The following is a 54,101-nucleotide window of genomic DNA, read 5'->3' as shown; positions in this document are numbered from 1 at the left end:
GACGCCTTCCGTACCGCCTCCGCGAGCCATCCGCCCGACGACGACGTGGACGGCCACATCGTCCTGGTCGGCCTGGGCATGGTCGGCACCCGCGTACTCGACCGGCTGCACGCCACCGGGCACCAGGTCGTCGCCATCGAACGCGACCCGCGGGCACGCGGCGTCGCCCTCGCCCGCCGGCTAGGGATACCGCTGCTGCTGGAGGACGCCACGGAGCCGGCCGTGCTCGAACGGGCCCGTGTCCGGCAGAGCGGCTCGCTGCTCGTCCTCACCCGCGACGACGGCCAGAACCTCGACATCGTCATGGCCGTCCGGGAGACCAACCCCGCGGTGCGGGTGGTGACACGGCTGTACGACGACGCGTTCGCGGCGACCGTGCAGCGCACCCTGCGTGCCTCCTACCCGGACGCCCTCACCCGCAGCAGAAGCGTCTCGGCGTTGGCCGCGCCCTCCTTCGCCGCGGCGATGATGGGCCGCCATGTGCTGGGCGTGATGCCGGTGGAGCGGGGCTCGCTGCTGTTCACCTGCGTGGACGTGGCGGGGCACGCCGAGCTGGAAGGGCGCTCGGTGCACGAGGCGTTCCGGGAGAACGAGTGGCGGGTGCTGGCCGTGGGGGCCGCGCGCGGTCCGCTGCCCGGATCGGCGGCCGTGGACGGCCCCGACGCTCCTCGCCCCGACCGGACGGACTTCGACTGGCGTCCGGCACAGGGACGGGTGCTGGTCGCGGGCGACCGGGTGGTCCTGGCGACGACGCGGCGGGGACTGGACGTCCTGATGACAGGCGTGCGGTCGCGTCCGTGAGGTCGGTCGGCCCTCGCCCACCGGGACCCGGGCCGGGCGCAGCACGCGTCGCAGCTGCCGGCCCACCTCATCACCGAGCCCGGCAGGGGTATCGCTTCGAGACCTGAGCTTCTACAGTGCGCAGTGCCCCTCCGGAAGGTTCGTCGACTCATTCGAATGTTTCGATGTTCTTCCGGAGGGGCTGACGCATGTAAGGGGTCCGATCAATCCCTGATCTCGTCAACGGTCCGGCCGTCCACGCAGGTTGGCCGCAGATTGACTGCGTACAAGGGGTTGCCACCGTTTGGGAGCTGTCTCTAGGGTGCGGCAACAACGCATCTTTCTGGATCAACTCCGAAACTTTCGGTCCAGCGGACGGCCGTCCACACGCCGTCCCTACCCCAAGGAGCGCATCATGGGCGACCGGGCACTGTCCCGCCGCGGCTTCCTGGCGGCCTCCGCCGCGGCCGGTCTGGGCATGACCGCACTGAGCGGCTGCGGCGGCGACTCGGACGGGTCGTCGGCGGACGGCACGACCACGATCGAGTGGTGGAACATCTCCACCACCGAGCCGACGAAGACCGTCTGGGCCGGACTGGCCAAGAAGTTCGAGGCCCAGAACCCCAAGGTCAAGCTGAAGATCGTGCAGCTGGAGAACGACGCCTACAAGTCGAAGATGACCGCGCTGACCGCTTCTGGGAAGCTGCCTGACATCTTTCACACCTGGGGCGGCGGCGTGCTCAGGCAGCAGATCGACGCGGGGCTCGTCGAGGACCTCACCGACCGCACCAAACCGTGGGCCGACGGCGTGCTGCCGGTGGCGAAGCAGCCGTACATCTTCGACAAGAAGGTGTACGGCATCCCGTTCGACATCGGAATGATCGGCTTCTGGTATAACAAGGCGCTCTTCCAGCAGGCGGGCATCAGCACGCCCCCCACCACCTGGAGCGGCTTCCTCGACGCGGTGAGGAAGCTCAAGGCGAAGAACATCACGCCCATCGCCCTCGCCGGCAAGGAGAAGTGGCCCGAGATGTACTACTGGGCCTACCTCGCCATGCGCACGGCGGGTATCGCCGCCCTCCAGAAGGCCAGCGACGACAAGGACTTCAGCGACCCCGGGCTGGTCCAGGCCGGGCAGCACCTCCAGGACCTCGTCAAACTCCAGCCGTTCCAGAAGGGGTTCCTGGGCGCCTCGTACTCCACCCCGACCGGACAGGCCGCCACCATGGGCAACGGCAAGGCGGCCATGGAGCTGATGGGTCAGTGGGCCCCGGTCGTCGAGGCCGACTCCGGCAAGGGGCTCGGCTCGAACCTGGGCTTCTTCCCCTTCCCGGCCGTCGAGGGCGGAAAGGGCGCGATCACCGAGGTGTTCGGTGGTGGCGGCGGGCACGCCCTGCGCAAGGGCGCGCCGCAGGCGGCCGTCGACTTCCTGAAGTTCTTCGCCTCCGAGTCCACAGACCTCGAACTGGTCAAGAAGACCAACACCCTGCCGATCGTGCCCGGCGCGGAGAAGGGCCTGTCGGACCCCAACACCAAGGCGGTACAGGCGCAGTTGAAGGGCGCGACCGGCTTTCAGCTCTACCTCGACCAGGCGTACGCGCCCGCCGTCGGCCAGGAGGTCAACGACAGCGTCTCCGCGCTCATCGCCGGCTCCAAGTCGCCCGAGCAGGTCACCCAGTCGATCACCAAGGCCGCGAAGGAAGCGTAGTAGCCGGCGATGACCTCCACTTTCCTCCCGGACGAGCGGACCGGCACCGGCCTCGCCCCGACCTCCCCCGTCGCGAGGCAGGGACGCGGCCGGGCGCGCCGGCGGCTGGTCAACTGGCTCACCGCGGTCGGCTTCCAGGTGCCCGCGCTGGTGCTCTTCATCGGCCTGGTGCTGCTGCCGATGCTGTTCGCGCTGTACGCCGCCTTCTTCCGCTGGGGCGGCTTCGGCATGCCCTCCGACTACATCGGCACGGACAACTTCACCCAGCTCTTCAAGGACGACGTCTTCCTCGGCGACCTGTGGCGCTGTCTGCTCCTGGTCGGCCTCTCACTCGTCCTGCAACTGCCGTTCGCGCTGGCCATGGCGGTGGCGCTGAACCAGCGGCTGCGCGGCCGGGCCGTCTACCGGATGCTGTTCTTCGCCCCGTACGTGCTGTCCGAGGCCATCACCGGCGTCCTGTTCAGCATGGTCTTCGCCCCGGACGACGGGCTCGCCGACCATGTGCTCGGCGCCGTCGGCCTCGGCGGGATCGGCGGGGAGTGGTTCGCCGACCCGTCCTACGTCATGGCGACCCTCTTCCTCGTCATGACCTGGAAGTACTTCGGCTTCCACATGATGCTCTACCTCGCCGGACTCCAGTCCATCCCGGCCGAGTTGACGGAGGCGGCGCTGATCGACGGCGCCGGCCCCTGGCAGCGCTTCCGCAACGTCACCCTGCCGCTGCTCGCCCCCACCCTGCGCATCAGCGTCTTCCTCTCCGTCATCGGGGCCATCCAACTGTTCGACCTGGTCTGGGTGATCACCCAGGGCGGACCCGACCACCACTCCGAGACGATGGCCGTGACCATGTTCCAGTACGGCTTCAAGCGCTACCAGGTCGGCTACGCCAGCGCGATCAGCGTGGTCATGTTCGGCATCTGTCTCGTCTTCGCCCTCGCCTACCAGCGGTTCGTGCTCCGCCGCGACCTCGAGGGAGCCACCACGAACATGAGGGGAGACGGCGCGTGAAGACCCTGCGCAAACTGCCGCTGCACGTCGTGCTCGTGCTGGTCGGCTCGGTGGTGGTGGTACCCCTGCTGTACGCCGCCCTGTCCGGCTTCAAGTCGACGGACGAGCTCTCCCGCAACCCCTTCGGGCTGCCCGAGCACTGGCTGACCGGGAACTACACCGACATTCTCGGCTCGGGCGACTTCTGGCGGCTGCTCGGCAACAGCACGCTGGTGGCGGTGGCGACGACCGTGCTCGTGGTCGCCGTGTCCGCCCTCGCGGCCTTCTCCTTCGCCCGGTTCGCCTTCCGCGGGCGGGAGGTGCTGTTCATGTTCTTCACGATGGGGCTGATGTTCCCCTTCGCGGTGGCCGTCCTGCCGCTGTTCCTGATCCTGCGGTACCTGGACCTCCTGGACAACCCACTCGGCGTGATCCTCCCGCAGGCCGCCTTCGGGCTGCCGATGACCATCATCATCCTGCGGGGCTTCTTCCGGCAGATCCCGGGAGAGCTGGAGGAGGCGGCCACGCTGGACGGGTGCAGCGCCTTCGGGTTCTTCTGGCGGGTGCTGCTGCCCATGGCACGGCCGGCGCTCGGCACGGTCTCCGTGCTCGCCGTCGTCGCCAGCTGGAACAACTTCATGCTGCCGCTGCTGGTGTTCACCGACTCCAAGTGGTGGACGCTGCCCCTCGGCGTCGTGCAGTTCCAGGGCCAGTACTCCGCCGAGTACGCCCGCGTCTTCGCCTACCTCGTGCTGGCGATGGTCCCCGCACTCGCCCTCTACTCGGTCGCCGAGCGCCAGCTCGTCGGCGGCCTCACCGCCGGCGCCACGAAGGGATGACGCGCGCCGGCGGACGTACGGCCCCACACCACACACCGTGAGGAGTCGCACCATGCGCAAGACCACCCGACTCAGACTCGCCGGCGCGCTCGCCGCCGGCCTGGTCGTGGCCGGCCTCGCCGCCGGGCCGTCGGCCCAGGCGAGCCCCAAGCAGCCGACGCTCGCGGAGCTGGCCCAGCGCCACGGCCGCTACTTCGGCAGCGCGACCGACAACCCCGAACTCACCGACAGCGCCTACATGGCCCTGCTCGGCAAGGAGTTCGACATGATCACGCCCGGCAACGGAATGAAGTGGTACGCCACCGAGCCGCAACAGGGCGTCTTCGACTGGACCGACGGCGACCAGATCGTGAACCTCGCCCGCGGAAACCACCAGCGGATACGGGCCCACACCCTGGTCTGGCACAGCCAGCTGCCGAGCTGGCTCACCGACCGCGACTGGACGGCGGCCGAACTGCGGGCGGTGCTGAAGAACCACATCCAGACGGAGGTGCGGCACTACCGGGGCAAGGTCTACTCCTGGGACGTCGTCAACGAGGCGTTCAACGAGGACGGCACCTACCGGGAGACCCTCTGGTACAAGACCCTCGGCCCCGGATACATCGCCGACGCGCTGCGCTGGGCGCACCAGGCCGACCCGCACGCCAGGCTGTACGTGAACGACTACAACATCGAGGCGGTCGGCCCGAAGTCGGACGCGTACTACCGGCTGGCCAAGGACCTCAAGGCACAGAAGGTCCCGTTGGACGGCATCGGCCTGCAGGCCCACCTGGCGCTGCAGTACGGCTATCCGGCCACCCTGGAGGACAACCTCCGCCGGTTCTCCCGGCTCGGTCTGGACACCGCGCTCACCGAGGTCGACATCCGGATGATCCTCCCGGCGACCGACGACAAGCTGGCGCAACAGGCCCACTGGTACGGCCGGTTGACCTCGGCCTGTCTGGCGGTCCGCCGCTGCGTGGGCATCACGGTCTGGGACTACACCGACAAGTACTCCTGGATCCCGGCCTTCTTTCCGGGGGAGGGCGCCGCGCTCCCGTGGGACGATCAACTCGCGCCCAAGCCCGCGTACTTCGCCATCAGGAAGGCTCTGCACTAGCTCGGGGCAGTGCCGGTGGTGCGGTGCTGGACCGCACCACCAGCTCCGTGCCCAGCTCCACGCGCGGTGAGTCCGGCTGCTCGTCGCGGGTCAGCCGCAGGGCCGTACGGACCGCCAGCTTGCCCATGTCGGCGAGGGGTTGGCGGACCGTGGTGAGCGGGGGAGCGGACCAGCGGACCTCGGGGAGGTCGTCGAAGCCGACCACGCTCATGTCCTCCGGCACGCGCAGGCCGCGTCGGCGCAGCGCCTCGATCGCGCCGAGCGCCATCTGGTCGCTGGCCGCGAAGACGGCGGTCGGCGGTTCGGGGAGGTCGAGGAGGGTGTTGCAGCCCCGGAAGCCGGACTCGGGGTGGAAGTCGCCGGGGACGACCAGGGTTTCGTCCAGGGCGACGCCGGCGCCCTCCAGGGCCGCCCGGTAGCCGTCCAGGCGGGCGCGGGAGCACAGCAGCCGGGGCGGGCCCGCGATCAGGCCGATCCGGCGGTGGCCGAGGGACAGCAGATGGTCGGTGGCCGCCATGCCGCCGGACCAGTTGGCCGCGCCGATGGTGGGCACGTCGAGGGCGGGGGAGCCCGCCGGGTCGACGACGACCAGCGGGACGCCGAGGGCCCGCAACTCCTCGTGCAGCACCGGCTCCAGGGCGGAGGTGACCAGGATGACGCCGTCCGAGGCGCCGGCCCGGAGGTTGCGCATCCATTCGCGGGCGTCTCCCGAGCGCCCGTGGATCGCCGACACCACCGTGCCGACCCCGGCCGCGTGCGCCACCTCCTCCACGCCCCGGATGATCTCCACCGCCCAGGGGCTGTCGAGGTCGTTGAAGACGAGGTCCAGCAGGGCCGCACCGCTGCCGGAAGCGGTCGGGCGCTTGCGGTAGCCGTGCCGCAGCAGCAGGTCCTCCACCCGGGCCCGGGTCCTCGGCGACACGTCGGACCGTCCGTTGACGACCCGCGACACCGTCGGCACCGAGACCCCGGCCTGCCGTGCGATCTCCGTGATGGTGACCCGGCCCCGCCCCTCGGGCGCCTCCCCGGACCCGGCCTCGGCTGCTGCCAATCCCCCCACCTCCGTGGACGCTTGCGGCGAAACTTCCAGAAGTCTTCCGGAAAGCGGGCGTCCGTGGGAAGGGAGATCACCCCCGGATCCGGACCTCGGCACTGCCGTCACTTCAATACGCGAGGGTAACTACGGTCCGTGATCGGGGCCGGACATGCGTAGGGGCCGGCTCGCGGTTCAGGTCCGCGACCGGCCCCGGATGTCACCGGACGGCTCGGTGCCGCCCGGGCTCGCCTCAGGCGGCGGTCATCACCTGGCTGCGGTGCGGGGCGATGATCTGGCCGTCGGGCAGGAGCTCACCGGTGTCCTCGAAGAGCAGAACGCCGTTGCACAGCAGACTCCATCCCTGCTCCGGGTGGTGCGCCACGAGGCGGGCGGATTCCCGGTCGGCGGAGTCGGCTGAAGGGCACGGTGGCTGGTGCTGGCACATTGGTGGGATCTTTCGCTGGGTCGTCGTGTGTGTGATGGCTGTCGTGTCTGTCACGCGGCTTGACGTGTCGTCCATGGCCGCCCCCCGTTGTGATAATTCGGTCCAGTCCAGTGTTGCCCCACGGACGTCAATCCGCAGGCATTTCGACGCACCACTTCTTCACAGGTTGATGACGCATCCGCAGCGCGGACGGTTCAGTCCAACTGCCCTGTCACTTCGGGTGGTTCACGGGGGTCGGATAGGGCTAGTCCGTCCAGGCCAGAGGGCGTTTCTCGGCTCGTACGAGCAGTCAATTGCTCGTACGAGCGGAATGCGGAGCCAAACAGCGTCGTACCCCGTCACCGGGAATTCGGCGACGGGGTACGGGCGGGTTCGCGGAAGGGGATTTCAGGCGATCTGGCCGAGCAGCGGAACCGCAGTCACCCGATGGCTCAGCACGGGAAGGAGTTCGGCGACGCGGAGCGGGCGGTGGGCCGCGATGCCGGGCGGCGCCGGCGCGAGCGGGACGAGCAGGTCGGTCGGGGCGGGGTGGCCGGTGGAGGCGTCGGCGGTGCAGTCGCCGTGCAGCCAGAGCGTGAGCATGTACAGGCTCGGCACCGACAGCAGGCGCGGCTGGTACGACTGTTTCATCGTCTCGGCCTGGCGCAGCGCGCGCTCGGTGGAGGCGATGTAGGGCCCTTCGAAGAAGTGCGAGAAGGCCCAGCCGTCCGCGGTCAGCATGGTCTCGGCCGCGGCCACCGCGCGGTCGCCGCAGCGGATGAGGAAGCGCCACCCGGCGAGCCGGGTGACGTAGGCGCCGTCCTGGGCCGGTTGGTCGAGGACATGGACGGGCAGCGGGAGTTCGGGCGTGGCGGGCCCCTGTGCTCGCAGCAGGGAGGGCGTTCGGGCCTCGCGGACCGCGGTGGGCGAATCGAGTGCGGTGAGGACGGTGCGAAGGGCGGGTGCGGGAGCCGGGGGGACATGCAGCGGCATGGTGGGTCGCCTCTCATTCGACAGGCACGGTGGCGCGAGGGCGGGGGCGGACGGCGCTGTCTGCTCACGAGGCGAGAGTGTCGGGGGCCGGGGTCTGGGAACGAGGGTGTGATGAGGCCTGCCGTACGTCACCCCGACGGCAGGCTCCACGACCTGGGCGTCCAACCCTCTGCCTGTTCGCGGAGTTTATACGACATATGTTCACACGGTGTTTCGGCTAGCCGTTTCCGGTGCACCCGGCAAGGGCGTATCCGGTCGGCGATGCGCGGGGAATCATCCCGTTTCCGCTTCGGCGTTACGGGGGGTGACCTCGGGTAATACCCCGGGAGCGGTCGGCCAATTCTCGTCGGCGTTTTTCACGAGCTCTTGTCGGCGCGAAACTGCGCCGTGCTGCATGCCCGGTGAATGTGCCGCCGGTCACAACACACCAGAGTAGCGCCCGACGGAGGGCTGTGGGGACGTTATCGATCGCCGAGGCGGGGCATCATCCCACGTGACCCGACACCGGCGGCCGAATCGTCGAGCCGCCCGATCCAGGAGGGAAGCTTCGATGGGGGAGAAGGTCGTGGCAGGTCGGATCGACCTCTCCGATCGTCAGCTCTACCGGGACAAGCTCCGCAGGTGCCTGACGGGACTGGAGCGGCTCCTGGCCGAGAAGCGGTTCGATCGCCCGAGGAATCTCATGGGGCTGGAGATCGAATTGAATCTGGCCGGCGCCGACGGGATGCCGAAAATGCTCAATGCGCAGGTCCTCGAACGCATCGCGAGCCGAGATTTCCAAACAGAACTCGCCATGTTCAACCTGGAAGTCAACATAGCCCCACATCCCCTGGGTGGCAGGGTATTCGACCGGCTCGCCGAGGAACTCCGCACCTCTCTGGCATATGCCGACAGGAAAGCCGGCGAACTCGACGCCGGAATCGTGATGATCGGCATTCTGCCCACGCTCGACCGGGACGACCTGGTCTCCACCAACCTTTCCGCGGTCGACCGCTACGCCCTGCTCAACGATCAGATCGTGGCCGCCCGCGGCGAGGACTTCGCGCTGGACATCGACGGCGTGGAGCACCTCACCTGCACCTCCAAGTCCATAGCCCCGGAGGCCGCCTGCACCTCGGTGCAGCTGCACCTCCAGGTCACCCCGGGCCGCTTCGCCGACGTGTGGAACGCCGCGCAGGCCGTGACCGCCGCGCAGATCGCCGTCGGCGCCAACTCGCCGTTCCTGTTCGGCCGCGAGCTGTGGCGCGAGTCGCGGCCCCCGCTGTTCCAGCAGTCCACCGACACCCGTCCGCCCGAGCTGCAGGCGCAGGGCGTGCGCCCCCGCACCTGGTTCGGGGAGCGCTGGATCTCCTCCGCGCACGAGCTCTTCGAGGAGAACCTGCGCTTCTTCCCGGCCCTGCTGCCCATCTGCGACGACGAGGAGCCGCTCGACGTCCTCGACGCGGGCGGCATCCCCGAACTGCACGAACTGGTCCTGCACAACGGCACCGTCTACCGCTGGAACCGCCCGGTCTACGGCATCGCCGACGGCGTCCCGCATCTGCGCGTCGAGAACCGTGTCCTGCCCGCGGGACCCACCATCACGGACGTCATCGCCAACGCCGCCTTCTACTACGGCCTCGTCCGCACCCTCGCCGAGGAGTCCAGGCCGGTGTGGACCCGGCTGCCCTTCGAGGCGGCCGCCGCCAACTTCGACGCCGCCTGCAAGCACGGCATCGAGGCGCGATTGCAGTGGCCGCGCCGCGGACGGTACGGCGGGACGGCCGAGGTCGACGCGGTGACCCTGGTGCGCGACGAACTGCTGCCGCTCGCCGCGGCCGGACTGGACGCCTGGGGGGTCGAGCCCGCGGACCGGGACCTCTACCTCGGCGTGATCGAGGAGCGCTGCCGGCGCCGGGCCAACGGCGCGACCTGGCAGGCGGCGACCTTCCACCGGGCGCTGGAGACCGGCATGACGCGCGATGCCGCGCTGGCCGCGACCACCCGCAGGTATCGCGAGCTGTCGCTCGCGGGCGAGCCGGTGCACACCTGGCCCGTGGGGCTGCCCGAACCCGTGCCCGCCGGGTGAGGGCGCTCCGTCGGGCTGTCTTCGCCTGGGGCACGGGGGTCGCTCCCCGTCGGTACCGCGGGGGTCGCGGTCGGGCCGGTGTCGGGATGGGACGTGGCTGTCGTTTCGAGCGTGTACCGCTCGGGGACGGTCAGTCGTCGGGCTTGCCCTCGGCCCCGGCCGCGACGATCGCCTTCAGCATCACCGACTGGATGTCGGCGGGATTGCTGACCGACTGGCCGGAGCCGCCGGTCGCCTCGGCGATCTCCTGGGCCTCCTGCCGGTCGGCGTCCGGACCCACCGCGATCATGATCAGCGGCACCGGACGCCGGGGGTCGGTGAGCTTCTGCAACTGACTGATCAGCGCACCGCGGGAGATGCTGCCGGGGTCCTGGTTGACGCCGTCGGTGAGGATGACCAGGGCGTTGAACTTCCCCTGCACATATGACGAGGTGGCCGCCTTGTAGGCGGCGAGCGTGGTGTCGTACAGGCCGGTCGCGCCGTTGGGTACCGGCTGCAGGGAGGTGAACGCGGCGGACAGCTCGTCCCGTACGGTGCCGCCGCCCTTCTGGTCGCCCAGGCGTTCGGTCGGCACCAGGACGCGGTAGTCCTTGTCGCCGTCGAGCTTCGTGGAGAACTCCCACAGCCCGATCTCGTCCTCCGGGGTGAAGGTCGCCAGGGCCTGCAGCAGCGACGCCTTGGTCACATCCATCCGGGACTGGCCCGTCTTCGCCACCGGTTCCGACATGGAGGAGGAAGCGTCCACGACCGTGGTGATCCGGGCGCTCTGCACCGTGATCGTCCAGGTGCCGAGGGCCTCCTGGAGCGCGGTGTCGGAATCCGGCTCGGGGGCTTCGGCGTCGTACGGCTGCGGGCTGCTGCCGCCCGCGCGCGCGACCACCGCCCGCGGTGCCCCGTCGTCGGAGGTGCGGAAGCCGTGCTTCTGCAGCAGGCGCAGCTGCTCGGGCTGGCGCAGGTAGTTCATGAACCGCAGCGCGGCCCTGCTCTGGTCGGTGGTCAGCTGGCCGACCAACGTGTACGGGTAGGTCAGCCGGGGCGAGCCGTCCTTGGGGTAGAACATGTCGAGCCCGGCGTCCGCGTCGGCCGAGGAGTTGTAGGTGTAGGCCGCCTGCTCGGTGAGGATCAGCGCCTCGTTGCGCTTGGGGTTGCCCAGCTCGGTGCCCGAGGAGTCGCGGGGCAGCGTCTCCACGACCTGGGCGTCGGTGTCCGAGGTGCGCTGCGAGAGCGTCTTCATCATCGCCGCGGCCTGGGTGTCCCCGCCCTTGAGCTTGGCGGCGGCCGTGGTCAGCCGGGTCAGCGCCAGCAGCCCGGTGGCGCTGCGCGCCGGGTCGGCCGCGCCGAGCCTGAGCGAGTCGCCCTGCAGGGCCGCGCCGGCCAGCTCCAGCCAGCCGTACCTCTTCTGCGGCCAGCCCAGGGACTTCGCGGCCGTCGGCACCATGGCCACGCCGACCGGCGTGGAGGCGACGGCACCCGCCGGGGTCACGTCGGTCGCCGCGCTGTTCGCCGTGATCCGGTCGACCCAGAGGTCCGAGTCCGCCACCCAGACCTGCGCGTCCGTCTTCCTGCCGCCCTGGAGCACGTCCGCGACCTTGTACGAGTCCCGGGCGGTCACCGACACGGCGACGCACCGCCCGTCGGAGGTGATCTTGTCCTCGCGGGCCTGCTTCGCCGCGACACCCAGCGCGGGCGCGATGTCCGGGGAGGCGACGAGGTTCAGCCGCACGGCGTGGTCCTGGCAGGACGAGCCGAAGGAGAGCAGCCCGCTCTTGACGGCACCCGCCGTGCCGCCGGCCACGGTCAGCACGAGGACCGTCGCGACGGCCACCGTGCGGCGGCGCGCGCGTGGACGGGGGTCGCTCGCGCCCGCCCCATACTGATCGGGCAAGCTGTGACGTCCCATGACGGTGGTGCCCCTCCCTGTTGAACCTCGTGCCGCGATACGGCCGTATGGCATGCAAAAGGGGAGGTACGCCCCGTACGGCGTCCGTCCCCCCAACGGCCTGTCACGCACGATCTTCGCAACTTCTTTCGAGACCCTAGCGGCGTGACGGTGACGATGAGGCGGGATTACTGAATTGGAGTCAGGTGTGCAGGCAGAGACGGGTGGGGTGGCCGATTCTTTTCCGCCCGAGCGGCTTTCGCGACGAATCCTCCGGGACGAGACCCTGCTCGTTCTGGGGCTTTCGCTCGGTGCGAGCGGTGTGTCCGCCCTGATCAGCTTTGTCGGATCGGTCACGAAACCGGGCGGCCTGAAGGACCAGGCGGCGACCATGAACGCCTCAGCCGCGCCGGGCCGTCCCTGGCTGGATCTCGCCTGGCAGCTGTTCGGGATCGCCTCCGCCCTGGTCCCGGTCGCGCTCGTCGCCCATCTGCTGCTGCGCGAGGGCGGAAGCCTGCGCACCATCGGGTTCGACCGGACCCGCCCCTGGCCCGACCTCGCCCGCGGCGCCGCGGTCGCGGCGGTGATCGGCAGCACCGGAATCGCCTTCTACCTGGCCGCACGCGGTCTGGGAGCAAACCTCACGGTGGTGCCCGAGGCCCTGCCCTCCGTCTGGTGGAAGTATCCGGTGCTGATCCTCTCCGCGATCCAGAACGCGGTCCTGGAGGAGGTCATCGTGGTGGGCTATCTGCTGCGCCGGCTGGGGCAGCTGGGCTGGACGCCGGGGGCCGCGCTGGTGGCCAGTTCCGTACTGCGCGGCAGCTACCACCTCTACCAGGGCATCGGCGGTTTCCTCGGCAACATGGTGATGGGCGTGGTCTTCGTCTACCTGTACCGGCGATGGGGGCGGGTGGGCCCCCTGGTGGTGGCGCATTCCCTGCTCGACATCGGGGCGTTCGTCGGCTATGCCCTGCTGGCCGGCAAGGTGGGCTGGCTGCCGACCGCCTAGGCGAGCAGTTCGCCGTCGATGACGGTGACCGCGCGTCCGGAGAGCAGGGTGCGCTCGCCGCGCAGTTCGGTGCGGACGCGGCCGGAGCGGGGGGAGGCCTGGAGGCCGGTGAGGACGGGGCGACCCAGGCGCTCCGACCAGAAGGGGGCCAGCGCGGTGTGGGCGCTGCCGGTGACCGGGTCCTCGTCGATGCCGACGTTCGGGAAGAAGCAGCGCGAGACGAAGTCGTAGCCCCGGGCGGGGTCCTCGGCGCGGGCCGTGGCGATGATGCCGCGCTCGGAGTAGGCGCCCAGCGCCCTCAGGTCGGGGGACAGGCCGTGGATCGTCTTCTCGTCCGCGAGCTCCACGAGCAGGTCACCGATGTTCGGTCCGGTGTCGAAAACGGAGAGCGGCTGGGCGCCCAGCGCCTCCGCGACCCCGTCCGGCGCCTCGACCGGGGTGAGCGGGGCCGTCGGGAAGTCCAGCGTGATCGACCCGTCCTCCTCGGGTGTCGCGACCAGCACGCCGCTGCGGGTCGTGAACCGCACGGCGCCCTCGTGCGCGCCGGTCGAGTGCAGCACGTGGGCGGTGGCGAGGGTGGCGTGGCCGCACATGGCGACCTCGGTGGCCGGCGTGAACCACCTGAGCGCCCAGTCGGCCTCGCCGCCCTCGGGCAGCGGGTGCGCGAACGCCGTCTCCGCGTGGTTCACCTCCAGCGCGATGCTCTGCAGCCGCTCGTCGTCCGGGAAGGAGTCGAGGAGCAGCACCCCGGCCGGGTTGCCGGCGAAGGGACGGTGGGTGAAGGCGTCGACGATTCGGATACGCATGTCGTCGACGCTAGGACCCCGTGGCTCCCCGGCCCAAGGCCAATTCGCCACCACTGGCCTGTTTCCAGGACCGCCGTTGCCGTCTTGCCGGTTCATGCTGCGCCTCTGGACGATCCGGGAGACGCTGACACCCTGTACAGACAGGCGCCCGCAGTTCTGCCCCGTTCCAGGAGGCCGTCATGTCCCAGTCGTCCGTGCTCGCCGCGCTGCTGTCCGGGCTGCGGAGCGGATCCATCGAGCTCGTCGACCTGACCCAGCCGCTCTCGCCGTCCACCCCCGTGATCCAACTGCCCCCGCAGTTCGGGCAGACGCAGGTCTTCGAGCTGGAGGAGATCAGCCGGTACGACGACCGGGGACCGGCCTGGTACTGGAACAACTTCCGCAGCGGCGAGCACACCGGCACCCACTTCGACGCCCCGGTCCACTGGGTGACCGGCAGAGACCTCGCGGACGTGGCCTCCGTCCCCGCCGGGCGGCTCATCGCGCCCGCGGCCGTCCTGGACTTCTCCGAACAGGCCGCCAAGGACCCCGACTTCCTCGTCGAGGTGGACCACATCAAGGCCTGGGAGGCCGACAACGGCCCCCTGCCCGAAGGGGGTTGGCTGTTGCTGCGCACTGGCTGGGACGCGCGGTCGCACGCGCAGGAGGAGTTCCTCAACGCCGACGAGAACGGCCCGCACACCCCCGGCCTCTCCCCGGAGTGCGCGCGCTGGGTCGCCGAGGAGGCCCCGGTCATCGGCCTCGGCACGGAGACCGTCGGCACGGACGCCGGGCGGGCGCACTCCTTCGAGCCGGCGTTCCCCTGCCACTCCTACCTCCTGGGCGCCGACAAATACGGGCTCACCCAGCTGCAGAACCTCGCCGCCCTGCCCCCGACCGGCGCCGTCGTCATCGCGGGACCGCTGCCGATCGTCAGCGGCTCCGGCGCCCCGGCGCGCGTACTGGCCCTGGTGGAGCGGTCGTGAAGGTCGCCGAGGCCGTCGGGCGGGCCCTCACGGCGGCCGGGGTCGACCACGTCTTCGGGGTCGTCGGCTCGGGCAACTTCCACCTCACCAACGCCATGGTGGCCGCGGGCGCCCGCTTCGTCGCCGCCCGGCACGAGGGCGGCGCGGCGACCATGGCCGACGCCTACGCCCGCACCAGCGGTACGGTCGCCGCGGTCAGCGTCCACCAGGGGCCCGGCCTGACCAACGCCCTGACCGGCATCACCGAGGCCGCCAAGAGCCGTACGCCGCTGCTCGTGCTGGCCGCCGAGGCGACCGCGCAGCACTCCAACTTCCGTGTCGAACAGGCGGTGCTGGCGCACTCCGTCGGTGCCGTCTCGGCCCGTCTGACCACGGCGCACGACGCGGTCGACCAGGCCCGCGCCGCCCTGCGGCGTGCCGTGCACGAACGCCGCACGGTCCTGCTCAACCTCCCCCTGGAGGTGCAGGCCCTGGACGTGCCCGCCGGGATCTCCCTGGACGCCGTACCCCTGCCCGGACCGGAACCCGTCGAGCCCTCGCAGGGGGCGGTCGCCGACCTCGTACGCGCCCTCGAGCGCGCCCGGCGACCGGTCTTCGTCGCCGGCCGCGGCGCCCGCACACCGGCCGCCCGCGACGCGCTGACCGCGCTCGCCGACCGGCACGGCGCCCTGCTGGCCACCTCCGCCGTGGCGCGCGGCCTCTTCCACGGCAGCCCGTGGACCCTCGACGTCTCCGGCGGCTTCGCGTCGCCCCTCGCGGCCGAACTGATCCAGGGCGCCGACCTGATCGTCGGGTGGGGCTGCGCGCTGAACATGTGGACCATGCGGCACGGCAGCCTCATCGGCGCCGGTGCCACGGTCGTGCAGGTCGACGACGACCCGGAGGCACTCGGCGCGCACCGGGAGATCGCCCTCGGCGTCACCGGTGACGTGACCCGGACGGCCGTGCGGGCGTTGGAGGCGGCGGGCGAGGAGCGGGACGGATACCGCACTCCCGATGTCGCCGAGGCGCTCGCGGCGCGGGTGCGGTGGCGGGACGTGCCGTACGAGGACGAGAGCACCCGGGACCGGATCGACCCGCGCACGCTCAGCATCGCCCTGGACGACATGCTGCCCGCAGAGCGGATCGTCGGCGTGGACTCGGGCAACTTCATGGGCTACCCGAGCGCATACCTCTCGGTGCCGGACCAGGACGGGTTCTGCTTCACGCAGGCGTTCCAGTCGATCGGACTGGGGCTCGCCACCACGATCGGCGCGGCCCTGGCCCGCCCGGACCGGCTGCCGGTCGCCGCGCTGGGCGACGGGGGAGCGCTGATGAGCGCGGTGGAACTCGACACCGTGCGCCGCCTGGGGCTGCCGATGGTGGTGATCGTCTACAACGACGAGGCGTACGGCGCCGAGGTCCACCACTTCGGACCCGACGGCCACCCTCTCGACACGGTCACCTTCCCCGAGACGGACATCGCCGCGATCGCGCGCGGCTACGGCTTCGAGGCGGCGACGGTACGGACCCCCGCCGACCTCAAGGCGGTGGCGGACTGGGTGGCCGGCCCCCGCTCGGCCCCGCTCCTCGTGGACGCGAAGGTGACCCGAGAGCACGGCTCCTGGTGGCTGGAGGAGGCGTTCCGGGGTCACTGACCGCCCCCAAGGTCCGACGGCACGGCCACCCCCTGTTTTCGGCAGAGGGTTGCCATGCGAACTGTTCCGATATATCGTTGACGCATCGCGACAGATCAACGAACGAATGGAGTGATTGCGATGCGTACCCATGGATTCGAACGTGGACACGGTGGACCCGGCTCTCGTGGTCGGGGTGGTTTCGAGGGTCGGCGTGGTGCCTTCGGTCCCTTCGGGCCGGGTGGGCCCGGCGGCGACCCGCGCGGCGGCTTCGGTTTCGGCGGACCCGGCTTCGGCCCGGGCCCCTGGGGGCCGCGAGGACGTGGCGGACCGAGGGGAAGGGCACGGCGAGGTGACGTACGCGCGTCGATCCTGGCCCTGCTCAAGGACCGACCGATGCACGGTTACGAGATGATCCAGGAGATCGCCGAGCGCAGCGGCGGGGCGTGGAAGCCCAGCCCCGGCTCGGTGTACCCCACCCTCCAGCTGCTGGAGGACGAGGGTCTGATCACCAGCGCGAGCGAGGGCGGCAAGAAGCTGTTCTCGCTCACCGAGTCCGGCCGCGCCGCGGCCGACGAGGGCCCGGACGCGCCCTGGGAGGAGGCCTCCCGCGGTATCGACTTCGAGGCGCTCGGTGAGATCCGCCAGGCCGGCTTCGGTCTGATGGAGGCCTTCGGCCAGGTCTGGAAGACCGGCAGCAAGGAGCAGCGCGAGAAGGCGCTGACCGTCATCAACGAGGCCCGCAAGAAGCTGTACCTGATCCTCGCCGACGAGGACTGAGCGTCCTACGGCGACGAAGGCGCCCCGCGGAGCGATCCGCGGGGCGCCTTCCCGTGTCCGGCGGTCAGGACACCAGCCCGGCCAGCTTGCGCAGCGACTCGTTGAGGGCGGCGGTTCCCGAGTCCCTCAGCTTGCCCGCCATCAGGGTCACCGCGGCGCCCGTGAACTCCCCGTCGATGCGGACCTTCGTGGCGTCGCCGTCGGGGGTCAGGGTGTAGCGAGTGGCCAGGCTCACGGCCATCGGACCCTTGCCCGTGATGACGAAGAGCCGGGCAGGTTCCACTTCCGAGACGGTCCACTCGACCTCGGCCGGGAAGCCCATCAGCTTCATGTTCTCCTGGAAGGTCGCGCCCACTTCGAGCGCCGCCGGGCCGCCCTGCGGAAAGCCGGTGTGGGTGGCGTTCCACTCGCCGTACGCGGGCCAGTCCGTGAGCTGTGCCCACACCTTCTCGGCCGGCGCCTCGATCCGTGCCTCCGCGCTGATTTCGGGCATGCGACCACCTCTTCGTGTCGGGCTGTGGTGTCGCGGAAAGTAACGGCAGGGGTCGCAACATTCAATACTGACGAGCCGTCAGAAATTGTGCGGTTTCCCGGCGGTACGGCGCCCACAGCCACCCGCCGTATCAGCGCCGCGTCTGCGCGTCCTCCGGGGCGTCCACCCGGTACACGTACTGCCTGCCGTCCACGGCCGGCAGGGACCCCAGCCAGCACCTGCTCTCCATGCACCGGTGGGACGTGCGCCGGAGCGCCGCGGTTGCACATCCGGCGCACGGCAAGGCGGCGCGCGCCCCTCCGGGTAAAGCCATCTGATCTCATCCGCAAGGAGGAGATTCCGGCGTTCGCCGTCCACTCTCCGTGGGACGCGGAAATGGTTCCCCCCGGGGATGACCGCGGACGCCGGGGACTGATGGGGTAGGGGATGTGCCACCCCGTATCCCCCGACAGCAGGCCGAGGAGCCGGCCGTCGGTCCTCGCCCGGACAACGATGCCAAGCTCAGCGCCGCACTGGCAGCGGTGGTCTCGGGTGCCCGCCGCCGCGCGGTCCGCGACGGGGACCGGCAGATCGACACCGCCCATCTGCTGCACTCGCTCCTGGAGTACGACCCCGAGGTGCGCGCCGTCTTCGACGACGGAGCGGAGAACGCCCGGCTGCTCGGCTATCTCGTGCAGCGCAGCATCGGCTACGGGCTGCGCTGGCAGGGCTCGGTCGAGGACTCCGGCACCGTGCCCATGGTGGCCGAGGGTGCGGGATTCTCGCCGCTGGCCGCGGGTGCCATGGAGAACGCCGCCGCACGCGCCGCCCGCCGGGGCGAGGACGCGGCGCTCGGCGTCGACCTGCTCGCGGCGATCCTCGCGGACCCGCAGGCGCGGGCCGTCGAAGTGCTGGCCCGCGCCGGAATCGACCCGCACGAGGTGCTCACCCGGATCGAGGACCGGCTCGCCCGGCCGGAGTGGTCGGGCCAGTGAGTGGTACCGGGCCGGAGGGGTCCGGCCGCTGAGTGACATCGGGCCGGAGGGTGCCGGCCGCTGAGGCGCACCGGTCGGAACGGTCCGGTCGCTGAGTGACGTCGGTCCGGAGGGTCCCGCCGCCGATGCTTATCGGGTCGGAATGGTCCGGCCGCGGAGGGGCGCCGGACCGTCCATCCGGTGAGACAGGTGTCATCGGGGGTGACGCTCCTGTCGTCGCCTGTCATCATGTGCCGGTGCGCACCTCACAGAGCAGTCAGGCCCGTCGCGGCAAGGGCGTGGGGCTCGGGCTCGCGCTCGTGTCCGCCCTCGCCTTCGGAGGGTCCGGCGTCGCGGCGAAGCCGTTGATCGAGGCCGGGCTCGACCCGCTGCACGTGGTGTGGCTGCGGGTGACCGGCGCGGCCCTGGTGATGCTGCCGGTCGCGGTGCGCCACCGCACGCTGCTGTTCCGCCGTCCCGCTCTGCTCGCCGGGTTCGGCCTGCTCGCGGTGGCGGGGGTGCAGGCCTGCTACTTCGCCGCCCTCTCCCGCATCCCCGTCGGGGTCGCACTGCTCGTGGAGTACCTCGCGCCCGCCCTGGTGCTGGGCTGGGTGCGGTTCGTGCAGCGGCGGCCGGTCACTCGCGCCGCCGCGGTGGGAGTGGTCCTGGCGGTCGGCGGTCTGGCCTGTGTGGTCGAGGTCTGGTCGGGCCTGAGCTTCGACGCCCTCGGCCTGCTGCTCGCGCTCGGCGCCGCCTGCTGTCAGGTCGGTTACTTCGTCCTGTCCGACCAGGGCAGCGACGCCGGCGAGGAGGCTCCGGACCCACTGGGCGTCATCGCCTACGGCCTGCTGATCGGCGCCCTGGTGCTCACGGCCGTCGCTCGCCCCTGGTCCATGGACTGGTCGGTGCTGTCCGGCACCGCGCACATGAACGGCACCCCGGTCGCCGCCGGCCTGCTGCTGGCGTGGATCGTGCTGATCGCGACCGTCCTCGCCTACGTCACCGGCGTGCTGTCGGTACGCCGGCTCTCGCCGCAGGTCGCGGGCGTCGTGGCCTGCCTGGAAGCGGTCATCGCGACCGTCCTGGCCTGGGTGCTGCTCGCCGAGCACCTGTCGGCACCGCAGATAGCGGGCGGCGCGGTCGTCCTCGTGGGCGCCTTCATCGCCCAGTCCTCCGCACCGGCCAAGCCCTCCCCGGACCCGGTGGCCGGCGGCGGCCCGGAACGCGAGCTGTCGGCCCGGGGAACCGCCGCCTAGCCGGAGCGGGTATGCGGAGAGGGGCCCTCCCCCGTGCGGCCCCTCTCTCAATGATCAGCGTCAGAAGGGCAGTTGGTGTCACACCCCGTGCCTGCGCGCCAGATGCGCACGCGCGGCCGCGTCACGCGGACCGCCTCGCTTCGTCAGCGCGGCCGCCACCCGCTCGTGCACCTCGGGCTTGTGGTTGGCGTACTTGAACTTGGCGCGGACGTCCACGACTTCGAGCCGTATCCCGCGCAGACCGGCGAGCATCCTGCCGTACGGCACCTCGCCCACCGCCACCCGCGCCGAGCCGCCCTCCGGCTGGAAGTGGTCGACCAGGCGGTTGAGCAGCTCGGCCTTCTCGGCCGGATCGTCCACCAGGTGGGCCCGGCACCGGAGCTGGACCGCCGCGTAGTAGCTCGTCGGCGTGCCGTGCTCGGACGGTGTGCCGGGCTTGGCCTGCCAGTGGCCCGGCGCGTACACGTAGTCGTCGACCACGCTCAGCACGACGTCCGGGTTCGCCTCCAGCGCCGGCCACATTGGGTTGGGCCGGGCCAGGTGGGTGAGGACCTCGCCGCGCCCGTCGTCATAGAGGAAGTGCAGCGGCTGGACGTGCGGCGCCTCGCCGGGCAGTCCGTTGACGGCGAGCTGTCCGAAGTCGTGGACCGCGAGCCACTGTTGCCATTCCGAGTCGTCGCGTGCCGCGTCCCAGGGGTGGATCAGCATCAGTGGACCGCCAGGTAGGCGGGGAGCCCGATGCCGTGGGACAGGTCCGCGTCGGCCACGGGGGTGTCGTACCCCTTGCGCAGCGGGACGAGGCCGGCCCAGTGGGGGAGGGCGAGGTCCTCGGGCTCGTCGTTCACGCCGCCGGTGCGGAGCTTGGCGGAGACCTCGTCGAGGTCGAGGCGGATGACGGCGGTGGCCGCGAGCTCCTTTTTGTTCGCCGGGCGCGCGTCGGCGGCGCGGCCCGGCACGACGTGGTCGACCAGCGCGTCCAGGGCCGCCCGCTTCTCCTCCGGGTCCGTGACGTCGTGGGCGATGCCGTGGACCACGACGGAGCGGTAGTTGATCGAGTGGTGGAAGGCGGAGCGGGCCAGGACCAGCGCGTCGACATGCGTCACCGTCAGGCAGACCGGGAGCCCCGGGTCGGCCTGTCCGGTCATCCGCAGCGGACGCGAGCCGGTCGAGCCGTGGACGTACAGCCGCTCGTCGACCCGCCCGTACAGCGTCGGCAGCACCACCGGCCGCCCGTCGCGCACGAAGCCCAGGTGGCAGACGTATCCCTCGTCGAGTATCGCGTGCACCAGTTCCCTGTCGTACGACGCCCGGTCCGCCGAGCGCGTGGGGACGGTGCGGTCGGTCGGCGTGTAGGCGGCGGGCGGCGACGTCGGCTGTGCGGTCCCCTGCATGGCGTTCTCCAGAACTCGTTGCTTCGTCTTGCGTCGTGTATTGCACTAGTGCATAATCTACTTTGTGCTAGGAGGATATCGGATCGAAGGGCGACGCGCAGCAGAGATTGCGGCGAGCGTCGAGCGCGCGGTGGGTTCCGGAGAGCTGGAGCCGGGGCAACCGCTTCCTCCCATGCGGGAGTTGGCGGTCGAGCTGGGGGTGAATCCCAACACGGTCGCGGCCGCGTACCGGATCCTGCGGGAGCGCGGGGTGATCGAGACGGCCGGGCGGCGGGGGAGCCGGGTGCGGTCGAAGCCGGCGACCACGGGTCGCGAGTACGCGCGGATGGACGTGCCGGAGGGCGTGCGGGACGTGGCGAGCGGCAACCCGGACCCGGCGCTGCTGCCGCCGCTGGCGAAGGCCTTCGCGGCCGCCGCGGAGCAGGGCGACCGGGAACCCGTGCTCTATGGAGACGCCCTCATCGAGCCCGAGCTGGCCCGTATCGCCCGTGCGCGACTGGACGCCGACGGTGTGCCGGACGGGCCGCTGGCCGTCGCGTCCGGCTCGCTGGACGCCATCGAGCGGGTGCTTGCGGCCCACCTCAAGCCCGGGGACACCGTGGCCGTCGAGGACCCCGGCTGGGGCAGCCTGCTCGACCTGATCCCGGCGCTCGGACTGCGCACGGCCCCGGTCGGTGTCGACGACGAGGGGCCGCGGGCCGAGGACGTACGGCGGGCCCTGGAAGCGGGCGCCCGGGCGCTGGTCGTCACCGACCGGGCCCAGAACCCGACCGGCGCCGCGGTGACCGCCACGCGCGCGCGTGCCCTGCGGGCCGTGCTGCGGGAGCACCCGGAGACCCTGCTGATCGAGGACGACCACGGCCACGGCATCGTCGACCTGCCCCTCCACCCCCTGGCCGGCGGCACCCACCACTGGGCCCTCGTCCGCTCCGTCGCCAAGGCCTACGGCCCCGACCTGCGCCTCGCCGTGCTCACCGGCGACCCGGTCACCGTCGACCGCCTGACCGGCCGGCACCGTCTGGGCCCCGGCTGGGTCAGCCGCATCGTCCAGCGGGCGGTGGTGCACCTGTGGACCGACGACGCCCTCGACCCGAGCGCGGTGGCGGCCGCCTACCGGGAACGCCGTGACCTCCTGATCGACGCACTCGCCGAGCGGGGCGTCGCCGCGCACGGCCGCAGCGGCATGAACGTCTGGATCCCGGTCCCCGACGAGACGGGCGCCGTCGCCCGCCTCCTGCACGCCGGCTGGGCGGTGTCCCCGGGAGCCCGCTTCCGCATGAGCGCCCCGCCCGGCATCCGCATCACGATCTCGACCCTCACCCCGGAGGAGACGCCCCCACTGGCGGACGCGATCGCCCGGGCCCTGGGACCGGCGCCCACGCGTACCTACGTCTGAGCCCGCCCCGTCACCCGAGAGCCCCGCCCACCGGCGCTCTCTCGCACGCCCCGCCGGTGGGCGTCGATCGTCTGCCCGGCGGCGGCGAGCGCGGACCCCACCGCGACCAGCCACGTGAACCGTGCGCCATCGGAGGGGCCGTGGTCGACGAGAAGCCCAAGCGGCGCGGCGACGCCGGGCTGCTTCCCGGCCGGCGCTCCACCGCTGCCGGTGCGGCAGCCGCCCGCCCGCCGGTGGCCGGCGGCCTCCTGGTGTGCCCGGCCCCGGCGTGACGCCGACCCCGCCCGCCCTCTCGACGAGCACCCGGAGCCGGACGGCAGGCGTCGCGGCGCAAGCTCCGTGGTTCCCCACTCTGCTTGCCCTGGAGGTCGACGCCTGCCCATGGCTCAGGCGCGCCGGCGTACCTGGGTCAGTGCCGCTCCCGCCAGGACGATCACCGCACCCACCGGGGTCGACCAGGTCAGGGACTCGCCGAGGACCGCCACGCCCGCGGTGGTGGCGATGACCGGGATGAAGTACGTGACCATCTGGGCCGTCGTGGGGCCGACCTCGGCGACCAGGCCGTACTGGACGAGCACGGCGAGGCCGGTGCCCAGGGCGCCCAGCGCGGCGATCGCGAGAAGGGGAAGGGCCGGGAAGCGGGTGGGGAGGGAGGTGAACAGCGGGGTCACCACGGTCAGTTGCAGGGTCGCCAGCAGCAACTGGGCGCCCGTCAGGGAGAGGTTCGAGTGGCTGGAGCCGGCCAGGGTGCGGCGGACGTAGATCCAGCCCACGGGGTAGCTCAGCGAGGCCGTCAGAGCCATCGCCGTGCCCGTGGCGTCCAGGCCGTGGAAGCCCTGCCAGGCGCCGAGGACCGTCAGGACGCCGAGGAAGCCGATGCCGAGCCCAGCGACCCGGAGGCGGGTCGGCCGGTCCTCCGAGAGGGCGACCAGGGACAGGGCCATGCCCCACAGCGGCGAGGTCGCGTTGCAGATGCCCGCCAGCGTCGAGGGGATCGTCAGCTCGGAGTAGGCGAAGAGCGAGAACGGCAGAGCGTTGAGCAGGAACGCCGCGACCGTCAGATGTGCCCAGGTCCGCACGCCCCGCGGCAACCGCTCCCGCTTGACCGCCATCGCCCCCGCGAGCACCGCCGTACCGAACAGCAGCCGCCCGAGGGTGACCTGGAATGGCGCGTAGCCCTGGGTGCCGACCTTGATGAGGAGGAAGCTGAAGCCCCAGATCAGGGACAGCGCGCCGAAGCGCAGACGCCAGTCGAGGACGGGGCGGCGGGCGGCGGGGCGGGCGGGGGCCCGGGTGGTCGCGGTGGCGGTGGTCATGGCCGTAACGATGCTGGACAGCACCTCTTAGCACAATCGAGATTTCGAGCGAGATATCTCGTAGCATCGCTTACATGTTGAACCTGGATCGCCTGCGCACCCTCGACGCCCTCGCCCGGCACGGCTCGGTCAGCGGCGCGGCCGAGGGGCTGCACATCACGACCTCGGCCGTCTCGCAGCAGATGGCCAAGCTGGAGCGGGAGGTGGGCCAGCGGCTGCTGGCCAAGAACGGCCGGGGCGTGCGGCTCACGGACGCGGGCCGGCTGCTCGCCGAGCACGCGTCGCGGATCCTGTCGCAGGTCGAGCTCGCCCAGTCCGATCTGGAGGCGCAGCGCGGCCAGGTGGTCGGTGAGCTGCGGCTGGTCGCGTTCCCGACGGCCCTGCGCGGGCTCTTCCCGGCCGCCCTCGCCGCGCTGCGCGACGACCACCCGGCGCTGCGGGTGCGCTCGCGGGAGCTGGAGCCGGAGGAGGGCGTGAACGCCGTGCTCCGGGGCGACGCCGACCTCGCCGTCGTCCTGGACTGGTACAACAAGCCGCTGCCCATGCCCGACGGGCTGGCCAAGGCGCCGATCCTCGACGATCCCGTGGAGATCGCCATGCCCGTGGGACACCCGCTGGCCGTCCGGGACGACGTCGACCTGGACGACTTCAGAGAGGACGAATGGGTGGTCTGGCCGGAGGGCGAGTTCTGCCACGAATGGCTGCTCTACACCCTGCGCAGCAAGGGCATCGAGCCGCGGATCGCCCACCGTGCCGAGGAGCACCACACCCAACTCGCCCTGGTGGCCGCCGGGTTGGGAGTCTGCGTCGCGCCGCGGCTGGGCCGCGACCCGATGCCGGCCGGAGTGCGGGCCGTGCCCGTGCGGCACCGCGTGCACCGGTACGTCTACGCGGTGTGGCGCGCGGACGCCGACCGCCGCCCGTCGATCCGGGCGGCGGTGGAGGCCCTGCAGGAGGCGGCGAAGAAGGCCGGCTGATCCCGACGGGACCACGTGCCAACGGGAACCGGCCCGCGCGTCGCCGGGAAATCCGCCTACGCGCCACCCAGCTTGCGGAAGTCCCAGGACACGATTTTCTCGGGCGTCAGCCGGATCCACGCGTGCCGGCCGTCGTGCGGCATCTCCTCCAGGCCGAAGTTCTTGCGGGCGAACAGGGTCTCCGGGACGTCGAGTTCGGCGCACAGCTCGCCGGTGCGCGGGAACTCGCCCACGAACTCCACGGTCCCCGACAGCTCCACGCCGCGCAGCTCGTCGTAGTCCTCGCCCGAGTCCACCACGATCGCGACCCGCGGGTCCCGCCGCAGGTCGGTCCACCGCTTGCTGCGCACCACCGAGTACAGCCAGACCGAGGTGCCGTCCCAGGCGAACCACAGCGCGCTGACATGCGGGGCCCCGCCCGCCGACACGGTGGCCACCCGGCAGGTGCGCTGGCCGGTGAGGAACTCGTCCAGCTCGCCCGGCGTCATCATGATCTTGCGGCCGCGGCGCTGAGTGACGGTCATGCGTCCCCCTCTTCTCTCACGAAGTGCCAGAGGGTCCGGTGATCCTCTGACATCACGTCAGAAAAGCATGGGTCGTCTTCCGTCCATGCGCAATGGTCGCTACGCTCGCCCGCTCCAGCCGCCGGCGACGAGGAGGAACCGTGCCGTCCCGCGAACAGCTCAGCGAACTCCTCGATCCGGCCAGCACCGTGCTGCTCACCGTCGAGTGCCAGCAGGGTGTCGTCGGCCCGGACAGCGCACTGCCCGAACTCGCCCTGGAGGCACGCCGGTCGGGCGCCCTCGCCAATGTGGCACGGCTCGTGTCCGCCGCCCACGCCGGCGGCGTCCAGGTCATCCACGCCATCGCCGAGCGGCGCCCCGACGGACGCGGCGCCAACCGCAACGCCCGCCTCTTCCGCGCCGCCGAACGGCTGCCCGTCCAGCAGCTGTCCGGCTCCTCGGCGGTGCGGGTGGCGGCCCCCATCGAGGTCGCCGAGGAGGACCTCGTCGTACGGCGGCTGCACGGGCTGTCGCCGATCCAGGGCACCGACGTCGACCCGCTGCTGCGCAACCTCGGCTGCCGCACGCTCGTCGTGGCCGGAGTCTCGGCCAACGTGGCCGTCCCCAACGCCGTCTTCGACGCGGTCAACCGCGGCTACACGGTCGTGGTGCCCTCCGACGCCATCGCGGGAGTGCCCTCCGAGTACACCCCGGCGATGATCCGCAACACCCTCGCCCTGGTCGCCACGGTCGTGACCACGACGGAGGTGCTGGGCTGCCTCGAAGGGCCGCGGCGGGCGGGGATCAGGCCAGCGTGATCGAGTCCCCGCTCACGGTGACGTTCTGGGCCGTGAGACCGGTGGTGGCCGGGCCCTTCTTCACGCTGCCGTCCGTCACGGAGAACTCACTGCCGTGGCAGGGACAGACGATGACACCGTTGGAGATGCTGGAGACCGCACAGCCCTGGTGCGGGCACTTGGTCGAGAAGGCCTTGAAGGTGCCGGAGGCCGGCTGGGTCACCACCACGGACTTGTCCTTGAAGATCTTGCCGCCGCCCTCCGGGATGTCGGCGGTCTTGGCCAGGGCCGTGCCGCCGGAGCCGGACGGGGCGCTCGCGCTCGCGTCGCCGCCGGCCGTACCGCCGTTGCCCGCGTTCGCACCGGCCTGGGTGTCCGAGGAGCTGGAGGAGTTGTCGTCGGAGGATCCGCACGCGGTCAGCGCGACGGCGAGTCCGGCGGCGCCGACCGCCGCCACGACGGTACGCCGGGCCGGCGCCGGGACGGGCTGGAGCGGTTCGCTGGTCGTCATGCTGACGGTTCCCTTCGTTGCGGGCTTTGTGGATCGTCCAGGGGTACGGCGTTCGCGCATGGGTTGTTCAGACGATGTCGAGATCTAAACGCGTTCGAGTTCAGGGCGGGGTAAACCGGAGCTGTCGGTTCGCTGTCGGCCAGTAACCTGGGGCGATGCTCAAGGAAGTGATCGCGACCCGCTTCATCACGCCCCTGCGTGAAGGCGGCTCGCTGCCGGGGCTCGTCGAGGCCGACGACTACGGGACGTACGTCATGAAGTTCACCGGCGCCGGCCAGGGCCGCAAGACACTCGTCGCGGAGGTGCTCTGCGGGGAACTCGCCCGCCGGCTGGGCTTCCGGATGCCCCGCCTGGTCACGATCGGCCTCGATCCGGTGCTGGGTCTCGGTGAGCCCGAGCAGCAGGTGCAGGACCTGCTGCGGGCGAGCGGCGGCACCAACCTCGGCATGGACTTCCTCTCCGGCGCCCTCGGCTTCGACCCGCTCGCCTTCGAGGTGAGCCCCGAGGAGGCCGGACGCGTCCTGTGGTTCGACGCCCTGATCAACAACGTCGACCGGTCCTGGCGCAACCCCAACCTGCTGGTCCGGCAGGGCGAGCTGTGGCTCATCGACCACGGCGCCACCATGATCTGGCACCACAACTGGCCCGGCGCCGACGCCTCCGCCGCCCGCCCCTACGACGCCTCCGACCACGCCCTCGCCCGCTTCCGCCCCGACCTCGCGGGCGCCGCCGCCGAACTCGCCCCCCGGGTCACCGAGGACCTCCTGGCCGAGGTCACCGCGGAGATCCCGGACGTCTGGCTGGCAGGCGAACCCGGCTTCGACACCCCGGACGGGCTCCGGCACGCCTACGCGCGCGTGCTGCGCGCCCGCGCCGCCGACGTCCACACGCGCGTGACGGGAATCGAGGAGGGCAAGTGAGCGACCGCCACATCCACATGGCCGGCTCCGTGGTCGAGCGGCACATCATCCGCGGCAGCGAGGCCAACGACCGGGACGTCTTCGAGTACGCCCTGCTGCGGGTCGTGCCCCGCGTCGAACGCGGCGAGTGCATCAACGCGGGCGTGCTGCTCTACTGCCGCGCCCAGCGGTACGTCGGCGCCCGAACCCACCTCGACGAGGCGCGGCTGCTGGCCCTCGACCCGGGGGCCGACGTGGCCGGGATCCGGGCGGCGCTCGGGGCCGTCGAGCGCGTCTGCGGCGGGGGAGAGGGGGCGGGGCAGGCCGCGGGTGAGGACGCCGGACGGCGTTTCCGCTGGCTCATCGCGCCGCGCTCCACGGTCGTCCAGCCGGGACCGGTGCACACTGGGCTCACCACCGATCCGGCGGCCGAGACCGAGCGGTTGCTCGACCTGCTGGTGAGGTAATGGATCACACCGCAGCCGCGTGACGTTGACACCGGGTGCCATGGCTTCTAGCGTCACGTGCGACGAAGGTACTAAGCGGTCGCTCACCGGGCCGCGGGTTCTCTCAAGGGCGAGGAGAAGCAGCAATGTCCACCACTGAGCAGCGGGTCGCCGTGGTCACCGGCGGAGCGCGGGGCATCGGCGCCGCCACCGCCGTACGACTGGCCGCCGAGGGTCGCGCGGTCGCCGTGATCGACCTCGACGAGGCCGCCTGCAAGGACACCGTGGAGAAGATCACCGCGGCTGGCGGCAAGGCCCTCGCGGTCGGCGCCGACGTCTCCGACGAGGCGCAGGTCGAAGCCGCGATCGCGCGCGTGGCCGAGGAGCTGGGCGCGCCGACGATCCTGGTCAACAACGCGGGCGTGCTGCGCGACAACCTGCTGTTCAAGATGAGCGTCTCCGACTGGGACACCGTTATGAACGTCCACTTGCGCGGCGCCTTCCTGATGTCGAAGGCCGTCCAGAAGCACATGGTCGACGCGGGCTTCGGCCGCATCGTCAACCTGTCCTCCTCCTCGGCGCTCGGCAACCGCGGCCAGGTCAACTACTCCGCCGCCAAGGCGGGTCTGCAGGGCTTCACCAAGACCCTCGCCAAGGAGCTCGGCAAGTTCGGCATCACCGCCAACGCCGTCGCCCCCGGCTTCATCGCCACCGAGATGACCAAGGCCACCGCCGAGCGCGTCGGCATGGGCTTCGAGGACTTCAAGGCCGCGGCCGCCACCCAGATCCCGGTCGCGCGCGTGGGCGAGCCGGACGACATCGCCAACGCCATCGCCTTCTTCACCGGCGAGGCGGCCGGGTTCGTCTCCGGCCAGGTGCTGTACGTCGCCGGCGGCCCCCTCGACTAGCTTCGACCAGGAGTAACGGACATGACTGAACTCTCCGGCAAGGTCGCCGTCGTCACCGGCGCCAGCCGCGGCATCGGCTACGGCGTCGCCGAGGCGCTCGTCGCCCGCGGCGACCGCGTGGCCATCACCGGCCGCAACGAGGACGCCCTGAAGGAGGCCGTCGAGAAGCTCGGTTCCGACCGGGTCATCGGCGTCGCCGGCAAGGCGCACGACCTGGACCACCAGACCGAGGTCGTCGAGCGCACGATGGAGGCCTTCGGCCGCGTCGACTTCCTGGTCAACAACGCCGGCACCAACCCGGTGTTCGGCCCGATCGCCGACCTCGACCTGGACGTGGCCCGCAAGGTCTTCGAGACCAACGTGATCTCCGCCCTCGGTTTCGCGCAGAAGACCTGGCACGCCTGGCAGAAGGAGAACGGCGGCGCCATCGTCAACATCGCCTCTGTCGCGGGCCTCGCGCCCTCGCCCTTCATCGCCGCCTACGGCGTCAGCAAGGCCGCGCTGATCAACCTCACCCAGCAGCTGGCGCACGAGTTCGCGCCGAAGGTGCGGGTCAACGCGATCGCCCCGGCGGTGGTGAAGACCCAGTTCGCCAAGGCGCTGTACGAGGGCCGGGAGGCGGAGGCGGCCGCCGCCTACCCGCTGGCCCGGCTCGGCGTGCCGTCCGACATCGGCGGCGCCGCCGCGTTCCTCACCTCCGAGCAGTCGGACTGGGTCACCGGCCAGACGCTCGTGGTCGACGGCGGCATCTTCCTGAACGCCGGTGTCTCCTGACGAAGTGGTTGCGATTGTAACGATCGGGCACCCGAGGGCGCCGTTTCCTTGACGGAAACGGCGCCCTCGTCGTCGTACGGGAAAGGCATGGGGAAATGACAACGTCGTCATAAAGATGCTGATCAACGGCCCTGTACGAAGCGGGTTGCACCCAAGTCGCACTGCGGTATGGTCTGCCGACCCTTGGTACGGCAGATCGAGGAGCGAGCGCGTGTTCAACCGGAACCGAGGCCTGCGGCAAACGGCGGCCATCGCATCCATATCGACCCTGGTGGCCGGGTGCGGCGTCCTCTCGTCGGACTCCTCCGACAGCACGGGACCGATCACCGTCGGGACGACGAGTGCCCCCAGCACCCTGGACCCGGCGGCGTCCTGGGACCAGTCCTGGGAACTGTTCCGCAACATCTACCAGACGCTGCTCAGCTACCCCGTCGGCGCGACCACCCCGCAGCCGGACGCCGCCGACAACTGCCGCTTCACCGACAGGTCGAACACGACGTACAGATGCGAGCTGCGGCCGGGCCTGAAGTTCTCCGACGGGCACGCCCTCGACGCCGCCGCCGTCAAGTACTCCATCGACCGCATCCGGAAGATCAACCTCAACGGCGGTCCCGCCGGGCTCCTCGGCAGCCTCGACCGGGTGCAGGCACTGGGTGACACGGAGGTCGTCTTCCACCTCAACCAGCCCGACGCCACCTTCCCCTTCGTGCTCGCCACCCCCGCGATGTCCATCGTGGATCCGGCGAAGTACCCGGCCGCAGCCCTGCGCAAGGACGACAAGGTCGACGGCTCGGGGCCGTACACGCTGCAGTCGTACGAGGACGGCAAGAAGGCCGAACTCGTCCGGAACGGCAGCTACAAGGGCTACGCCGACCGCAAGAACGACGCGGTGACCATCCGCTACTACCGCGAGTCGGCCCCGATGGTCTCCGACCTGCGCAAGGGCACCCTCGATGTCGCCTTCCGCGGACTGGACGCCGACGACATCGTCGACCTGCAGAAGCACGACGCGAACGGCAAGCTCCAGATCAACGAGGGCGCCGGCATCGAGATCAACTACCTGGTGTTCAACCCCAAGGACCCCTGGGCCGGCAACACCGCGGTCCGCAAGGCCGTCGCCCAGCTCGTCGACCGGGGCGCGATCGCGCACAAGGTCTACAAGGACACCGTCGAGCCGCTGTACTCCATGGTCCCGAAGGGGCTGACCGGCCACACCACCGACTTCTTCGACGACTTCGGCAGCCCCAGCGTCACCAGGGCCCGCCAGATCCTCACCGACGCCGGCATCAAACAGCGCGTCCCGCTCACCCTCTGGTACACCACCGACCGCTACGGCTCCTCCACGGGGCTGGAGTTCGCCGAGCTCAAGCGCCAGCTGGAGGCCTCCGGCCTGTTCACGGTCACCCTCAAGAGCCGGCCCTGGAAGACGTATGTGACCGGCTACCAGAAGGGTGAGTACCCGGTGTTCGGGCGCGGCTGGTTCCCCGACTTCCCCGACCCGGACAACTTCATCGCCCCGTTCGTCGGCGACCAGAACGCGCTCGGCACGCCCTATCCGGCCCCCGAGATCACCGGGCGGCTGCTGCCCGAGTCCCGCCGGCAGAGCGACCGCGCCGACGTCGTGCAGGAGTTCGAGAGGGCCCAGCAGGTCCTCGTCCGCGACGCCCGGCTGCTGCCGCTGTGGCAGGGCAAGCAGTACGTCGCCGCCAGCGACGACATCTCCGGCGCGGAGCAGGCGCTGGACCCGTCGACGATCATGATGATGTGGCAGCTGTACCGCAAGACCAGCTGGTAGGCGGGGTACTTCGGCCATCGGCGGGCCGTTGTCAGTGGTCGCCTGTAGGTTCTGAGTCCTGGAAGTGACCGCACGCCGTTTTCCGCACATCGTAAGGACGTTGACGTGACCGACATCGCCATGCTGCCCGAGTCCTGGCGCGGGGTTCTGGGCGACGAACTGCAGCAGCCCTACTTCAAGGAGCTGACGGAGTTCGTCGAGGAGGAGCGGGCGCGCGGTCCCGTCTACCCGCCGCGCGAGGAGGTCTTCGCCGCTCTGGACGCCACGCCCTACGACAAGGTGAAGGTCCTCGTCCTCGGCCAGGACCCGTACCACGGCGAGGGCCAGGGCCACGGGCTGTGCTTCTCGGTCCGCCCGGGCGTCCGGATCCCGCCGTCGCTGCGCAACATCTACAAGGAGATGCACGAGGAGCTGGGCACCCCCGTCCCGGACAACGGCTATCTGCTGCCGTGGGCCGAACAGGGCGTTCTGCTGCTGAACGCGGTGCTCACGGTCCGCTCCGGCGAGGCCAACTCGCACAAGGGCAAGGGCTGGGAGAAGTTCACCGACGCGGTGATCCGCGCGGTGGCCGAGCGGCCCGACCCGGCGGTCTTCGTCCTGTGGGGCAACTACGCGCAGAAGAAGCTGCCGCTGATCGACGAGACACGGCACGTGGTGGTCAAGGGCGCGCACCCCTCCCCGCTGTCCGCGAAGAAGTTCTTCGGCTCGCGCCCGTTCACGCAGATCAACGAGGCGGTCGCGGCGCAGGGCCACGAGCCGATCGACTGGACCATCCCGAACCTCGGCTGAGCACCGCCGGGCCGGTTCCGCGCCGAGCCGGCCCGGTGCCGCCTGCCCGTGATCGCCCGTGCCCGGGGTTAGCGTCGACCGGGACAGCCGACGAGTGGGCGGAGTGCACGGTGGCCAAGGGACCGGAGCAGACGGCGTCGGACGCCGTGATGTCACGGATCGGGCAGGTCGTGATCCTGCAGCACGCGGGCGACCGCGAGGAGGCCCGGGACCGCTTCCTCGCCCTGTGGGCGGAGATCGGCGAGGACGGCGACCCGCTGCACCGCTGCACCCTGGCCCACTACCTGGCCGACGCCCAGGACGACCCGGCCGACGAACTGGCCTGGGACCTGCGGGCGTTGACGGCGGCGGAGGAGCTGACGGGTGAGCGGCCCGCCGAGCACGAGAGCGCGCTCGCGGTCCGCGCCCTCTATCCCTCGCTGCACCTCAACCTGGCGGCCGACTACGTCAAGCTCGGCCGGGGCGGCGCCGCCCGCACCCACCTCCACCGGGCGCGCACGGCCGCCGCGACCCTCGCCCATGACAGTTACGGCGACGGGGTACGGGCGGCCATCACCCGGCTGGAGCTGCGCCTCGGCGAGGACGGCTCCGGCGAGACGGGCTGGTGGGGGCCGCCCCGGCAGCGGCCCTGAGCGCACCGTGCCGGGCTCACCGCCCGTACGCCTGCCGGCAGATCACCGACTCAGGGCTGTCCGCCCGCCAGCCCCCGTACCGCTTGCCCAGGGCGCACACGTCGGCCTGGCTCTTGGGGACCGACCCGGTCACGTCGGGGATCTCGATGCCGGGCTGCTGCCCGTGCCGCGGCCTGGGATGCGTGGGCCGCGGGTGCGAGCGGGGTGCGGCCGGCCGGTCGACCGGGGCGGGCCCGCGCGCCGGGTTCCGGTGCCGCTGAGGTGTCCTCGGCTCCGCGCTCCGGGACGGGCCGATCATCTCCAGGGCCTCCCGGGCCGGCGCCTGCACGATCTGTGGCTCCCCCTCACCGTCCGGGCGCGGGGCCGGCCGCTGGGAGGGGGTCGGCGCCGACGGGACGGGCAGGGGCGGGCGCTGGACGGTCACACAGCCGGACAGGGCCATGACGGCCACGGTGACCAGGAGCGTTGCGGTGGTCGTCGTTCGATGCACCCGCGCAACAATGGCGTCCGCGACGGCCCGGCGGGCAGCGGATGAGCGCAGGATGCCCCGCACGGGTGATCTCCCGCCCCTTATGGCGGGCTCGGGGGCGTCCGGGCTGACGTCAGTCCCCGGTGGCGCCGTCGACGCGCTCGCGGATCAGGTCGGCGTGGCCGTTGTGCCGGGCGTACTCCTCGATCATGTGGGTGTAGATCCAGCGCAGGTTGAACTGCTCACCGGTGCGCCTGCTGCGGCCCTTGGACAGGTCGTCCAGGCCGAAGCGGGCCGCGTTCCCACGGGCGGCCTCGATCTCGGCCTGCCAGGTGGCGTGCGCCTCCGCCCAGGTGTCCGCCTCGGTGAGATGGAACTCCCCGTCCGGGTCCTCGTCGCTGTAGTAGATCGGCCCGGCGTCCTCGCCCACGAGGACCGAGCGGAACCAGCCGCGCTCCACCTCCGCCATGTGCCGCACCAGCCCCATCAGGGACAGCTCGGACGGCTCCACCGCGGCCGTCCGGAGCTGGGCGTCGGTCAGTCCCTCGCACTTCCAGGCCAGGGTCTGCCGGTGGTAGTCCAGCCAGCCCTCCAGCATGCTGCGCTCGTCGGCGGCGGTCGCGGGTTCACGGCGTTCGGTCGTCATGGCCGCATCCTTTCCCAACGCCCGTGGACCCACCACCGAATTCCTCTACGGCTCCCGGCGCGCTCGGCCGGCATCGAGGCCGCCTCACCGGCCCTGGGGCGGCGCCGTGGCCGCCGTATGCTTCCGGCAGGACCACGGCTAAGGAGAGCGCCCCGTGAAGGTCGGCTGCATCGGACTCGGTGACATCGCGCAGAAGGCCTATCTCCCGGTGCTCGCCTCGCTGGCCGGGGTCGAGCTGCATCTGCAGACCCGGACGCCCGCGACGCTCGACCGGGTCGGCGACAGCCTGCACCTTCCGCGGGACCACCGGCACGCGACCCTGGACGCGCTGCTCGCCCAGGACCTCGACGCCGCCTTCGTGCACGCGCCGACCGTGGCGCACCCGGAGATCGTCGCGCGGCTGCTGGAGGCGGGCGTACCGACGTACGTCGACAAGCCGCTCGCCTATCAACTCGCCGACTCCGAGCGGCTGGTGGCGCTCGCCGAGGAGCGCGACGTCAGCCTGGCCGTCGGGTTCAACCGGCGGTTCGCGCCCGGGTACGTCCAGTGCGCCGACCATCCGCGCGAGCTGATCCTCATGCAGAAGAACCGCATCGGGCTGCCGGAGGAGCCGCGCTCGATGATCCTCGACGACTTCATCCACGTCGTCGACACCCTGCGCTTCCTGGTGCCCGGTCCGGTCGACGACGTGACCGTCCGGGCCCGCGTCGAGGACGGTCTGCTCCACCACGTCGTGCTGCAGCTGTCCGGCGACGGCTTCACCGCGCTCGGCGTGATGAACCGGCTCAGCGGTTCCGCCGAGGAGATCCTGGAGGTGTCCGGGCAGGACACCAAGCGTCAGGTGCTCAACCTCGCCGAGGTCGTCGACCACAAGGGCCAGCCCACCGTGCGCCGGCGCGGCGACTGGGTGCCGGTCGCCCGGCAGCGCGGCATCGAACAGGCCGCGCTGGCCTTCCTGGACGCGGTGCGCGCGGGCAAGGTGCTCAGCGCCCGGGACGCGCTGGCGACTCATGAACTGTGCGAGCGGGTGGTACGTGCGGTTGTGGAGCGGGCCGCCTGAGCCGTACGGCCCGCAGGCCCTCGGCCGCGCACCACAGCGCGAGGACGACGAGGGAGCCGTGCACCGGCCAGTCGCCGTAGCGGACGTACGGGGTGACACCGTGCGCCAGCGGGATGTCGTACACCATGGCCTCGCTGTCGCTGGTCCCCGCCCACGAGCCGATCCGCTCCCCGCTCGGCCCGTACACCGCCGAGACGCCCGTCAGGGTCGCGTGCACCATCGGGCGGCCGGTCTCCGCGGCCCGCAGGGCGGCCAGTGAGGCGTGCTGCTCGGGGGCCCAACTGTGCTGGAAGGACGATGTCGAGGACTGCGCCACCAGGACGTCGGCGCCGTCCTCTGCGAGATGACGGCTCATGTCGGGGAACGCCGACTCGAAGCAGACCATCGGGCCGACGCGCAGACCGTGGCCGACGTTCATCACGACCTGCTCGGTGCCCCGCCTGCGGTCCTCGCCCGCCGCCTTGCCCACGGAGGTCGCCCAGCCGAGGAACCTGCGGGCCGGTATGTACTCGCCGAACGGTACGAGCCGCATCTTGTCGTAGCGGTCACCGGTCAGGCCGTTCGGGCCGACGAGCACCGAACTCTTGTAGATGCCGGGCTTGTCGGAGCGGCGCGCGTCGACGTTGACGAGGATGTCCGCCCCGGTCGCGCGGGACAGCGCCGCGATCCGCCGCGCCAGGTCGGGCCGGTCGCCCAGGTCGTAGCCGACGCTGCTCTCGCCCCAGACGATCAGGTCGAGGTGCCGTCCGACGAGTTGCCGGGTCAACTGCTCCTCGCGGGCGAAGCGCTGGTCGGCGCCCTCGACGACACCGGCCTGCACGACGGCCATCCGCACCCGGCCGTCGGTGTCGGGGCGCGGTGACCACACCCAGGCCGCGGAGGTCGCGGCGGCCGTCGCGACGATCCCCGCGACCGCCGGCACCCGGGACTCGCGCACCGACACCAGAACGGCGAGGGAGACGTTGACGGCCACCACGAGGAAGCTCAGCAGCCACACCCCGCCGACGGAGGCCAGCCGCAACGCCGGCTCCACCTGCCACTGACTGGAACCGAGCATGCCCCACGGCCCGCCGAGACCCTGCCAGGACCGCACCAGCTCCACCATCAGCCAGCCCGACGGCAGCACGACCAGCGCGGCCAGACCGCGCCCCGGCCCGGGCACTCCGCTCAGAAATCGCCGCACAAGCCAGCCCCACGGCGCCCACAGCGCGCCCAGGAGGGCGCCGATGACGAAGATGAACACGTTCAGGCTGGGAAAGAGCCAGTGGTGCACCGCCACCATATAGCCGAACCCGCCGGCCCAGCCGTCGTACGCGGCCCGCTTTCCCGTCGGTGCGGAGCGGATCAGCACGATCCAGGGGACGAGAGCGACGTACGCGAACCACCACCAAGAGGGCGCGGGGAACGCGAACACGGGCAGGGCGCCGGCCAGCGCGGCGAGGGAGGAGCGCCGCCAGGGGGAGGCGAGCCATTCACCGAAGTTCCTCATGGAAGGCCTCCCTACCCACTGGTGGCTCCAGTGTGCGTGCTTTCGGTGATCCGGAACAGATGATCCGGACCACAGGCCTGATCAGCCGGTGGTCCGCTCGGGCATACGCCGCCACTTCTCCTGTACGACGACCTCGCGCAACCGCCAGCCGTCGGACGTCCTCAGCAGACCGAACGCGTAGCGCCCGCCGCACACGAAGTCGGGAGCGGCCCCCTCGGCGTCGAACCGCATGGGGTTGACGTAGTCGGCCCGCACCCGCGCGGTGTCCCCGGCGTCCTGGTCCAACGTCCCGAACCGCACCCGTCGGTTGACGATCAGATGCTGGCGCATCGGAAACAGCCGCATGCTCTCGGCGAGCCACGCGGCGACCTTCCCCGCCTCGCCCTCGACACCGCCGGCCGAGCGGTAGTCGGCGCGTCCGTCGGGCGTGAACAGCGCCCGGTACGCCTCCCAGTCACCGTCGTCCACGGCCGCCGCGTAGTCGGTGACCACCTCGTCGACGGCCAGTCGGTCCATCACGGTCGCGAGCTCCACGCGCTGCGTCATCGGTTCAGTGTTGGGCATCGGGAATGCCGGGCCAAGGGGCGCGAGGTGACAATCGGGCGTCGAACCGCCATCGTCACGCGCCTGATTGGCCGGTCAGAGGGGCGGCGGAGGGCGTCGGGGACGGGGCTCCGCGGGGGAAATACGGATGCGGGTGCCACACGGCCGTCCCTAGGCTGGCCCGACGGTGGAGACGAGGCGGCGTTCTTCCGGCCGCCGGCGGAGGGGAGACGTGCGGGGTATGACGAGTCGACTGTTCGCGATCTGCTTCAACGCCGCCCGGCCGTCGGATCTGGCGCGGTTCTGGTCCGGCGTCCTGGACTGGGAGTTGGCCGACGGCCCGGACGACGGCGCCGAGGTCCTGCCCCGTGACGGCGCCGGGTTCCGCATCCGTTTCCTGCCGAGCCGGGAGCCCAGGTCCGGCCGGAACCGGGCGCACTTCGACCTGACGAGCGTCTCGCCGGAGGGGCAGCGGCAGACGGTGGCCAGAGCGCTGGAACTCGGCGCGTACCACATCGACGTCGGCCAGGGCCCGGAGGACGAGCATGTGGTGCTCGCCGATCCCGAGGGCAACGAGTTCTGTGTGATCGAGGCGGGCAACAGGTTCCTCGCCGACACCGGTGTCATCGGAGCGCTGGCCTGCGACGGTACGCAGGAGGTCGGCTACTTCTGGAGCGAGGCGCTGCGGTGGCCGCTGGTATGGGACCAGGACCAGGAGACGGCGGTCCAGTCGCCGACCGGCGGTACGAAGATCACCTGGGGTGGTCCTCCGGTGGCGCCGAAGACGGGCCCGAACCGGCTGTATCTCGAACTGGCCCTCCCCGCGGACGCCGACTGGGAGACGGAGCGCGACCGCCTGGTCTCGCTCGGCGCGAAGCACACCGACACCGGCGTGGGCGACGACGGCCGGGTGCTGATGCTCGACCCCGACGGCAACGAGTTCTCCGTGCGGAGGTCCCTCTAGAAGGCATCCCTGGCCCTGACCGTGCCGGGCGACCGGACCTCCGGGGACGCCCCATGGAGCTTCGAACACACTAGGCTGATCGATGATCGATCACTTCGGCCGAGGAGCTGTCATGGCACGTCCCGTCACGGTGGTCACCGGAGGCAGTAGGGGAATCGGCGCCGCGACCTGCTTGCGGCTCGCGGCGGACGGCCACGACGTGGTGATCGGGTACGTCCGCGATGCCGACGCGGCCGGGGAGGTGGCCGTGGGCGTGCGCGAGGCCGGCGGACGTGCCGTCACGGTGCGGGTCGACGTGTCCGTCGAGGCGGACGTCGAGCGCCTCTTCGAGACGGCGGAAGGCGAACTCGGGCCGGTGACAGGGCTGGTGAACAACGCCGGTGTGACCGGGCTGCTGGGCCGGCTCGCCGACACGGACGCGGCGACGCTGCGACGGGTCGTCGACGTCAACCTCCTCGGCACGCTGCTGTGTTCACGCAGGGCCGCACAGCTGATGACGGCCCGGGGGAGCGGCGCCATCGTGAACGTGTCCTCGGGCGCCGCCACGCTCGGCAGCCCCGGCGAGTACGTGCACTACGCGGCGGCCAAGGCAGGCGTGGACGCGCTGACCCTGGGGCTGGCGAAGGAACTCGGGCCGGACGGCATCCGCGTCAACGCCGTCGCTCCCGGCGCGATCGACACCGAGATGCACGCGGCGATGGGCGATCCCGACCGGGCGCGGCGCATGGCGGCGACGATTCCGCTGCGGCGGCCGGGACGGGCCGAGGAGATCGCCGCGGCCATCGCGTGGTTGCTGTCACCGGAGGCGTCGTACACGACGGGTGCCGTGTTGCGCGTGGCGGGCGGACGCTGACGAGACCGGCCCGGTACGCGGCAGGAGCGGCGTGCCACACCTCGCACCCGGCTCTCGCGCCGCGGGCCTACGCGGCCTCGATGACGTCGGCCCGGATGGCCTCGGCCCACTCGACCACCAGCAGCTCGTACTCCACGCGCTCCTGAGCCGACAGGGAACCGCCCGCACGCAGCCAGAGCGCCCGGATCTGCTCGTTCACCTCGGCGGCAGACCGCACGGAACCAGGGGCAATGGATTCGCGGGACATGCGGACAAGCCTAGGGGCAAGCACTGACAGTGCGCTACCGGACGGCTACACATCCCGTATGTGATGGGTCACGGTTCCATGATCGCGACGCCTTTACTGACTGGGCGGTCAGTCAGCCGACTCCGCGGCGTGCGGGCTGAGCACACCCATGGTCACCAGGGCGATGATGACTATCCCGAGGGCGACCCGGTACCAGACGAACGGCATGAAGCTCTTGGTGGAGATGAACTTCATGAACCAGGCGATCACGGCGTATCCGGAGGCGAACGCGATCACCGTCGCGAACAGCGTCGGCCCCCACGACACATGGTCGCTCTCCATCGCATCCTTGACCTCGAACAGTCCGGAGGCCAGGACCGCGGGGATCGCGAGGAGGAAGGAGTAGCGCGCCGCGGCCTCGCGCTTGTACCCCATGAACAGGCCGCCGCTGATCGTCGCTCCGGAGCGGGAGACGCCGGGGACGAGGGCCATGGACTGGCAGATGCCGTAGATCAGCCCGTCCTTCACACCCAGGTTCTCCAGCGTCTTGCGCTGCTTGGGCGCCCGGTGCCTGCCCCCGGTCTCGTCGCGAGCCGCCAGCCGGTCCGCGACGCCTATGACCACGCCGATGGCGATCAGCATGGTCGCGGTGATCCGCAGGTCCCGGAACGGCCCCTCGATCTGGTCCTTGAACAACAGGCCGAGCACGCCGATCGGGATCGAGCCGACGATCACCAGCCAGCCCATCTGCGCGTCGTGGTCCCCCCGCCACTTCTTGCTGACCAGTGAGCGCGCCCACGCGGAGACGATCCGGCCGATGTCCTGGCGGAAGTAGATCAGCACGGCCGCCTCGGTGCCGATCTGGGTGATCGCCGTGAAGGCCGCGCCGGGGTCCTTCCAGCCGGAGAAGGCCGCGGTCAGCCGCAGATGCGCGCTGGAGGAGACGGGCAGGAACTCGGTCAGCCCCTGGACGAGCCCGAGGATGAGGGATTCAAACCAAGACATGAAGGTACGGCGTCCAAGTGCTCGTCGTGGCAGGCGCGACGGAACGTCACGCCGCAGGGCGTGGTGATCACGGGTGTGCGGGGAAGCCTATCGGGGCGACCCGCCGCGCTCTGCGACGGGTGCCCCGCCCCCGGTCGCGGGTGGTTGACCCGGTGCGGGGGCGGAGCTTACGTTTCCGGAGAGGAGAAAGCGCTTGCTGCGAGGTCTCCCGGTAAGGCCGCCGTCCCCGGAGGAGTGCTGATCGCGTCCATGCCCACGCCCGACACCCATCCCCGCTCGGCGCCCTTCGCCGGCCGCCGCATCCGGGCCGCCCTCGTCGGCATCGGCGCCATCGGACGGGGCTCCCACCTGCCCGCCCTGGCCAGGCTCGCCGAGGAGGGCGAGACGGAGCTGGTGGCGGCGGTTGACATCGATGCCACGGCCGTCGAGGAGTTCAGCCGGGCGAACGGGATCCCGCACGCCTTCACCGACCTGGAGCGGATGCTGCGCGAGCAGCGCCCCGACCTGGTGAGCATCTGCACCCCGCCGACCCTGCACCGCGACCAGAGCATCGCCGCACTGCGCGCCGGAGCGTGGGTGTGGTGCGAGAAGCCGCCGGTGCCGACGCTCGCCGACTACGACGCCGTGGAGGCCGAGGAGGGCGAGCACGGCGGCCCGTACGCCTCGATCGTCTTCCAGCACCGCTTCGGTTCCGGCACCCGGCACGTACGGCGGCTGCTCGCCGGGGGAGCGGTGGGCCGGCCGCTGGTCGCGCACTGCCAGACGACCTGGTACCGGGACACCGCCTACTATGCCGTGCCCTGGCGCGGCCGCTGGGAGACCGAGGGCGGAGGCCCGGCGATGGGCCACGGCATCCACCAGATGGACCTCCTGCTGGACCTGCTCGGGCCGTGGAGCGAGGTGCGCGCGATGGCCGGGCGCCTGGTGCACGACGTGGAGACCGAGGACGTCTCCACCGCCCTGGTCCGCTTCGAGAGCGGCGCCATGGCGACGGTCGTCAACAGCGTGCTGAGCCCCGACGAGGTCAGCCGGATCCGCGTCGACTGCGAGCGCGCCACCGTCGAGCTGACCCACCTCTACGGGCACTCCAACGCGGACTGGCGCATCACCCCGGCTCCGGGTGTGCCCGGCGAGGAGGCCGCCGGCTGGCAGGACTTCGGCGCGGACGTGCCCAGTTCGCACCTGGAGCAGCTGCGGGAGCTCGTCGCGAGCATGCGGGCAGGCGAGCGGCCGCGCAGCAGTGGCGCCGACGGGCGGACGAGCCTGGAGCTGATCGCCGCGCTGTACAAGTCGGCGTTCACCGACACGACCGTGAGGGCCGGCGAGATCGGCCCCGGTGACCCGTTCCACTCGGCGATGCACGGCGGCGTGCCCCGCTGGGCTCCCGTCGCCGCCGTCTCCCAGGAGGTGTCCGCATGAGCGCCCTGCGCCTCGTCCACGCCCACGGCGACCGCATCACGGTCAGCGAACCGGCCACCGGTGTCGAGCTGTTGAGCTACGTCTACGCCCCGGAAGCCGCGTGGGAGGCCCCGAAGCCGTACCTCCACCCGATCCGCACCCTCGCCGGTGACGTCGTCACCGACTACCGGCCCAACGACCACCGATGGCACAAGGGCCTGCAGCTGACCGCCTCGCACCTGTCGGGCGCCAATCTGTGGGGCGGCAACTCCTACGTCCACGGCGAGGGTTATCTCGAACTCCCCGAACGTGTCGGCTCGATGGCGCACGTGGCCTTCGACGAGGTGGCCGTCCACGACGACCGGGTGGTCATCGCCGAACGGCTCACCTGGCACCCGCACGGCGGCGAGCTGTGGGCCGACGAGGAGCGCCGTGTCGAGATCCACGACGTCGACCGGGAGTCCGGTTCCTGGGCGCTGACCTGGTCCAGCGCCATCACCAACCGCCGTGAGGAGCCGCTGCGGTTCGGCAGCCCGACCACCGCGGGACGCGAACTCGCGGGCTACACCGGCCTGTTCTGGCGCGGCCCGCGCGCCTTCCGGGACGGGCGGATCATCGGCCCGGACCGCGAGGGACCCGGTCTGATGGGGGAGCAGGCGCCCTGGCTCGCGTACTCCGGTGAGCACGACGGCACCGACGGCCACGCGACCCTCGTCTTCGCGCACGCCCCCGAGAACGACCACCTCGGCAGCGGAGGCGCCCACCCGGCCCACTGGTTCGTCCGCAACGACCCGTTCGCCGCCGTGGCCCCCTCCTGGGCCTTCTACGACGAACTCGAACTCGCCCCCGGCGACACGCTCTCCCGCCGCTACCGCGTCGTCGTGGCGGACGGGGCCTGGGAGCGGGAGGAGATCGCCAAGTACCTGGAGGCGCACCCGTGGTGAACGCCGGCGGATTCACCGGACTGCCCGGAGGGGTGGCGGTGTCGCACCTGTCCGTCTACGACTGGCCGGCCGACGACGGGGTCTGCGGCGGAACTCCCCATATGCATCTGACCTGTTCGGAGGCGTACGTCGTCACCGGCGGCCGGGGCGCGGTGCAGACGCTCACGACGTCCGGGTACGAGGTCACGCCCCTCGAGCCCGGCACGGTCGCCTGGTTCACACCGGGCACCATCCACCGCCTGGTCAACGAGGACGAGTTGCGCATCACGGTCCTGATGCAGAACAGCGGCCTGCCGGAGGCGGGGGACGCGGTCCTCACCCTGCCCCCGAAGTACCTGGCCGACCCGGAGACGTACGCCGCGGTGACGCGCATCCCGGCTCACGCTCCGGAGGAGGAACGCGAACGGATCGCCCGGACCCGCCGCGACCTGGCCCTGGAGGGCTACCGCAGGCTGCGCGAGGCGACCGGCCCGGAGTCCCTGGCCGCCTTCCACCGAGCCGCCGCGGCCCTGGTCCGCCCCCGGCTGTCCGAGTGGCGAGAACGCTGGCGGGCCGGCGCACAGGCGGCAGCGGCGGCCACGGGCGAGCAACTGGCCCGACTGGAGAAGGGCGACGTCAGCCACCTCACCGAGGCCGTCGTCCGGGCCGAACTGCCCTCGGAGTACGGCACATTCGGGATGTGCGGTCGACTGAACGTCTACCCGGGGCCGTGACCGGGCGCCCCGATCACCCGGCGGGTAGCCTGGAGGCGTCGGCTGGGTCCAGCGTCGGGAGGCCCGATGAAGTACGTCGTGTTCTACGAGTCGGCCGACGACCTGGCCGCGAAGGCTCCCGCCCACTTCGCCGCGCACGCGGCCCGCTACCAGGAGTTCGTCGAGCGCGGTGAGCTGCTGATGATCGGCCCCTTCGCCAACCCCCAGGAAGAGGGCTCGATGGCCGTCTTCACCACGCGCGCGGCGGCCGAGGACTTCGTCGCAGGCGATCCCTTCGTCCTGCACGGCGTGGTCAGGTCCTGGTTCATCCGGGAGTGGAACGAGGCCCTCGTCCCGTCCTGACCTCTGCCGGGGCTCCCGGTCCTAGGCCGCCGTCGGGCTAGGCCGCCGTCGGGCCCGAGACCGTCCAGCCCTCGGCCTGGGGGTGTGCGGTCAGGTCCTCGTGGTGGACCGGGGTGCCGCAGGACTGGCAGGTGACGACGGGGATCAGTTCGTTGCCGCAGGTGTGCTCGACCACCATCGGGAGGTCGGTGCCGTTGCGGAGGTGGCGGTCGCCCCACTCCTTCAAGGTCATCAGGACCGGCTCCAGCTCCAGGCCCGCCTGCGTCGGCCGGTACTCGAAGCGCTGCGGGCGTTCGCTGTAGGCGCGCCTGGTCAGGACCCCGGCGTCCACCAGGCGGCGCAGGCGGGTGGCGAGGACGTCGCGCGGGGCGCCGATGTTGCGTACCAGTTGGTCGAAACGGCCGTTGCCCAGGCACACCTCCCGCAGGACGAGCAGGGAGTACTTCTCGCCGACGATCGCGAGCGCGTCGGCGATCGAGCAGGGGCGCGGGTCCTTGGGTGCTGCCATGGAGCCCAGTCTAGGGGAGGGTTTGATTTTCCAACTCACGGAGCTATGGTGAGTTTGGATTTCCTACTCACTGGTAGGGCTCGCTAGTAGGGCTCACTGGTCAGGACTCAATGGTCAGTCACTGGTCAGGACTCACTGGTAGGCCCATCCGCCGACCCCGCCGTGGAGGCCGCATCATGCGTGACGCAGTCATCGTCGAAGCCGTACGCACCCCGATCGGCAAGGGCAAGCCGGGCGGCGCCCTCGCGCACGTGCCCCCCGTCGAACTCCTCGCCCACACCCTGCGCACGCTCGTCGACCGCGCCGGCGTCGACCCGGCGCTGATCGACGACGTCATCGGCGGCACCGTCGACCAGGTCGGCGAACAGGCCATGAACACCACCCGCTACGCCGTCCTGTCGGCGGGCTTCCCGGACACGGTCCCGGCGACCACCGTGGACCGCCAGTGCGGCTCCTCCCAGCAGGCCGTCCACTTCGCCGCCCAGGGCGTCATCTCAGGCGCCTACGACCTCGTCGTGGCCTGCGGGGTGGAGTCCATGAGCCGCGTGCCGATGTGGTCGAACGTGCCCGCGGGCAAGGACCCCTTCGGTCCCGGTGTCGCGGAGCGCTACCCGGAGGGACTCGTCCCGCAGGGCATCAGCGCCGAACTGATCGCCGCCAAGTGGTCGATCGGCCGCGAGCAGATGGACGCCTTCGCCGTCGCCTCCCACCGCAAGGCCGCCGACGCCTGGAACAACGGCCTCTTCGACGCCGAGGTCGCCCCCTTGGAGGGCGTCACGCGCGACGAGTGCGTGCGCCCCGGCAGCACGACCGAGATCCTCGCCGGCCTGAAGCCGGCCTACTACGACCCCGGTTTCGCCGAGCGCTTCCCGCAGATCGAGTGGAACGTCACCGCGGGCAACGCCAGCCCCGTCAACGACGGCGCCTCCGCCGTCCTCATCACGTCCAGCGAGACCGCGGCCCGCCTCGGCCTGCGCCCGCTCGCCCGTCTGCACAGCTTCGCCGTCACCGGCTCCGACCCCCTGCTGATGCTCACCGGTGTGATCCCGGCGACCGAGAAGGTCCTGCGCAGGGCTGAACTCACCCTCGACGACATCGACCTGTTCGAGGTCAACGAGGCGTTCTCCAGCGTCGTCCTGGCCTGGCAGCAGGAGACCGGGGCCGATCTCGCCAAGGTCAACGTGCATGGCGGCGCCATCGCCCTCGGCCACCCGCTCGGTGCGAGCGGCACCCGTCTGACGACCACCCTGGTGCACGCCATGCGCGCGCGTGGCGCCCGTTACGCCCTGCAGACCATGTGCGAGGCGGGCGGACTGGCCAACGCGATGATCCTGGAAGGCCTGTAGGAGTCAGGCCCCGCGCAGATGGTGCCGCTTGCGCCAGGCCACCACCGCCCCCGCCACCGTCGGCAGGGCGATGGCGGCCAGCGCGATCAGGAAGAGCGGCGAGGTCGGGGCCGAGGCACGGGCTCCGGCGACGACATAGGCGGCCGTGTTCGGGATCGAGCCCAGCGCGGTCGCCACCAGGAAGGGCGTCCAGCGCATGCGCGAGACGGACGCGCAGTAGTTGACGCCCCAGAAGGGAAGCCCGGGGAACAGCCGCGCCGCGAGCATCGAGCGCATCCCGTGTCGGCTCAACTGGCCGTCCGCCGCCTTCAGCAACCGCCCGCGCAGCAGCGGCCGCAGGGCGTCCTGGCCCAGCACCCGGCCCAGCCCGAAGGCGATCCCGGCACCCAGCACGGTGCCCGCCATCGACGTGGCCAGCCCGAGCGCGGAGCCGAACAGCGCCCCGGCGGCCAGATTGAGCAGCGGGCGCGGTACGAACGCCACCGTGCACAGCCCGTACGCCACGGCGAACACGAGGGCCGCCGTCATGCCTCCCAACTGCGGTGGCCAGCCGTCCGCGAGCAGCTTCTGCGGCTCGAACAGCAGCACGCTCGCCCCGGCCGCGGTCAGCAGCGCGACCAGCAGCGACAGCCGCGCCCAGGGCGACAGCAGCACTCTGCCGAGGCGTGCGAGCGGTGGGACGGGCGCGGCGACGGCGGCTACGGGCACCGGAACGGCGAGTTCCGCGCCGGCGGCGACCACGGGCGCGGGAACACTGAGCTCCGTGGCGGCGGCCCGGGGAGAGGCCGTGGCGGTGCCCCCAGAGCGGGTGTGGGCATCGAGCATCCGGCGACACTAACCGACGGATGTGTGTGATCGCCGTATGGTTCGTCTTATGAGCGTCACAGATGCGGTCGCCACGGGTGTGCCGTTCAGCACACTCGCCGACACCGTGCTGGAGCGGCTCACCGCGACCTACGCGCCCGCCGCCGATCCGGAACGGGCGGCGCCCATGCGCGCGTACATGAAGGACGTGGCCCCCTTCCTCGGCCTCACCACGCACGTGCGCCGCGCCCTGTCCCGCACCGTCGTCGCCGGCCTGCCCCGCCCCGACGAGGGCGACTGCACCGCGATCGCCCTGCGCTGCTGGCAGTTGCCCGAACGCGAGTACCATTACTTCGCCGTCGACTATCTGCGCCGCCACGCGCGCGTGTGCTCCTCGGGCTTCCTCCCGGTGGCCCGGCACCTGATCGCCACCACCTCCTGGTGGGACACCGTCGACCTGCTCGCCGCGCACGTCGTGGGCGCCCTGGTCGCCGCCGATCCCGCGCTCAAGGCGGACATGGACGCCTGGATCGTCGACGACGACCTGTGGATCGCCCGCACCGCCCTGCTCCACCAGCTCCGCTACAAGGAACGCACCGACACCGAACGCCTCTTCACCTACTGCCTGCGCCAGTCCGGCCACTCCGACTTCTTCGTCCGCAAGGCGATCGGCTGGTGCCTGCGCGAGTACGCCAAGACCGACCCGGAGGCGGTACGGGCCTTCCTGGCACGCGAGCGTGGGCGGTTCGCGCCGCTGTCGGTGCGGGAGGCGCTGAAGAACATCGGGGCCTGAACGCCCTTCCTGCGCGGGCGCCCTGAAAAACCATTCGACGCCGGACAGGGCGTGGGCGATGATCGATCACATGTTCCGGCACGCCTTCCTCCTCGCAGCATCCGCAGTCGCGGATGCGCCGAAGGCTGCCGTCCTGATCCTCCTGGCCGCAGTCGACGGCGCCCGAAGCTGACCCTCTCCGGATCGTCCGGCGGACCCCGCAAGGGGAGGGTCGGCCACTCCCTGGGGTCCCGCGTTTCTTCACCGCTGAGAGGCTTCGAGGTACAGCCATGCCCAAGACGGCATACGTGCGCACCAAACCGCATCTGAACATCGGGACCATGGGCCACGTCGACCATGGCAAGACCACCCTGACCGCCGCCATCACCAAGGTGCTGGCCGAGCGCGGCACCGGCACCTTCGTGCCGTTCGACCGCATCGACCGGGCCCCGGAGGAGATCGACCGCGGCATCACCATCAACATCGCGCACGTGGAGTACGAGACCGACACCCGGCACTACGCGCACGTGGACATGCCGGGCCACGCCGACTACGTCAAGAACATGGTCACCGGGGCCGCGCAGCTCGACGGGGCGATCCTCGTCGTCTCCGCGGTCGACGGGATCATGCCGCAGACCGCCGAACACGTCCTGCTGGCCCGGCAGGTGGGCGTCGACCACATCGTCGTCGCCCTCAACAAGGCCGACGCGGGGGACGAGGAGCTCATCGACCTCGTCGAACTGGAGGTCCGGGAACTGCTCACCGCGCAGGGGTACGGCGGCGACGCGGTGCCCGTCGTACGGGTCTCCGGGCTGAAGGCCCTGGAGGGCGACCCGCGCTGGACGGCGTCCGTCGAGGCGCTGCTCGATGCCGTGGACACGTACGTGCCCATGCCCGAGCGGTATCTGGACGCGCCGTTCCTGCTGCCGGTGGAGAACGTGCTCACCATCACCGGCCGCGGCACGGTGGTGACGGGCGCGGTCGAGCGGGGCGTCGTCCGGGTCGGCGACCGGGTCGACGTGCTCGGCGCCGGTGTCGAGACCGTCGTCACCGGCCTGGAGACCTTCGGCAAGCCGATGGAGGAGGCGCAGGCCGGGGACAACGTGGCGCTGCTGCTGCGGGGCGTGCCCCGGGACGCGGTCCGCCGGGGGCATGTCGTGGCGGCGCCGGGCAGTGTGGTGCCGGGACGGCGGTTCTCGGCGCGGGTGTACGTGCTGTCCGCGCGCGAGGGCGGTCGTACGACGCCTGTGTCCACGGGGTACCGGCCGCAGTTCTACATCCGTACGGCGGATGTGGTGGGCGATGTCGACCTCGGTGAGGTCGCCGTCGCGCGGCCCGGTGACACGGTCACCATGACGGTCGAGCTCGGGCGCGACGTGCCCTTGGAGGCCGGGCTCGGGTTCGCCATCCGTGAGGGTGGGCGGACCGTGGGGGCCGGGACCGTGACCACGGTGGAGTGAGGTCGAGGGGCGTGGGGGACTGCGGCGCGGCTGTGGCCGGCGCACGGCCCCCGCGCCCCTTCGCGGCGTCGTCGGGCCCCACAATGAGGAGGTGACCGAACCCATCCCCGTCAGCAGGACCACCGACTTCGGCGTCGTCAAGCTCATGCCCGACGTCGATCGGGAGCGGGCCTGGCTGCTGACCGTCGACGGGGCGCCGCAGTCGTACGTGGACCTGGACGAGCCGGAACATCTGGAGTTCGAGTACGCGAGGCGGCTGGGGCATGTCCTGGACCTCGTCGCGGAACCGGGGCGTCCGCTGGACGCGCTGCACCTCGGTGGCGGCGCGCTCACGCTGCCCCGGTACCTCGCCGCCACCCGCCCCGGTTCGCGGCAGGACGTCGTCGAGGCGGACCGGGGGCTGCTGGAGCTGGTCGTGGAGCATCTGCCGCTCCCGGCGGGCGCGTCCATCGCCCTGCACGGTGCCGACGCCCGCGCCTGGCTGGAAGCGGCCCCGGCGGACTCGGCGGACGTCATCGTCGCCGACGTCTTCGGCGGCTCCCGCGTCCCGGCCCACCTCACCTCTATCATCTACGCCCGCGCGGCGGATCGGGTGCTGCGCGGCACCGGCGTCTACCTGGCCAACCTCGCCGATGCCGCGCCCTTCGACTTCCTGCGCTCCCAACTCGCCACGTTCGACGCGGTCTTCGAGCACCTCGTGCTGATCGCCGAACCGGCCGTCCTGCGCGGCCGCCGCTTCGGCAACGCGGTCCTCGCCGCCGCGCACCACTCCCTGGACACCGCCACCCTGACCCGCCGCACCGCCTCCGACGCCTTCCCCGCCCGCGTCGAACACGGGCCGCCCCTGCGGGACTTCATCGCCGGGGCACGCCCCGTACAGGACGAGGAGGCCGTACCCTCACCCGAGCCCCCCGCCGGAGCGTTCGGCATCGGCTGAGGTGTCCGGGGTTTCGGCGCTGCTTCGGGGCGTCTTCTTGGCTGGGTTGTAACTCGGGCCGGGTCTGGGCGAGTTCTGCGCCCGGGCGCGTCCCGGCCGGGACGAGGACGGCGCGCCGTCAGCCGAGCCCCCCGACGGGGCGTTCGGTGTCGGCTGGGGTGTCCGGGGTTTCCGGGAGGAGTGGCCGGGCGGTGCGGCGTAGGTTTCGTACGTCCGGTACCGCCAGGACCGCGGCCGTGACGAGCACGATCAGCGCCGAGCAGCCCCACAGCGCGGCCCCGCGCCCGAGCGCGGCCTCGGCCGGGCCGGCCAGGGCCGCGGCCAGGGGCATCAGCGCGATGGACCCGAACCAGTCGTAGGCGGAGACCCGGGAGAGCTTCTCCTCGGGTATCTCCTGGTGCAGCGCGGTCATCCAGCTCACCCCGAACACCTCCACCAGCGAGCCCGACAGGAACATCACCGCGCACAGCACTCCCACCGGCGTGGGTATCGCGAGGGCCGCCGACGGCAGGGCCATCGGGAAGACGCACAGGGTGCCGGCCAGCAGCAGTCGGCGCGGCTTCCAGCGGGTCATCAGCAGGGCGCCGGCGACCGTGCCCGCCCCGAAGAAGCCGAGGGCCAGGCCCCACGGGCCCGCCCCGCCGAGGTCGTCGCGGGCGACGAGCGGGCCGTAGACCGAGTCGGCGGCGCCGAGCACCGCGTTGGCGATCGAGAACTGCACGACGATGCCCCACAGCCACGGCCGCCCGCTGAACTCCCGCCAGCCCTCCCGCACATCGGCGATCATCCCGCCGCCCGGCGCGCGCGGCGGGATGTGGCTGACGTCGAGGAAGGACCGCAGCGACCCGGCGACGGCGAAGGCCGCCGCGTCCGCCGCGAGCACCCAGCCCGGCCCGACCGCGGCGACCATCGCACCCCCGAGTGCCGCCCCGCCCAGCCCCGCCCCCTGCATCGCCATCCGGAACAGCGCGAACGCGCGGCTGGCCTGCTCGCCCGTCACCGACGACATCAGCATGCCCTCGGCGGCCGGGCTGAAGAAGGCCTGGCCGGTTCCGCCGAGGGCGCTGAGCAGCATCATCTGCCACAGCCGGGGGTGACCGGCCAGGACGAGCGCCGCGAACACGGCCTGGGACAGGCAGTTGAGGGTGTTGGCCGTGACCATCACGCGGTGCCGGGGCAGCCGGTCCGCCACCGCGCCGCCGATCAGCAGGAACACCACCAGGGGCAGCGTGCGCGCGGCCGCCACCAGACCCACGTCACCGCCGTCACCGCCGGCCTCGAGCACGGCGAACGCGGAGGCGATCAGCGCGCCGTTGCTGCCGAGGCTGGTGACGACCGCCGCGGCGGTCAGCAGACGGTAGTTGCGGCCGGCCCCGGCGGGTCTGCGAGGGCTGTCGGAGGCGTCGGCGGAGGTCACCGGCCGACTATCGCCGCCGTGACCCCCGCTTGCCAAACCGTTTCCGCGCCATACCGGAGGCCTCGTCGGCCACGGTCGGAGGCGTCGGGTCAGCCCCCGGTCGGCGGCTCCTCGGCCAGCCGCACCGTGCTCATGATCTTCATGACAGTCGCGTCCGGGACCTCTCCCTTGACGCCCGTCGCGCCGTAGAGACTCCAGGCGACGAAGTCCCCGGCGGAGTTCTTGAATCCGAAGGTGATGGCCTTGCCGTCACTGCCGCACTTGGACTTGCCGATCTGCGGGCTGTTCTTGGACCGGGCCCAGGCATAGCTGCCCTCGATGCCGGAGGCCGTGGTGAACTTCTTGGCCGTCTTGTCGTAGGTGATGCTCTTCTTGTCCGGCTGCGTGTAGCCGCCGTAGACCCACCAGGGCACCTGGTTCACGGCGACCTGGTCGGTGCTCTTGGCGCCGTCCGCTCCCTTGGTGCCCACGGCGGCGAGCGCCGTGTCCTCCGTCCTGCCGTCGTTGTCGTCGTCGGAGGTGCACCACTTGGACTTGTAGTACGCCGGCGCGGACATGGTGATCAGCGGCTTGGCGCTCGTGTCCTTCTTGTCCTCGAAGCCGATCAGCATGGTCGGCGAGTCGACCTCCCAGTCGGCCGGTACGTCGAAGACGGTGCCCCACTTGGGATTCACCACGACCTTCCAGCCCGCGACGGTCGCCTTCTCGGAGGTGCCGCCGCGCGGGTCGTCGTCGGAGGCGGACTGGCTGGGCTCGGTGGACGTGGTGGGCGACTGGCTCGCCTTCCTGTCGCCGCCCGATCCGCCGTCCGCCTTGTCGTCGTTGCCGCCGCCCAGGACCAGTGCGCCGGTGACGCCCGCGGCCACGACCACGGCCGCTGCGGCCACGATCGCGACCAGCTTCGTCCTGTTGCCGCCGCCCCCGCCGCCGCTGGGCGGCTGTGGTGCGCCCACCGGTCCCGGCGCGCCCCACTGCGGCTGCTGGGCATAGGGGTTGGGCTGCTGGTATCCGGGCTGCTGGTACGGATTCGGCTGTTGGTACCCCGGCTGCTGGTACGGGTTGTGCTGCTCCTGCGGAACCGGCGGGACGGGTCCCTGGGGAGTCCGTCCCTGCGGGTTCTGCTCGCCCCCTGGCGGCTGCTGTCCTGGCCACATGGGCAGCAACCCTAGTGCCGCCCGGGACACGATTCGGTCACTGTGGCTCGTCAACGCCGTAGCAAAGGGCGGAGCGGCGCTCGTCACACCACTCTGGCCAGCCGGGCTACCCGTGGGTAACATCCGGTCATGAGCGCAGATCAGATGTCCGTCGGTGAGCTGCTGGCCGCGACGGTGCCCATGGCCCGGACCCTGAACCTCGAGTTCCTCGAGACCACGCCCGAGAAGGCGGTGGTGACCCTGCCGGACCAGGGCGAGTACCACAACCACGTGGGCGGGCCGCACGCCGGCGCGATGTTCACGCTCGGCGAGACCGCGAGCGGGGCGATCGTGCTGGCCGCCTTCGGGGACCAGCTCGCGCGGGCCGTGCCGCTGGCCGTGAGCGCGGAGATCGGGTACCGGAAGCTGGCGATGGGGGCGGTCACCGCGACCGCGACCCTCGGCCGCCCGGCCACCGACGTCGTGGCCGAACTGGACGCGGGACAGCGCCCGGAGTTCCCGGTGTCGATCGAGATCCGGCGCTCGGACGGTGCCGTCACCGGCGAGATGACCGTCGTGTGGACCCTGCGTCCCAACGGCTGAGCGCCGTCGCGGGACCCGGCCCGGGGAGTACGTCGTCCCCGGGCTCTTGTCGTGACGTCAGGCCGCGATCCGGCGGCGGCGCCCGGTGGCGGTGCCGGCCTCCAGGTCCACGACGAACTCCTTGAGCCAGGCGACGAATTCGGGGCCGAGGTCGTCCCGGTCGCAGGCCAGCCGGACGACCGTGCGCAGATAGTCGGCCTTGTCGCCGGTGTCGTAGCGCAGTCCGTCGAAGACCACCCCGTGCACCGTGCCGCCCGCGGCCAACTCCTGCAGAGCGTCGGTCAGTTGGATCTCGCCGCCGCGGCCGGGGCCGGTGCGTTCGAGGGTGTCGAAGACGGCCGGGTCGAGGACATAGCGGCCGATGACCGCGTAAGTGCTGGGCGCGTCCTGGCTGGACGGCTTCTCCACCAGGCCGGTGACCCGGACGACGTCGTCCTCGCCGGTCGCCTCCACGGCCGCGCAGCCGTAGAGATGGATCTGCTCTGGCGGCACCTCCATCAGGGCCACGACGCTGCCCGCGTAGTGGTCGCGCACGTCCAGCATCCGGCTCAGCAGCGTCTCGCGCGGGTCGATGAGGTCGTCGCCGAGCAGGACGGCGAACGGCTGGTCGCCGACATGGCGGCGGGCGCACAGCACGGCGTGCCCGAGGCCGAGCGGCTCGCCCTGCCGGATGTGGTGGATGTTGGCCAGCCTGGCCGGGTCGCGCACGGCGTCCAGCCGTACGGCGTCTCCCTTTGCTGCCAGGGCCTGCTCCAGCTCGAAGGCGTTGTCGAAGTGGTCCTCGATGGCCCGCTTGTGCCGCCCGGTGACCATCAGGACGTCGTCGAGCCCGGCCGCGGCGGCCTCCTCGACGACGTACTGGATGGCCGGCTTGTCGACGACGGGCAGCATCTCCTTCGGAGTGGCCTTGGTGGCGGGAAGGAAACGGGTGCCGAGTCCGGCGGCCGGCACGACGGCCTTGCGGACGCTGCGGACACTGGGGGCGGGGGTGCTTGAGGAGTGGGGGGCGATCATGCGGCTCATGCTGGCCGACGGGGATGAGAGTCCGCCGAGAGATACGTCGGAGTCCGCTGTGTGTCCGGTCCGACGGGGGCCAGGATTTGAAGGTTTCGTGCGTCAATGACCCCCAGGTGTACACAACTCGGCGGGCAGGTGAACGGTCATTTCGTATGCGGGTGCGGATACCGCCGGTAACTTATCTGAAGTTGCCCATCTTTGAACTTTGGTCATCCGAACTTCTTGTTTCCTGTACATCAATTGTGCGAAAGTGAGCGCCGCTCATAGCGGTGAGTAACTGACGTCGCATAGGTATGCACCAATCAGGCACCTGCTTTCCGACGGACGTGCGCATTCCGCCTGCCGTCCTGCGGCTTGGAAGGAATTGGTTCAGTGCAATCCCCCTACCCCCCACGACCGCCGTTCCCGCCGCGCCCCGGCTCCGGTCCGGAGGAGTCCGACCGCAACCTCGTCGCGCGACTGGGCCAGGGTGTCGACGGTACGCGCGCGGGTGCGTTGCTGCTGGCCAGACACTGGCAGGCGACATATGACTACGCAGCCATATGTCTGGTCTCGGCGGACGGCCCGGCGTCCATGGTCGCCGCCGCCGCGTTCCACCGGGTGCTCGGCCGGCCCGCTCCCGGCGCA

58 protein-coding genes (2 of these 58 running past the window's edge) are annotated in these 54,101 nt (G+C 71.4%); 36 read left to right on the top strand and 22 right to left on the bottom strand.

Annotation, left to right across the window (positions count from 1 at the left end; translation table 11 throughout):
• The 5 genes from ACWCQ1_RS30130 to ACWCQ1_RS30110 all read left to right on the top strand — a co-directional run.
• A protein-coding gene (locus tag ACWCQ1_RS30130) for an NAD-binding protein (RefSeq protein WP_358604412.1) crosses the window boundary here: on the top strand, positions 1–801 show its final stretch. The gene continues 1,047 nt to the left of window position 1, outside the view; 801 of the gene's 1,848 nt are visible here — the last part of the coding sequence; its start codon lies off the left edge, out of view; its stop codon occupies positions 799–801.
• Between the two features lie 394 nt (positions 802–1,195).
• Positions 1,196–2,488, top strand: coding sequence for an extracellular solute-binding protein (locus ACWCQ1_RS30125; protein WP_133047480.1), 1,293 nt, complete (start codon positions 1,196–1,198; stop codon positions 2,486–2,488).
• Positions 2,489–2,497: 9 nt separating this feature from the next.
• The gene (locus ACWCQ1_RS30120; RefSeq protein WP_358604415.1) at positions 2,498–3,496 is read left to right on the top strand and encodes a carbohydrate ABC transporter permease; all 999 of its coding nucleotides are present in this window, start codon (positions 2,498–2,500) and stop codon (positions 3,494–3,496) included.
• Complete coding sequence (locus tag ACWCQ1_RS30115) at positions 3,493–4,314, top strand: carbohydrate ABC transporter permease (protein ID WP_133047482.1); 822 nt, start codon at positions 3,493–3,495, stop codon at positions 4,312–4,314. The genes ACWCQ1_RS30120 and ACWCQ1_RS30115 overlap by 4 nt, the downstream gene beginning before the upstream one ends.
• 52 nt (positions 4,315–4,366) lie before the next feature.
• Positions 4,367–5,413 (top strand): endo-1,4-beta-xylanase, encoded by a 1,047-nt coding sequence (locus tag ACWCQ1_RS30110; RefSeq protein WP_451027803.1) that lies wholly within the window; start codon positions 4,367–4,369, stop codon positions 5,411–5,413.
• Here the strand turns inward: ACWCQ1_RS30110 and ACWCQ1_RS30105 are convergent.
• The 3 genes from ACWCQ1_RS30105 to ACWCQ1_RS30095 all read right to left on the bottom strand — a co-directional run bounded on the left by ACWCQ1_RS30105 (position 5,394) and on the right by ACWCQ1_RS30095 (position 7,866).
• The gene (locus tag ACWCQ1_RS30105; RefSeq protein WP_451027802.1) at positions 5,394–6,464 is read right to left on the bottom strand and encodes a LacI family DNA-binding transcriptional regulator; all 1,071 of its coding nucleotides are present in this window, start codon (positions 6,462–6,464) and stop codon (positions 5,394–5,396) included. The genes ACWCQ1_RS30110 and ACWCQ1_RS30105 overlap by 20 nt on opposite strands.
• Positions 6,465–6,699: 235 nt before the next feature.
• The gene (locus tag ACWCQ1_RS30100) at positions 6,700–6,894 is read right to left on the bottom strand and encodes a DUF5999 family protein (protein ID WP_133047485.1); all 195 of its coding nucleotides are present in this window, start codon (positions 6,892–6,894) and stop codon (positions 6,700–6,702) included.
• Positions 6,895–7,281: 387 nt separating this feature from the next.
• Positions 7,282–7,866: a hypothetical protein gene (locus ACWCQ1_RS30095; protein ID WP_358604424.1), complete on the bottom strand. Its 585-nt coding sequence runs from the start codon at positions 7,864–7,866 to the stop codon at positions 7,282–7,284.
• 550 nt (positions 7,867–8,416) lie between these two features.
• Between ACWCQ1_RS30095 and ACWCQ1_RS30090 the strand changes: the two genes are divergently transcribed.
• Entirely contained in the window at positions 8,417–9,934 is a 1,518-nt protein-coding gene (locus tag ACWCQ1_RS30090; RefSeq protein ID WP_133047487.1) for a glutamate-cysteine ligase family protein, read from the top strand.
• A 130-nt stretch (positions 9,935–10,064) separates the two neighbouring features.
• Here the strand turns inward: ACWCQ1_RS30090 and ACWCQ1_RS30085 are convergent, their stop codons facing one another.
• The gene (locus ACWCQ1_RS30085) at positions 10,065–11,834 is read right to left on the bottom strand and encodes a substrate-binding and VWA domain-containing protein (RefSeq protein ID WP_358604427.1); all 1,770 of its coding nucleotides are present in this window, start codon (positions 11,832–11,834) and stop codon (positions 10,065–10,067) included.
• Between the two features lie 187 nt (positions 11,835–12,021).
• On the opposite strand from ACWCQ1_RS30085, the gene ACWCQ1_RS30080 reads away from it, so the two are divergent.
• A complete protein-coding gene (locus ACWCQ1_RS30080; protein ID WP_358604430.1) occupies positions 12,022–12,822 on the top strand; it encodes a CPBP family intramembrane glutamic endopeptidase in 801 nt (266 codons plus the stop codon).
• On the opposite strand, the gene ACWCQ1_RS30075 is transcribed toward ACWCQ1_RS30080, so the two are convergent.
• Positions 12,819–13,628 (bottom strand): PhzF family phenazine biosynthesis protein, encoded by an 810-nt coding sequence (locus ACWCQ1_RS30075; RefSeq protein ID WP_358604433.1) that lies wholly within the window; start codon positions 13,626–13,628, stop codon positions 12,819–12,821. The genes ACWCQ1_RS30080 and ACWCQ1_RS30075 overlap by 4 nt on opposite strands.
• Before the next feature lie 179 nt (positions 13,629–13,807).
• Here ACWCQ1_RS30075 and ACWCQ1_RS30070 point away from each other — a divergent pair, with 179 nt between their 5' ends.
• From ACWCQ1_RS30070 to ACWCQ1_RS30060, 3 genes are all read left to right on the top strand, one after another.
• A complete protein-coding gene (locus tag ACWCQ1_RS30070; protein WP_358604436.1) occupies positions 13,808–14,593 on the top strand; it encodes a cyclase family protein in 786 nt (261 codons plus the stop codon).
• Positions 14,590–16,230 (top strand): thiamine pyrophosphate-binding protein, encoded by a 1,641-nt coding sequence (locus ACWCQ1_RS30065; RefSeq protein ID WP_358604438.1) that lies wholly within the window; start codon positions 14,590–14,592, stop codon positions 16,228–16,230. Before ACWCQ1_RS30070 ends, ACWCQ1_RS30065 begins: the two co-directional genes overlap by 4 nt.
• A gap of 120 nt (positions 16,231–16,350) precedes the next feature.
• Positions 16,351–16,989, top strand: a complete 639-nt coding sequence (locus tag ACWCQ1_RS30060; RefSeq protein ID WP_133047493.1) for a PadR family transcriptional regulator — start codon at positions 16,351–16,353, stop codon at positions 16,987–16,989.
• A 64-nt stretch (positions 16,990–17,053) separates the two neighbouring features.
• Here ACWCQ1_RS30060 and ACWCQ1_RS30055 read toward each other — a convergent pair whose 3' ends face one another.
• Positions 17,054–17,482 (bottom strand): type II toxin-antitoxin system Rv0910 family toxin, encoded by a 429-nt coding sequence (locus ACWCQ1_RS30055; RefSeq protein ID WP_133047494.1) that lies wholly within the window; start codon positions 17,480–17,482, stop codon positions 17,054–17,056.
• 428 nt (positions 17,483–17,910) lie between these two features.
• On the opposite strand from ACWCQ1_RS30055, the gene ACWCQ1_RS30050 reads away from it, so the two are divergent.
• Both ACWCQ1_RS30050 and ACWCQ1_RS30045 read left to right on the top strand, forming a co-directional pair.
• The gene (locus tag ACWCQ1_RS30050; RefSeq protein WP_358604443.1) at positions 17,911–18,456 is read left to right on the top strand and encodes a Clp protease N-terminal domain-containing protein; all 546 of its coding nucleotides are present in this window, start codon (positions 17,911–17,913) and stop codon (positions 18,454–18,456) included.
• 230 nt (positions 18,457–18,686) lie between these two features.
• Complete coding sequence (locus tag ACWCQ1_RS30045; RefSeq protein ID WP_451027801.1) at positions 18,687–19,691, top strand: EamA family transporter; 1,005 nt, start codon at positions 18,687–18,689, stop codon at positions 19,689–19,691.
• 78 nt (positions 19,692–19,769) lie between these two features.
• Here ACWCQ1_RS30045 and ACWCQ1_RS30040 read toward each other — a convergent pair whose 3' ends face one another.
• Positions 19,770–20,399 (bottom strand): FMN-binding negative transcriptional regulator, encoded by a 630-nt coding sequence (locus tag ACWCQ1_RS30040; RefSeq protein WP_451027800.1) that lies wholly within the window; start codon positions 20,397–20,399, stop codon positions 19,770–19,772.
• Complete coding sequence (locus tag ACWCQ1_RS30035; protein WP_133047498.1) at positions 20,399–21,082, bottom strand: pyridoxamine 5'-phosphate oxidase family protein; 684 nt, start codon at positions 21,080–21,082, stop codon at positions 20,399–20,401. Before ACWCQ1_RS30035 ends, ACWCQ1_RS30040 begins: the two co-directional genes overlap by 1 nt.
• A 64-nt stretch (positions 21,083–21,146) precedes the next feature.
• On the opposite strand from ACWCQ1_RS30035, the gene ACWCQ1_RS30030 reads away from it, so the two are divergent.
• Positions 21,147–22,478 (top strand): aminotransferase class I/II-fold pyridoxal phosphate-dependent enzyme, encoded by a 1,332-nt coding sequence (locus ACWCQ1_RS30030; protein ID WP_451027799.1) that lies wholly within the window; start codon positions 21,147–21,149, stop codon positions 22,476–22,478.
• A 56-nt stretch (positions 22,479–22,534) separates the two neighbouring features.
• On the top strand, positions 22,535–22,750 hold the full coding sequence (locus ACWCQ1_RS30025) for a hypothetical protein (RefSeq protein ID WP_133047500.1): 216 nt from the start codon (positions 22,535–22,537) through the stop codon (positions 22,748–22,750).
• A 114-nt stretch (positions 22,751–22,864) separates the two neighbouring features.
• Here ACWCQ1_RS30025 and ACWCQ1_RS30020 read toward each other — a convergent pair whose 3' ends face one another.
• Complete coding sequence (locus ACWCQ1_RS30020; protein WP_451027798.1) at positions 22,865–23,794, bottom strand: DMT family transporter; 930 nt, start codon at positions 23,792–23,794, stop codon at positions 22,865–22,867.
• A 74-nt stretch (positions 23,795–23,868) separates the two neighbouring features.
• Here ACWCQ1_RS30020 and ACWCQ1_RS30015 point away from each other — a divergent pair, with 74 nt between their 5' ends.
• Positions 23,869–24,771, top strand: a complete 903-nt coding sequence (locus tag ACWCQ1_RS30015) for a LysR family transcriptional regulator (RefSeq protein ID WP_451027797.1) — start codon at positions 23,869–23,871, stop codon at positions 24,769–24,771.
• A 56-nt stretch (positions 24,772–24,827) separates the two neighbouring features.
• Here the strand turns inward: ACWCQ1_RS30015 and ACWCQ1_RS30010 are convergent, their stop codons facing one another.
• Positions 24,828–25,295, bottom strand: a complete 468-nt coding sequence (locus ACWCQ1_RS30010) for a pyridoxamine 5'-phosphate oxidase family protein (protein WP_133047503.1) — start codon at positions 25,293–25,295, stop codon at positions 24,828–24,830.
• A 140-nt stretch (positions 25,296–25,435) separates the two neighbouring features.
• On the opposite strand from ACWCQ1_RS30010, the gene ACWCQ1_RS30005 reads away from it, so the two are divergent.
• Positions 25,436–26,092 (top strand): isochorismatase family cysteine hydrolase, encoded by a 657-nt coding sequence (locus ACWCQ1_RS30005; RefSeq protein WP_451027796.1) that lies wholly within the window; start codon positions 25,436–25,438, stop codon positions 26,090–26,092.
• Here the strand turns inward: ACWCQ1_RS30005 and ACWCQ1_RS30000 are convergent.
• A complete protein-coding gene (locus ACWCQ1_RS30000; RefSeq protein ID WP_451027795.1) occupies positions 26,079–26,582 on the bottom strand; it encodes a Rieske (2Fe-2S) protein in 504 nt (167 codons plus the stop codon). The two genes, ACWCQ1_RS30005 and ACWCQ1_RS30000, sit on opposite strands and share 14 nt — an antisense overlap.
• 155 nt (positions 26,583–26,737) lie before the next feature.
• On the opposite strand from ACWCQ1_RS30000, the gene ACWCQ1_RS29995 reads away from it, so the two are divergent.
• The 7 genes from ACWCQ1_RS29995 (at position 26,738) to ACWCQ1_RS29965 (ending at position 32,825) form a co-directional block, all read left to right on the top strand.
• On the top strand, positions 26,738–27,502 hold the full coding sequence (locus tag ACWCQ1_RS29995; RefSeq protein WP_451027794.1) for a HipA family kinase: 765 nt from the start codon (positions 26,738–26,740) through the stop codon (positions 27,500–27,502).
• Entirely contained in the window at positions 27,499–27,948 is a 450-nt protein-coding gene (locus ACWCQ1_RS29990) for a DUF3037 domain-containing protein (protein WP_133047507.1), read from the top strand. The genes ACWCQ1_RS29995 and ACWCQ1_RS29990 overlap by 4 nt, the downstream gene beginning before the upstream one ends.
• 125 nt (positions 27,949–28,073) lie before the next feature.
• Complete coding sequence (fabG, locus tag ACWCQ1_RS29985; protein WP_133047508.1) at positions 28,074–28,835, top strand: 3-oxoacyl-ACP reductase FabG; 762 nt, start codon at positions 28,074–28,076, stop codon at positions 28,833–28,835.
• Positions 28,836–28,856: 21 nt separating this feature from the next.
• Complete coding sequence (locus ACWCQ1_RS29980; protein ID WP_208784612.1) at positions 28,857–29,609, top strand: SDR family oxidoreductase; 753 nt, start codon at positions 28,857–28,859, stop codon at positions 29,607–29,609.
• A 211-nt stretch (positions 29,610–29,820) separates the two neighbouring features.
• Complete coding sequence (locus ACWCQ1_RS29975) at positions 29,821–31,404, top strand: ABC transporter substrate-binding protein (RefSeq protein WP_451027793.1); 1,584 nt, start codon at positions 29,821–29,823, stop codon at positions 31,402–31,404.
• 105 nt (positions 31,405–31,509) lie between these two features.
• Positions 31,510–32,193 carry a uracil-DNA glycosylase gene (ung, locus tag ACWCQ1_RS29970; protein WP_358604466.1) on the top strand — a complete coding sequence of 228 codons (684 nt, stop codon included), beginning with the start codon at positions 31,510–31,512 and terminating at the stop codon, positions 32,191–32,193.
• A gap of 149 nt (positions 32,194–32,342) precedes the next feature.
• Positions 32,343–32,825, top strand: coding sequence for a hypothetical protein (locus ACWCQ1_RS29965; RefSeq protein WP_451027806.1), 483 nt, complete (start codon positions 32,343–32,345; stop codon positions 32,823–32,825).
• A 16-nt stretch (positions 32,826–32,841) separates the two neighbouring features.
• On the opposite strand, the gene ACWCQ1_RS29960 is transcribed toward ACWCQ1_RS29965, so the two are convergent.
• Together ACWCQ1_RS29960 and ACWCQ1_RS29955 are read right to left on the bottom strand one after the other, a co-directional pair.
• A complete protein-coding gene (locus ACWCQ1_RS29960) occupies positions 32,842–33,315 on the bottom strand; it encodes a hypothetical protein (protein WP_451027792.1) in 474 nt (157 codons plus the stop codon).
• A gap of 112 nt (positions 33,316–33,427) precedes the next feature.
• The gene (locus tag ACWCQ1_RS29955; protein ID WP_451027791.1) at positions 33,428–33,940 is read right to left on the bottom strand and encodes a DinB family protein; all 513 of its coding nucleotides are present in this window, start codon (positions 33,938–33,940) and stop codon (positions 33,428–33,430) included.
• A gap of 154 nt (positions 33,941–34,094) precedes the next feature.
• Between ACWCQ1_RS29955 and ACWCQ1_RS29950 the strand changes: the two genes are divergently transcribed.
• On the top strand, positions 34,095–35,000 hold the full coding sequence (locus ACWCQ1_RS29950) for a Gfo/Idh/MocA family protein (RefSeq protein ID WP_451027790.1): 906 nt from the start codon (positions 34,095–34,097) through the stop codon (positions 34,998–35,000).
• On the opposite strand, the gene lnt is transcribed toward ACWCQ1_RS29950, so the two are convergent.
• The gene (gene lnt, locus ACWCQ1_RS29945) at positions 34,924–36,489 is read right to left on the bottom strand and encodes an apolipoprotein N-acyltransferase (protein ID WP_358604478.1); all 1,566 of its coding nucleotides are present in this window, start codon (positions 36,487–36,489) and stop codon (positions 34,924–34,926) included. The two genes, ACWCQ1_RS29950 and lnt, sit on opposite strands and share 77 nt — an antisense overlap.
• Before the next feature lie 81 nt (positions 36,490–36,570).
• A complete protein-coding gene (locus tag ACWCQ1_RS29940; RefSeq protein ID WP_358604480.1) occupies positions 36,571–37,035 on the bottom strand; it encodes a nuclear transport factor 2 family protein in 465 nt (154 codons plus the stop codon).
• Between the two features lie 238 nt (positions 37,036–37,273).
• Between ACWCQ1_RS29940 and ACWCQ1_RS29935 the strand changes: the two genes are divergently transcribed.
• Both ACWCQ1_RS29935 and ACWCQ1_RS29930 read left to right on the top strand, forming a co-directional pair.
• Positions 37,274–37,996, top strand: a complete 723-nt coding sequence (locus ACWCQ1_RS29935; RefSeq protein ID WP_451027789.1) for a VOC family protein — start codon at positions 37,274–37,276, stop codon at positions 37,994–37,996.
• A 112-nt stretch (positions 37,997–38,108) separates the two neighbouring features.
• Positions 38,109–38,849: an SDR family NAD(P)-dependent oxidoreductase gene (locus ACWCQ1_RS29930; protein ID WP_451027788.1), complete on the top strand. Its 741-nt coding sequence runs from the start codon at positions 38,109–38,111 to the stop codon at positions 38,847–38,849.
• A 67-nt stretch (positions 38,850–38,916) separates the two neighbouring features.
• Here the strand turns inward: ACWCQ1_RS29930 and ACWCQ1_RS29925 are convergent, their stop codons facing one another.
• Entirely contained in the window at positions 38,917–39,096 is a 180-nt protein-coding gene (locus tag ACWCQ1_RS29925) for a hypothetical protein (RefSeq protein WP_451027787.1), read from the bottom strand.
• Positions 39,097–39,204: 108 nt separating this feature from the next.
• Complete coding sequence (locus tag ACWCQ1_RS29920; RefSeq protein ID WP_451027786.1) at positions 39,205–40,080, bottom strand: undecaprenyl-diphosphate phosphatase; 876 nt, start codon at positions 40,078–40,080, stop codon at positions 39,205–39,207.
• A gap of 249 nt (positions 40,081–40,329) precedes the next feature.
• On the opposite strand from ACWCQ1_RS29920, the gene ACWCQ1_RS29915 reads away from it, so the two are divergent.
• The 4 genes from ACWCQ1_RS29915 to ACWCQ1_RS29900 all read left to right on the top strand — a co-directional run bounded on the left by ACWCQ1_RS29915 (position 40,330) and on the right by ACWCQ1_RS29900 (position 43,477).
• On the top strand, positions 40,330–41,499 hold the full coding sequence (locus ACWCQ1_RS29915; protein ID WP_451027785.1) for a Gfo/Idh/MocA family protein: 1,170 nt from the start codon (positions 40,330–40,332) through the stop codon (positions 41,497–41,499).
• Complete coding sequence (locus ACWCQ1_RS29910) at positions 41,496–42,422, top strand: DUF6807 domain-containing protein (protein ID WP_451027784.1); 927 nt, start codon at positions 41,496–41,498, stop codon at positions 42,420–42,422. The genes ACWCQ1_RS29915 and ACWCQ1_RS29910 overlap by 4 nt, the downstream gene beginning before the upstream one ends.
• Positions 42,416–43,135, top strand: coding sequence for a cupin domain-containing protein (locus tag ACWCQ1_RS29905; RefSeq protein ID WP_451027783.1), 720 nt, complete (start codon positions 42,416–42,418; stop codon positions 43,133–43,135). Before ACWCQ1_RS29910 ends, ACWCQ1_RS29905 begins: the two co-directional genes overlap by 7 nt.
• A 66-nt stretch (positions 43,136–43,201) precedes the next feature.
• On the top strand, positions 43,202–43,477 hold the full coding sequence (locus ACWCQ1_RS29900; protein WP_358604500.1) for a YciI family protein: 276 nt from the start codon (positions 43,202–43,204) through the stop codon (positions 43,475–43,477).
• Positions 43,478–43,514: 37 nt separating this feature from the next.
• Here the strand turns inward: ACWCQ1_RS29900 and ACWCQ1_RS29895 are convergent, their stop codons facing one another.
• Positions 43,515–43,985 carry a winged helix-turn-helix transcriptional regulator gene (locus ACWCQ1_RS29895; protein ID WP_133047526.1) on the bottom strand — a complete coding sequence of 157 codons (471 nt, stop codon included), beginning with the start codon at positions 43,983–43,985 and terminating at the stop codon, positions 43,515–43,517.
• A gap of 176 nt (positions 43,986–44,161) precedes the next feature.
• Here ACWCQ1_RS29895 and ACWCQ1_RS29890 point away from each other — a divergent pair, with 176 nt between their 5' ends.
• Entirely contained in the window at positions 44,162–45,331 is a 1,170-nt protein-coding gene (locus ACWCQ1_RS29890) for a thiolase family protein (RefSeq protein WP_451027782.1), read from the top strand.
• A gap of 3 nt (positions 45,332–45,334) precedes the next feature.
• On the opposite strand, the gene ACWCQ1_RS29885 is transcribed toward ACWCQ1_RS29890, so the two are convergent.
• Positions 45,335–46,156 (bottom strand): TVP38/TMEM64 family protein, encoded by an 822-nt coding sequence (locus ACWCQ1_RS29885; protein ID WP_358604506.1) that lies wholly within the window; start codon positions 46,154–46,156, stop codon positions 45,335–45,337.
• Positions 46,157–46,205: 49 nt separating this feature from the next.
• Between ACWCQ1_RS29885 and ACWCQ1_RS29880 the strand changes: the two genes are divergently transcribed.
• From ACWCQ1_RS29880 to ACWCQ1_RS29870, 3 genes are all read left to right on the top strand, one after another.
• A complete protein-coding gene (locus ACWCQ1_RS29880; protein WP_451027781.1) occupies positions 46,206–46,928 on the top strand; it encodes a DNA alkylation repair protein in 723 nt (240 codons plus the stop codon).
• Between the two features lie 269 nt (positions 46,929–47,197).
• Positions 47,198–48,367, top strand: a complete 1,170-nt coding sequence (tuf, locus tag ACWCQ1_RS29875; protein ID WP_133047530.1) for an elongation factor Tu — start codon at positions 47,198–47,200, stop codon at positions 48,365–48,367.
• A 91-nt stretch (positions 48,368–48,458) separates the two neighbouring features.
• Positions 48,459–49,304, top strand: coding sequence for a spermidine synthase (locus ACWCQ1_RS29870; RefSeq protein ID WP_451027780.1), 846 nt, complete (start codon positions 48,459–48,461; stop codon positions 49,302–49,304).
• A gap of 118 nt (positions 49,305–49,422) precedes the next feature.
• On the opposite strand, the gene ACWCQ1_RS29865 is transcribed toward ACWCQ1_RS29870, so the two are convergent.
• Both ACWCQ1_RS29865 and ACWCQ1_RS29860 read right to left on the bottom strand, forming a co-directional pair.
• A complete protein-coding gene (locus ACWCQ1_RS29865; RefSeq protein WP_451027779.1) occupies positions 49,423–50,721 on the bottom strand; it encodes an MFS transporter in 1,299 nt (432 codons plus the stop codon).
• A gap of 89 nt (positions 50,722–50,810) precedes the next feature.
• On the bottom strand, positions 50,811–51,875 hold the full coding sequence (locus tag ACWCQ1_RS29860) for a hypothetical protein (protein ID WP_451027778.1): 1,065 nt from the start codon (positions 51,873–51,875) through the stop codon (positions 50,811–50,813).
• 129 nt (positions 51,876–52,004) lie between these two features.
• Between ACWCQ1_RS29860 and ACWCQ1_RS29855 the strand changes: the two genes are divergently transcribed.
• On the top strand, positions 52,005–52,457 hold the full coding sequence (locus ACWCQ1_RS29855; protein WP_207929937.1) for a DUF4442 domain-containing protein: 453 nt from the start codon (positions 52,005–52,007) through the stop codon (positions 52,455–52,457).
• Between the two features lie 57 nt (positions 52,458–52,514).
• On the opposite strand, the gene galU is transcribed toward ACWCQ1_RS29855, so the two are convergent.
• Complete coding sequence (gene galU / locus ACWCQ1_RS29850; protein ID WP_133047534.1) at positions 52,515–53,471, bottom strand: UTP--glucose-1-phosphate uridylyltransferase GalU; 957 nt, start codon at positions 53,469–53,471, stop codon at positions 52,515–52,517.
• A 375-nt stretch (positions 53,472–53,846) separates the two neighbouring features.
• Between galU and ACWCQ1_RS29845 the strand changes: the two genes are divergently transcribed.
• On the top strand, positions 53,847–54,101 hold the 5' portion of the coding sequence (locus ACWCQ1_RS29845; RefSeq protein ID WP_451027777.1) for a ricin-type beta-trefoil lectin domain protein. The gene runs 1,539 nt beyond the window's last position; only the first 255 of its 1,794 coding nucleotides appear in the window; its start codon is at positions 53,847–53,849; the stop codon falls past the right edge of the window.

The organism is Streptomyces sp. NPDC002144 (assembly GCF_053593695.1).
This window is presented reverse-complemented; position numbering and strand designations above follow the sequence as displayed.

What these genes read in the sequence shown, in the direction of transcription:
- ACWCQ1_RS30060 (WP_133047493.1), top strand. Translation starts at nt 16,351, where the DNA reads ATGCGTACCCATGGATTCGAACGTGGACACGGTGGACCCGGCTCTCGT.
- ACWCQ1_RS30085 (WP_358604427.1), bottom strand. Translation starts at nt 11,834, where the DNA reads ATGGGACGTCACAGCTTGCCCGATCAGTATGGGGCGGGCGCGAGCGAC.
- ACWCQ1_RS30040 (WP_451027800.1), bottom strand. Translation starts at nt 20,399, where the DNA reads ATGCTGATCCACCCCTGGGACGCGGCACGCGACGACTCGGAATGGCAA.
- ACWCQ1_RS30110 (WP_451027803.1), top strand. Translation starts at nt 4,367, where the DNA reads ATGCGCAAGACCACCCGACTCAGACTCGCCGGCGCGCTCGCCGCCGGC.
- ACWCQ1_RS29880 (WP_451027781.1), top strand. Translation starts at nt 46,206, where the DNA reads ATGAGCGTCACAGATGCGGTCGCCACGGGTGTGCCGTTCAGCACACTC.
- ACWCQ1_RS30095 (WP_358604424.1), bottom strand. Translation starts at nt 7,866, where the DNA reads ATGCCGCTGCATGTCCCCCCGGCTCCCGCACCCGCCCTTCGCACCGTC.
- ACWCQ1_RS29895 (WP_133047526.1), bottom strand. Translation starts at nt 43,985, where the DNA reads ATGGCAGCACCCAAGGACCCGCGCCCCTGCTCGATCGCCGACGCGCTC.
- ACWCQ1_RS30000 (WP_451027795.1), bottom strand. Translation starts at nt 26,582, where the DNA reads ATGACGACCAGCGAACCGCTCCAGCCCGTCCCGGCGCCGGCCCGGCGT.
- ACWCQ1_RS29955 (WP_451027791.1), bottom strand. Translation starts at nt 33,940, where the DNA reads ATGACGACCGAACGCCGTGAACCCGCGACCGCCGCCGACGAGCGCAGC.
- ACWCQ1_RS29855 (WP_207929937.1), top strand. Translation starts at nt 52,005, where the DNA reads ATGAGCGCAGATCAGATGTCCGTCGGTGAGCTGCTGGCCGCGACGGTG.
- ACWCQ1_RS30010 (WP_133047503.1), bottom strand. Translation starts at nt 25,295, where the DNA reads ATGACCGTCACTCAGCGCCGCGGCCGCAAGATCATGATGACGCCGGGC.
- ACWCQ1_RS29860 (WP_451027778.1), bottom strand. Translation starts at nt 51,875, where the DNA reads ATGTGGCCAGGACAGCAGCCGCCAGGGGGCGAGCAGAACCCGCAGGGA.
- ACWCQ1_RS29910 (WP_451027784.1), top strand. Translation starts at nt 41,496, where the DNA reads ATGAGCGCCCTGCGCCTCGTCCACGCCCACGGCGACCGCATCACGGTC.
- ACWCQ1_RS29980 (WP_208784612.1), top strand. Translation starts at nt 28,857, where the DNA reads ATGACTGAACTCTCCGGCAAGGTCGCCGTCGTCACCGGCGCCAGCCGC.
- tuf (WP_133047530.1), top strand. Translation starts at nt 47,198, where the DNA reads ATGCCCAAGACGGCATACGTGCGCACCAAACCGCATCTGAACATCGGG.
- ACWCQ1_RS29925 (WP_451027787.1), bottom strand. Translation starts at nt 39,096, where the DNA reads ATGTCCCGCGAATCCATTGCCCCTGGTTCCGTGCGGTCTGCCGCCGAG.
- ACWCQ1_RS29915 (WP_451027785.1), top strand. Translation starts at nt 40,330, where the DNA reads ATGCCCACGCCCGACACCCATCCCCGCTCGGCGCCCTTCGCCGGCCGC.
- ACWCQ1_RS30090 (WP_133047487.1), top strand. Translation starts at nt 8,417, where the DNA reads ATGGGGGAGAAGGTCGTGGCAGGTCGGATCGACCTCTCCGATCGTCAG.
- ACWCQ1_RS29965 (WP_451027806.1), top strand. Translation starts at nt 32,343, where the DNA reads ATGTCACGGATCGGGCAGGTCGTGATCCTGCAGCACGCGGGCGACCGC.
- ACWCQ1_RS29885 (WP_358604506.1), bottom strand. Translation starts at nt 46,156, where the DNA reads ATGCTCGATGCCCACACCCGCTCTGGGGGCACCGCCACGGCCTCTCCC.
- ACWCQ1_RS29920 (WP_451027786.1), bottom strand. Translation starts at nt 40,080, where the DNA reads ATGTCTTGGTTTGAATCCCTCATCCTCGGGCTCGTCCAGGGGCTGACC.
- ACWCQ1_RS29940 (WP_358604480.1), bottom strand. Translation starts at nt 37,035, where the DNA reads ATGACGCAGCGCGTGGAGCTCGCGACCGTGATGGACCGACTGGCCGTC.
- ACWCQ1_RS29995 (WP_451027794.1), top strand. Translation starts at nt 26,738, where the DNA reads ATGCTCAAGGAAGTGATCGCGACCCGCTTCATCACGCCCCTGCGTGAA.
- galU (WP_133047534.1), bottom strand. Translation starts at nt 53,471, where the DNA reads ATGATCGCCCCCCACTCCTCAAGCACCCCCGCCCCCAGTGTCCGCAGC.
- ACWCQ1_RS30100 (WP_133047485.1), bottom strand. Translation starts at nt 6,894, where the DNA reads ATGTGCCAGCACCAGCCACCGTGCCCTTCAGCCGACTCCGCCGACCGG.
- ACWCQ1_RS29935 (WP_451027789.1), top strand. Translation starts at nt 37,274, where the DNA reads ATGACGAGTCGACTGTTCGCGATCTGCTTCAACGCCGCCCGGCCGTCG.
- fabG (WP_133047508.1), top strand. Translation starts at nt 28,074, where the DNA reads ATGTCCACCACTGAGCAGCGGGTCGCCGTGGTCACCGGCGGAGCGCGG.
- ACWCQ1_RS30125 (WP_133047480.1), top strand. Translation starts at nt 1,196, where the DNA reads ATGGGCGACCGGGCACTGTCCCGCCGCGGCTTCCTGGCGGCCTCCGCC.
- ACWCQ1_RS30035 (WP_133047498.1), bottom strand. Translation starts at nt 21,082, where the DNA reads ATGCAGGGGACCGCACAGCCGACGTCGCCGCCCGCCGCCTACACGCCG.
- ACWCQ1_RS30020 (WP_451027798.1), bottom strand. Translation starts at nt 23,794, where the DNA reads ATGACCACCGCCACCGCGACCACCCGGGCCCCCGCCCGCCCCGCCGCC.
- ACWCQ1_RS29890 (WP_451027782.1), top strand. Translation starts at nt 44,162, where the DNA reads ATGCGTGACGCAGTCATCGTCGAAGCCGTACGCACCCCGATCGGCAAG.
- lnt (WP_358604478.1), bottom strand. Translation starts at nt 36,489, where the DNA reads ATGAGGAACTTCGGTGAATGGCTCGCCTCCCCCTGGCGGCGCTCCTCC.
- ACWCQ1_RS30075 (WP_358604433.1), bottom strand. Translation starts at nt 13,628, where the DNA reads ATGCGTATCCGAATCGTCGACGCCTTCACCCACCGTCCCTTCGCCGGC.
- ACWCQ1_RS29900 (WP_358604500.1), top strand. Translation starts at nt 43,202, where the DNA reads ATGAAGTACGTCGTGTTCTACGAGTCGGCCGACGACCTGGCCGCGAAG.
- ACWCQ1_RS30055 (WP_133047494.1), bottom strand. Translation starts at nt 17,482, where the DNA reads ATGCCCGAAATCAGCGCGGAGGCACGGATCGAGGCGCCGGCCGAGAAG.
- ACWCQ1_RS29930 (WP_451027788.1), top strand. Translation starts at nt 38,109, where the DNA reads ATGGCACGTCCCGTCACGGTGGTCACCGGAGGCAGTAGGGGAATCGGC.
- ACWCQ1_RS30015 (WP_451027797.1), top strand. Translation starts at nt 23,869, where the DNA reads ATGTTGAACCTGGATCGCCTGCGCACCCTCGACGCCCTCGCCCGGCAC.
- ACWCQ1_RS30120 (WP_358604415.1), top strand. Translation starts at nt 2,498, where the DNA reads ATGACCTCCACTTTCCTCCCGGACGAGCGGACCGGCACCGGCCTCGCC.
- ACWCQ1_RS30070 (WP_358604436.1), top strand. Translation starts at nt 13,808, where the DNA reads ATGTCCCAGTCGTCCGTGCTCGCCGCGCTGCTGTCCGGGCTGCGGAGC.